General features: G+C 40.5%; 54 protein-coding genes and 4 pseudogenes (1 of these 58 running past the window's edge). 33 read left to right on the top strand and 25 right to left on the bottom strand.

Annotated features, from left to right (window positions below; translation table 11 throughout):
* Positions 1-17: 17 nt before the first annotated feature.
* From EJF25_RS09820 to EJF25_RS09840, 5 genes and pseudogenes are all read right to left on the bottom strand, one after another.
* Positions 18-2,325: pseudogene (locus EJF25_RS09820) on the bottom strand (outer membrane beta-barrel protein); the annotation flags it as partial.
* A 44-nt stretch (positions 2,326-2,369) separates the two neighbouring features.
* Positions 2,370-2,942: a DUF4890 domain-containing protein gene (locus EJF25_RS09825; protein ID WP_370685717.1), complete on the bottom strand. Its 573-nt coding sequence runs from the start codon at positions 2,940-2,942 to the stop codon at positions 2,370-2,372.
* 29 nt (positions 2,943-2,971) lie between these two features.
* Positions 2,972-3,331, bottom strand: coding sequence for a hypothetical protein (locus tag EJF25_RS09830; RefSeq protein WP_125041067.1), 360 nt, complete (start codon positions 3,329-3,331; stop codon positions 2,972-2,974).
* A 4-nt stretch (positions 3,332-3,335) separates the two neighbouring features.
* On the bottom strand, positions 3,336-3,872 hold the full coding sequence (locus EJF25_RS09835) for an RNA polymerase sigma factor (RefSeq protein WP_125041068.1): 537 nt from the start codon (positions 3,870-3,872) through the stop codon (positions 3,336-3,338).
* Positions 3,873-4,154: 282 nt separating this feature from the next.
* Complete coding sequence (locus EJF25_RS09840) at positions 4,155-4,331, bottom strand: DUF4250 domain-containing protein (protein ID WP_125041069.1); 177 nt, start codon at positions 4,329-4,331, stop codon at positions 4,155-4,157.
* A 183-nt stretch (positions 4,332-4,514) separates the two neighbouring features.
* Between EJF25_RS09840 and EJF25_RS09845 the strand changes: the two genes are divergently transcribed.
* The 13 genes and pseudogenes from EJF25_RS09845 (at position 4,515) to EJF25_RS09900 (ending at position 22,885) form a co-directional block, all read left to right on the top strand.
* Positions 4,515-4,958 (top strand): DUF8440 family protein, encoded by a 444-nt coding sequence (locus tag EJF25_RS09845; protein WP_125041070.1) that lies wholly within the window; start codon positions 4,515-4,517, stop codon positions 4,956-4,958.
* Between the two features lie 86 nt (positions 4,959-5,044).
* Positions 5,045-5,686 (top strand): DedA family protein, encoded by a 642-nt coding sequence (locus EJF25_RS09850; RefSeq protein WP_125041071.1) that lies wholly within the window; start codon positions 5,045-5,047, stop codon positions 5,684-5,686.
* Positions 5,687-5,758: 72 nt separating this feature from the next.
* The gene (locus tag EJF25_RS09855; protein ID WP_125041072.1) at positions 5,759-6,406 is read left to right on the top strand and encodes a DUF47 domain-containing protein; all 648 of its coding nucleotides are present in this window, start codon (positions 5,759-5,761) and stop codon (positions 6,404-6,406) included.
* 15 nt (positions 6,407-6,421) lie between these two features.
* Positions 6,422-7,435 carry an inorganic phosphate transporter gene (locus tag EJF25_RS09860; protein WP_125041073.1) on the top strand — a complete coding sequence of 338 codons (1,014 nt, stop codon included), beginning with the start codon at positions 6,422-6,424 and terminating at the stop codon, positions 7,433-7,435.
* Between the two features lie 238 nt (positions 7,436-7,673).
* Positions 7,674-8,513: a 23S rRNA (adenine(2030)-N(6))-methyltransferase RlmJ gene (locus EJF25_RS09865; RefSeq protein ID WP_125041074.1), complete on the top strand. Its 840-nt coding sequence runs from the start codon at positions 7,674-7,676 to the stop codon at positions 8,511-8,513.
* 301 nt (positions 8,514-8,814) lie between these two features.
* Complete coding sequence (locus tag EJF25_RS09870; RefSeq protein WP_125041075.1) at positions 8,815-9,087, top strand: helix-turn-helix domain-containing protein; 273 nt, start codon at positions 8,815-8,817, stop codon at positions 9,085-9,087.
* Between the two features lie 2 nt (positions 9,088-9,089).
* A complete protein-coding gene (locus EJF25_RS09875) occupies positions 9,090-10,916 on the top strand; it encodes a DNA methyltransferase (protein ID WP_125041076.1) in 1,827 nt (608 codons plus the stop codon).
* Positions 10,903-12,228, top strand: coding sequence for a DNA methyltransferase (locus tag EJF25_RS09880; RefSeq protein WP_125041077.1), 1,326 nt, complete (start codon positions 10,903-10,905; stop codon positions 12,226-12,228). Before EJF25_RS09875 ends, EJF25_RS09880 begins: the two co-directional genes overlap by 14 nt.
* Before the next feature lie 2 nt (positions 12,229-12,230).
* Positions 12,231-12,818, top strand: a complete 588-nt coding sequence (locus EJF25_RS25605) for a hypothetical protein (protein ID WP_235016775.1) — start codon at positions 12,231-12,233, stop codon at positions 12,816-12,818.
* On the top strand, positions 12,800-15,118 hold the full coding sequence (locus EJF25_RS09885) for a DEAD/DEAH box helicase family protein (RefSeq protein WP_235016785.1): 2,319 nt from the start codon (positions 12,800-12,802) through the stop codon (positions 15,116-15,118). The genes EJF25_RS25605 and EJF25_RS09885 overlap by 19 nt, the downstream gene beginning before the upstream one ends.
* A 584-nt stretch (positions 15,119-15,702) precedes the next feature.
* The gene (locus EJF25_RS09890) at positions 15,703-20,577 is read left to right on the top strand and encodes a RecQ family ATP-dependent DNA helicase (RefSeq protein WP_125041078.1); all 4,875 of its coding nucleotides are present in this window, start codon (positions 15,703-15,705) and stop codon (positions 20,575-20,577) included.
* A 66-nt stretch (positions 20,578-20,643) separates the two neighbouring features.
* A pseudogene (locus EJF25_RS09895) lies at positions 20,644-22,143 on the top strand (RNA-binding domain-containing protein).
* 16 nt (positions 22,144-22,159) lie between these two features.
* The gene (locus tag EJF25_RS09900; protein ID WP_125041079.1) at positions 22,160-22,885 is read left to right on the top strand and encodes a hypothetical protein; all 726 of its coding nucleotides are present in this window, start codon (positions 22,160-22,162) and stop codon (positions 22,883-22,885) included.
* Between the two features lie 180 nt (positions 22,886-23,065).
* On the opposite strand, the gene EJF25_RS09905 is transcribed toward EJF25_RS09900, so the two are convergent.
* From EJF25_RS09905 to EJF25_RS09950, 10 genes and pseudogenes are all read right to left on the bottom strand, one after another.
* Complete coding sequence (locus EJF25_RS09905; protein WP_160119399.1) at positions 23,066-23,761, bottom strand: HEPN domain-containing protein; 696 nt, start codon at positions 23,759-23,761, stop codon at positions 23,066-23,068.
* A 167-nt stretch (positions 23,762-23,928) separates the two neighbouring features.
* Complete coding sequence (locus EJF25_RS09910; protein ID WP_125041081.1) at positions 23,929-25,095, bottom strand: HNH endonuclease family protein; 1,167 nt, start codon at positions 25,093-25,095, stop codon at positions 23,929-23,931.
* Positions 25,092-26,240, bottom strand: coding sequence for an adenine-specific methyltransferase EcoRI family protein (locus EJF25_RS09915; RefSeq protein WP_125041082.1), 1,149 nt, complete (start codon positions 26,238-26,240; stop codon positions 25,092-25,094). Before EJF25_RS09915 ends, EJF25_RS09910 begins: the two co-directional genes overlap by 4 nt.
* A gap of 295 nt (positions 26,241-26,535) precedes the next feature.
* A complete protein-coding gene (locus EJF25_RS09920; RefSeq protein WP_125041083.1) occupies positions 26,536-27,183 on the bottom strand; it encodes a hypothetical protein in 648 nt (215 codons plus the stop codon).
* Positions 27,183-28,082, bottom strand: a complete 900-nt coding sequence (locus tag EJF25_RS09925; RefSeq protein WP_125041084.1) for a relaxase/mobilization nuclease domain-containing protein — start codon at positions 28,080-28,082, stop codon at positions 27,183-27,185. Before EJF25_RS09925 ends, EJF25_RS09920 begins: the two co-directional genes overlap by 1 nt.
* Positions 28,066-28,440 (bottom strand): MobC family plasmid mobilization relaxosome protein, encoded by a 375-nt coding sequence (locus EJF25_RS09930; protein WP_200832898.1) that lies wholly within the window; start codon positions 28,438-28,440, stop codon positions 28,066-28,068. The genes EJF25_RS09925 and EJF25_RS09930 overlap by 17 nt, the downstream gene beginning before the upstream one ends.
* A gap of 95 nt (positions 28,441-28,535) precedes the next feature.
* Positions 28,536-30,338, bottom strand: a complete 1,803-nt coding sequence (locus EJF25_RS09935) for a DUF3987 domain-containing protein (protein WP_125041250.1) — start codon at positions 30,336-30,338, stop codon at positions 28,536-28,538.
* Positions 30,289-30,888 carry a BT4734/BF3469 family protein gene (locus EJF25_RS09940; RefSeq protein WP_125041085.1) on the bottom strand — a complete coding sequence of 200 codons (600 nt, stop codon included), beginning with the start codon at positions 30,886-30,888 and terminating at the stop codon, positions 30,289-30,291. Before EJF25_RS09940 ends, EJF25_RS09935 begins: the two co-directional genes overlap by 50 nt.
* Positions 30,885-31,238, bottom strand: coding sequence for a methylation-associated defense system helix-turn-helix domain-containing protein MAD1 (gene mads1, locus EJF25_RS09945; RefSeq protein ID WP_125041086.1), 354 nt, complete (start codon positions 31,236-31,238; stop codon positions 30,885-30,887). Before mads1 ends, EJF25_RS09940 begins: the two co-directional genes overlap by 4 nt.
* Positions 31,239-31,552: 314 nt before the next feature.
* Positions 31,553-31,738: pseudogene (locus EJF25_RS09950) on the bottom strand (tyrosine-type recombinase/integrase); the annotation flags it as partial.
* A 278-nt stretch (positions 31,739-32,016) separates the two neighbouring features.
* Here EJF25_RS09950 and EJF25_RS09955 point away from each other — a divergent pair.
* The 3 genes from EJF25_RS09955 to EJF25_RS09965 are packed head-to-tail and all read left to right on the top strand — an operon-like array spanning position 32,017 to position 34,876.
* Complete coding sequence (locus EJF25_RS09955; RefSeq protein ID WP_125041087.1) at positions 32,017-33,246, top strand: site-specific integrase; 1,230 nt, start codon at positions 32,017-32,019, stop codon at positions 33,244-33,246.
* A gap of 13 nt (positions 33,247-33,259) precedes the next feature.
* A complete protein-coding gene (locus EJF25_RS09960) occupies positions 33,260-34,480 on the top strand; it encodes a site-specific integrase (protein ID WP_125041088.1) in 1,221 nt (406 codons plus the stop codon).
* A gap of 21 nt (positions 34,481-34,501) precedes the next feature.
* Positions 34,502-34,876 carry a virulence RhuM family protein gene (locus EJF25_RS09965; protein ID WP_125041089.1) on the top strand — a complete coding sequence of 125 codons (375 nt, stop codon included), beginning with the start codon at positions 34,502-34,504 and terminating at the stop codon, positions 34,874-34,876.
* 11 nt (positions 34,877-34,887) lie between these two features.
* Here EJF25_RS09965 and EJF25_RS09970 read toward each other — a convergent pair whose 3' ends face one another.
* From EJF25_RS09970 to EJF25_RS09980, 3 genes and pseudogenes are all read right to left on the bottom strand, one after another.
* The gene (locus EJF25_RS09970) at positions 34,888-35,133 is read right to left on the bottom strand and encodes a hypothetical protein (RefSeq protein ID WP_117589642.1); all 246 of its coding nucleotides are present in this window, start codon (positions 35,131-35,133) and stop codon (positions 34,888-34,890) included.
* Positions 35,134-35,222: 89 nt separating this feature from the next.
* Positions 35,223-35,529, bottom strand: a pseudogene (locus EJF25_RS09975) (helix-turn-helix domain-containing protein).
* Between the two features lie 53 nt (positions 35,530-35,582).
* On the bottom strand, positions 35,583-35,894 hold the full coding sequence (locus tag EJF25_RS09980) for a helix-turn-helix domain-containing protein (protein WP_022199349.1): 312 nt from the start codon (positions 35,892-35,894) through the stop codon (positions 35,583-35,585).
* A 415-nt stretch (positions 35,895-36,309) separates the two neighbouring features.
* Between EJF25_RS09980 and EJF25_RS09985 the strand changes: the two genes are divergently transcribed.
* From EJF25_RS09985 to EJF25_RS10015, 7 genes are all read left to right on the top strand, one after another.
* Complete coding sequence (locus EJF25_RS09985; protein ID WP_125041090.1) at positions 36,310-36,828, top strand: DUF3408 domain-containing protein; 519 nt, start codon at positions 36,310-36,312, stop codon at positions 36,826-36,828.
* Between the two features lie 208 nt (positions 36,829-37,036).
* The gene (locus tag EJF25_RS09990) at positions 37,037-37,426 is read left to right on the top strand and encodes a plasmid mobilization protein (RefSeq protein WP_125041091.1); all 390 of its coding nucleotides are present in this window, start codon (positions 37,037-37,039) and stop codon (positions 37,424-37,426) included.
* A complete protein-coding gene (locus EJF25_RS09995; protein ID WP_125041092.1) occupies positions 37,423-38,346 on the top strand; it encodes a relaxase/mobilization nuclease domain-containing protein in 924 nt (307 codons plus the stop codon). Before EJF25_RS09990 ends, EJF25_RS09995 begins: the two co-directional genes overlap by 4 nt.
* A 2-nt stretch (positions 38,347-38,348) precedes the next feature.
* Positions 38,349-38,993 (top strand): hypothetical protein, encoded by a 645-nt coding sequence (locus tag EJF25_RS10000; RefSeq protein WP_125041093.1) that lies wholly within the window; start codon positions 38,349-38,351, stop codon positions 38,991-38,993.
* Between the two features lies 1 nt (position 38,994).
* Positions 38,995-40,203: a tyrosine-type recombinase/integrase gene (locus EJF25_RS10005; protein WP_125041094.1), complete on the top strand. Its 1,209-nt coding sequence runs from the start codon at positions 38,995-38,997 to the stop codon at positions 40,201-40,203.
* Positions 40,204-40,484: 281 nt separating this feature from the next.
* Positions 40,485-41,501 (top strand): restriction endonuclease subunit M, encoded by a 1,017-nt coding sequence (locus EJF25_RS10010; RefSeq protein ID WP_125041095.1) that lies wholly within the window; start codon positions 40,485-40,487, stop codon positions 41,499-41,501.
* A 6-nt stretch (positions 41,502-41,507) separates the two neighbouring features.
* A complete protein-coding gene (locus EJF25_RS10015; RefSeq protein ID WP_125041096.1) occupies positions 41,508-45,509 on the top strand; it encodes an Eco57I restriction-modification methylase domain-containing protein in 4,002 nt (1,333 codons plus the stop codon).
* 751 nt (positions 45,510-46,260) lie between these two features.
* Here the strand turns inward: EJF25_RS10015 and EJF25_RS10025 are convergent.
* The 4 genes from EJF25_RS10025 to EJF25_RS10040 all read right to left on the bottom strand — a co-directional run bounded on the left by EJF25_RS10025 (position 46,261) and on the right by EJF25_RS10040 (position 50,443).
* Entirely contained in the window at positions 46,261-47,571 is a 1,311-nt protein-coding gene (locus EJF25_RS10025) for an AAA family ATPase (RefSeq protein WP_160119400.1), read from the bottom strand.
* A 207-nt stretch (positions 47,572-47,778) separates the two neighbouring features.
* Positions 47,779-48,933, bottom strand: a complete 1,155-nt coding sequence (locus EJF25_RS10030; RefSeq protein WP_125041099.1) for a site-specific integrase — start codon at positions 48,931-48,933, stop codon at positions 47,779-47,781.
* The gene (locus tag EJF25_RS10035; RefSeq protein WP_125041100.1) at positions 48,930-49,493 is read right to left on the bottom strand and encodes a helix-turn-helix domain-containing protein; all 564 of its coding nucleotides are present in this window, start codon (positions 49,491-49,493) and stop codon (positions 48,930-48,932) included. The genes EJF25_RS10030 and EJF25_RS10035 overlap by 4 nt, the downstream gene beginning before the upstream one ends.
* A 737-nt stretch (positions 49,494-50,230) precedes the next feature.
* Positions 50,231-50,443 carry a hypothetical protein gene (locus EJF25_RS10040; RefSeq protein ID WP_007837487.1) on the bottom strand — a complete coding sequence of 71 codons (213 nt, stop codon included), beginning with the start codon at positions 50,441-50,443 and terminating at the stop codon, positions 50,231-50,233.
* 65 nt (positions 50,444-50,508) lie between these two features.
* Between EJF25_RS10040 and EJF25_RS10045 the strand changes: the two genes are divergently transcribed.
* Positions 50,509-51,093 carry a hypothetical protein gene (locus EJF25_RS10045; RefSeq protein ID WP_005816332.1) on the top strand — a complete coding sequence of 195 codons (585 nt, stop codon included), beginning with the start codon at positions 50,509-50,511 and terminating at the stop codon, positions 51,091-51,093.
* Positions 51,094-51,108: 15 nt separating this feature from the next.
* Positions 51,109-51,291 (top strand): hypothetical protein, encoded by a 183-nt coding sequence (locus tag EJF25_RS10050; RefSeq protein WP_004319908.1) that lies wholly within the window; start codon positions 51,109-51,111, stop codon positions 51,289-51,291.
* A 607-nt stretch (positions 51,292-51,898) separates the two neighbouring features.
* Here the strand turns inward: EJF25_RS10050 and EJF25_RS10060 are convergent.
* Positions 51,899-52,066, bottom strand: a complete 168-nt coding sequence (locus EJF25_RS10060) for a hypothetical protein (RefSeq protein ID WP_229077304.1) — start codon at positions 52,064-52,066, stop codon at positions 51,899-51,901.
* A gap of 54 nt (positions 52,067-52,120) precedes the next feature.
* Between EJF25_RS10060 and EJF25_RS10065 the strand changes: the two genes are divergently transcribed.
* Entirely contained in the window at positions 52,121-52,507 is a 387-nt protein-coding gene (locus EJF25_RS10065) for a single-stranded DNA-binding protein (protein WP_004319910.1), read from the top strand.
* Positions 52,508-52,862: 355 nt separating this feature from the next.
* Here the strand turns inward: EJF25_RS10065 and EJF25_RS10070 are convergent, their stop codons facing one another.
* Entirely contained in the window at positions 52,863-53,150 is a 288-nt protein-coding gene (locus EJF25_RS10070; protein WP_227224266.1) for a hypothetical protein, read from the bottom strand.
* 909 nt (positions 53,151-54,059) lie between these two features.
* Between EJF25_RS10070 and EJF25_RS10075 the strand changes: the two genes are divergently transcribed.
* The 6 genes from EJF25_RS10075 (at position 54,060) to EJF25_RS10100 (ending at position 56,897) form a co-directional block, all read left to right on the top strand.
* Positions 54,060-54,614 (top strand): hypothetical protein, encoded by a 555-nt coding sequence (locus tag EJF25_RS10075; RefSeq protein WP_005816324.1) that lies wholly within the window; start codon positions 54,060-54,062, stop codon positions 54,612-54,614.
* Positions 54,602-54,853 (top strand): hypothetical protein, encoded by a 252-nt coding sequence (locus EJF25_RS10080; protein ID WP_007837480.1) that lies wholly within the window; start codon positions 54,602-54,604, stop codon positions 54,851-54,853. The genes EJF25_RS10075 and EJF25_RS10080 overlap by 13 nt, the downstream gene beginning before the upstream one ends.
* Before the next feature lie 47 nt (positions 54,854-54,900).
* Positions 54,901-55,257: a helix-turn-helix domain-containing protein gene (locus EJF25_RS10085; RefSeq protein ID WP_007837478.1), complete on the top strand. Its 357-nt coding sequence runs from the start codon at positions 54,901-54,903 to the stop codon at positions 55,255-55,257.
* Between the two features lie 53 nt (positions 55,258-55,310).
* Complete coding sequence (locus tag EJF25_RS10090; RefSeq protein ID WP_005816321.1) at positions 55,311-55,736, top strand: single-stranded DNA-binding protein; 426 nt, start codon at positions 55,311-55,313, stop codon at positions 55,734-55,736.
* A gap of 119 nt (positions 55,737-55,855) precedes the next feature.
* Complete coding sequence (locus EJF25_RS10095; protein ID WP_005816319.1) at positions 55,856-56,611, top strand: ParA family protein; 756 nt, start codon at positions 55,856-55,858, stop codon at positions 56,609-56,611.
* A 7-nt stretch (positions 56,612-56,618) separates the two neighbouring features.
* Complete coding sequence (locus tag EJF25_RS10100) at positions 56,619-56,897, top strand: plasmid partition protein ParG (protein WP_005816317.1); 279 nt, start codon at positions 56,619-56,621, stop codon at positions 56,895-56,897.
* Positions 56,898-57,203: 306 nt separating this feature from the next.
* Here the strand turns inward: EJF25_RS10100 and EJF25_RS10105 are convergent, their stop codons facing one another.
* A complete protein-coding gene (locus EJF25_RS10105) occupies positions 57,204-57,455 on the bottom strand; it encodes a hypothetical protein (protein ID WP_225494525.1) in 252 nt (83 codons plus the stop codon).
* Here EJF25_RS10105 and EJF25_RS10110 point away from each other — a divergent pair.
* A protein-coding gene (locus EJF25_RS10110) for a hypothetical protein (RefSeq protein ID WP_005816315.1) crosses the window boundary here: on the top strand, positions 57,449-57,671 show its beginning. The gene runs 344 nt beyond the window's last position; only the first 223 of its 567 coding nucleotides appear in the window; it begins with the start codon at positions 57,449-57,451; its stop codon lies beyond the right edge, outside the window. The genes EJF25_RS10105 and EJF25_RS10110 overlap by 7 nt on opposite strands.

The following is a 57,671-nucleotide window of genomic DNA, read 5'->3' on the forward strand; positions in this document are numbered from 1 at the left end:
ACATGATACTATCTCTCTCTTACAGGTGCTTCTTTATTAATCGTTGTATAGCTATTCTGGTTTCTAAACTGGAAATTAGAATTGTTACGGAAGATCCAAATACGATTCTTAAAAGGATTATTAAGAGAAAAAGATCCTGAAACACGCCAATTTCCATTCATATTGACGGGGGTTGTAGTCCGTACTCCTGTTTCATCGTCATAAGTCACCTGATTGGTTACACTATTCATTGTATTTTCTGCCAAAAGAACAGCAGCCATATTGCGACGGGTTTCGTATTATAGGAATTAAAACTCATCGTAAGCGTGTTTGTGTAAGAAGGCTTTAACGATGGATTTCCAACACGTATATATAAAGGGTTTGTCTGATCGACTACCGGTTGAAGATCACGAACACTAGGCTGACGACTTTTTCCTCTATATACAATCTGCAAACGAGTACGCTTAGAGAACTTATAGCGGAAATTAACAGTAGGAGAGAAATTGATGACTGATCTTTCCAACTGATTCTCCGGAGCATCCTTCAAAATAGAATGACTGGCTGACTTCTGTGGCTCTACATCTGCTCCAACATTATAATCGTACCTCTTACGATTGGTACGTACGGAGAGATTTAACAAATGATTACTATATTGATTCTCAAAACAGTTACTCGCATCCTCATCATAATCGGGAGTGAAATCTTCTAATTCCTTATCCCAGTTGTAGACAAAACGATCAGAATTGTTCACCTTATATTGATAACTATAACGGAATTGAAGAAAATGCAGCCACAGCAACGGTTCCACATAAACCATCTGTAATCGATAATTATATCCGTCTGCCTCATCTTCTATCTTTTGATTCTGAATCTTTTTTGTATTATTTTTAAATATCGTGTAGTAGAGAGATTTCTTCTACCAGTAGATGAAGCATTGGTTCCATAATCTATCTTTAAAGCAATATTTCTTCCCTGACGACTGAGTTTACGGCTAAGCTGCAACATCATTGCCACATTATAACGGGAACTGTTGGTGCTTCCGGATGATTCTTTTTTATTCAATAAGACATCATTTCCCCATCCTTCCTGAGTACCTACATTCTCTCTGTTGTTCTTGGCGAAATTGTATTGTGGACGAAAGATCAAAGTGGTAACTGTATCTATCTTCCATTCCATATAAGCATTGGCAACCAAGTTATGATTTTTCGTATAGGAGCTATTCGTACCATTTGTAATTGATTTATCTTGGCGAAGAAAATTATCTATAGTCGTCCGACTATCCTCTGAGCGGTCCGTTCCCATATATTGGATATTTGATCGAAGCTCGACATTCTTCCAGTTATAAGTAGTATTGACTCCTAATGAACGGGAAGTGGTCAAACCATTCTTACCACGAACATTACCACTAGAACTGGATGATTCTTTCTGAAGTTCCGAAAAACCTTGATTATTCGTATTATTTAAATTTCCGATAATGGTCAGTTGAGAATTATCACGAAAACGGTTTAGTGTGTTAGCCACCTCATAGCGATCCTTACTCCCCACTCCTGCCATGAAGTTTTCTCTCCAACCTTGTTTCATATTCTTCTTCACAGAGAGATCGAGAATCATTTCTTCCTCACCATCATCTATTCCAGTCAAACGTGCTAAGTCAGACTTCTGCTCATAGGCTTTCAGCTTCTCTATCATTTCAACAGGCAGATTTTTGAGTGCAGCTTGCGGATCATCGAAAAAGAATTCTTTACCATCTACCAGAAACTTCTTCACCTCTTTTCCATTAATCAGCACCTTACCATCCTCGTCTATCTCCGCACCTGGTAGTTGTTTCACCAGTTCTTCCAACATCGATCCTTCAGGAGTGCGATAGGCAGACGCGTTAAAGACAGTTGTATCACCCTCGGTTATAGCCATAGGTGCTTGTCCGACAATCACAGCTTCCCCCAACATAAACCCTTCGGGATACAAATGAATATCCCCTAAATTGGAAACTGAAATTTTAGAAGAAATAGGGATAGTACGATAAATGGTTTTATATCCTACAAAAGAAACGTGTAGAAACAGAGAATCTACCTTCTCTTTTGAATCATTTGTAGTTTTGTGTTCGAAAGGAGTCAGTTTAAATATTCCTTTATCATCAGTAGCACCACCTACCAGCATCGTACTATCCGAAAATGACAACAACCGGACCGTAGCAAACGATACCGGTTGTTGTGTTTCTGTATCAACCACTCGTCCGGCAAAACTCTCCCTACCGGACTGAGCATGAACATCCACGCTATTCAGTAATATCACATAAATAGTAATCAAACAAAACTGAAAAGAATAGATATGTCTGCCTATGCTCACCTTGTGTTGATCTAGTAGAAGTAATTTATAATAAACCTAATAACCTATTTCTGTAAATGACGTTGAACATGCTGTTTTTGTTGCTTCTGACGATTTCCTTGACCGGTTTTTTGTCCCGATTTCTGCCCTTTTCTACGATCAAATTCTTTTTTGAATTTACTTGCATTACTCTTTTCCTGCTGATATATTTTCAATATCTGCTTCTGAGAAAGTATTTTGCTAAATTCATTGTAATATTTCTCGCGGATATCTAGCATCTTACGACTCTGCGTAAATTGGTCTTTCAACATTTTTGCAATATCTGCATCAGTCATTGCAGGCTTCGGAGTTTTATTAGCCTCAGCATCTTGAGTTGCATCTTTCTTCACTCTAGGTTTAATGTTCATCATGCGACATTCACGCAGTTCTTTCACATATTTCTGATATATAGGAGTAAATTTTGCAGCTGTGGCATCATCCAGCATCAGTGCTCTTACCATTTGGTTGGTCTGTATCTGTATCATTTGTTCAGGCGTAGGACGTTGTTTCTTCTCTTGGTTGTCTTTATTCTGCGCAGAGAGAGAAAGTTGACTTCCTATTAACAGCATAGCTAATACTACATACATAAATTTTTTCATAATTCTAACTTTTTAATTGATTCACTTACTTAATTTAAAAATATATCATTCTCAGAGAAGCTGACGAGCTCTTCCAACTCCTCATCTGAAAGATTCTTAATCCAGTTATCTACCGGATCGATAGAAAGAGTTACATTATCAATAGCTAATACATTTGTATCTGACAATGGAGAATCCACAGGAAGGAATGATGGAACAAACAACAATCCTGCCAACACAGCTGCTGCAGCAAATGTTGTAGCTACAACCATTTGCAAGCGACGTCTTTTCCGACGTCGTACAATGCCGGTTTGTTTCATGACTTTCTGCTGAACTTCCTCAAAGAAATTATCAGAAGTATGATATGGAGTCTGCTTACCAATATTGTCAAAGTCAAAATCTTTATCCATGATATCATCTATTTATTATATATTCCTTTATTTTATCTTTTGCATAGTGATAATTCACCTTGAGTGTTTCCACCTTACTACCTAGAATGCGTGCAATTTCTTCATATTCCAATTCGTCATAATAACGTAAGTTGAAAACAAGCCGTTGCTTTTCCGGTAAACTTAAGATGGCCTCCTGAAACTTTACTGCCAATTCATTTTCATAATCTACATAATCAGAGGCTTTCAATTTACCAATCAGTTCTTCTTGTATTTCTTCCGCTGAAATCACTCCTTCCTTGCGAGCATTAAGAAAACGAAGACATTCATTGGTAGCAATCTTGTAAATCCATGTACTCAATGAGCTTTCATTACGAAAGTGATCCAAGTAACGGAATACTCTTATAAAGACTTCCTGTAGTATATCCTCAGCATCTTCATGAGATACTACTATCCGTCGGATATAATAATATATCGGTTCCTGAAAGTTATCCATTAGCAACTTGAATCCTTTATCGCGATTGGAGGCACAAGCTTCCCGGATCTTATTTTCGTTTATCATCTGTTCATCTGGGCTTTGTTAGATTAGAACGAAGAAAGAAGCCGAAGTTAAATCTGAAAGAAAGTCTTTTGTATTTATTAACTTATAGAGCCTTATTATAAAGCTCCCCATCGTTTCTGATGAACACCATGGGGACATAAATATGAAGAGAAAGTTGTAATTATCTTCTAATACAATATCTATCTAAGAAAGTGGACATTAACTTATAAATGATAATTATCTGTCAAAATATTCATCAAATAGACTATTATTTAGTGTCAACTCAGTAACTCCAATATAAAATTACCAAAACTTATTATATTCCTGACTATATTCAAATCCTACAGCCTTTAATGCATTAACAAGTTCAGTCTTATCCACTTGCATATCTTCACAAAGTTCATCAAGTGAAGAATAACAATCACGTAGTTTCATATTAATGACACTAAACAACATCATCGGGTCTTTAGGCAATTCCATCTTTATCTATTCTTTAAAATTTGGTACAAAAATACTACATAGTTACCAAATAGCCTAACTGTTTGACAAAAAAAGATTTATGCATGTCATTCCTTTATTAAAATACAATGATATTACATATAACTATTAATTTTGCTTTTATATATATTTCTCATAAAAATTGTTTCTACATTTGTAACCATTATGATGAAGTACATATTTTGTATGTTATTAGGTATCTTTCTAATATCTGTACTCCATTCCGTCTTTAATAAAGAACTGCAAGAGTTCCAAACGGAAATGGGAAGTATGGACACATCTTTATCATACAATCAATCCAATCATCAGATATCAGAATCTACCACTCATCAGGATTGCAACGCGAATCACTCTTCATGCAAAAAAGAGTTCAATAAGAACTACAGTTACAACATTAACAAAGGTCTGCCAGGAAGTTCATTGTCATACCGAGGGCTCTCCTCTCCTAAAATACTGAGATTTAATGCCTCCACTTTAGCAATTCTGACTTTAAGTAGTTTGATTGCTCAACAACCCAAAGACAATAACAAAAAGCTTTTTCTTTATACAAACATTACCAAACAAACATATAGATATTATATCTATACTCTAGGGCGTATACTCATTTAACCATTCTTTTACCTCTTTTTCTGGACAAATTATGTCCGTATTATACCCCATCATTTCCTTTTTTACAAAAAATCAACTATAAAAGAATGGAATTTATACTAGATTTTATCCTTCATATAGACCAATATATGATTGACATAGTGAGGGATTACCACACTTGGGCTTATACCATCTTATTCATTATCATCTTCTGTGAAACAGGATTGGTAGTCACCCCCTTCCTACCTGGAGACTCATTATTATTTGTAGCTGGAGCTATATCCGCACTACCCAATATGCCTATCGAAATACATTTACTCGTCATTATTCTATTTATTGCAGCTGTATTGGGTGACTCATGCAACTATATGATAGGACATTATTTCGGACGAAAACTTTTTAATAATCCCAATTCCAGAATATTCAAACAAAGTCATTTGGACAAAACACATGAATTTTATAAAAAGTATGGTGGCAAAACGATCATTTTAGCCAGGTTTATTCCTATTGTTCGCACTTTTGCCCCTTTCGTAGCCGGAATGGGAAAAATGCATTATTACTATTTCATGTTATATAATCTGATTGGAGGAGCTATCTGGGTAGCACTTTTTTGCTATGCCGGTTATTTCTTCGGTGACCTGCCATTTGTACAGGAGAATTTAAAATTACTGATCGTCGCTATTATTTTTATCTCTATTTTACCAGCTTTGATAGAAATAATACGAGCTAAATTAAAATCAAAGAAATAGAAAATGCAGGTATTTCACCCTATTTATTTAAGCTAACATATAACAATATTATAAATTAATATCTTTACACGTATGAAAAATTCCTTTTTTAGTCGTTTTACTCCCCAGGAGCCCAAATTTTTCCCTCTATTAAAACAGCTATCTGAAGTTTTAGCATCTTCTGCAGCTATTCTAGTAGAGAGTCTACAACACGATCTGCCAGACGAACGAGCAAATTACTATAAGAAAATAAAAGACCTTGAACGAGAAGGAGATAGATTGACACATTTGGTTCTTGACGAACTTAGCACTACATTCATCACTCCCTTTGACCGTGAAGATATTCACGATTTAGCTTCCAGCATGGATGATGTTATCGACGGAATAAATAGTTGTGCCAAACGTATTGCTATCTACAATCCTCATCCCATTTCAAATAGTGGAAAAGAACTAAGCAAACTCATTCAAGATGAAGCTTTCTATATCTGTAAAGCAATGGATGAACTGGAAACATTCCGCAAAGCACCCAAAGCACTTCGCGAATACTGTACCAAATTGCATGATATAGAGAATCAAGCAGATGATGTTTATGAATTTTTCATCAAAAAGCTATTCGAAGAAGAAAAAGACTGCATCGAACTCATTAAAATCAAGGAAATTATGCATGAACTTGAAAGAACGACTGATGCCGCCGAACATGTTGGCAAAATCTTAAAAAGCCTAATTGTAAAGTACGCATAAAACAGAGCGAAACACATGGAATTATTAGTAATTATCATTATATTGGCTTTGATATTTGATTATATCAACGGCTTTCATGATGCGGCAAATTCAATAGCTACTATTGTATCAACCCGGGTGCTTACCCCTTTTCAGGCCGTTCTATGGGCAGCATTCTTTAACTTCGTAGCTTTTTTCATCGCTAAATACATAATTGGTGGATTTGGTATTGCAAATACTGTATCCAAAACAGTTGTTGAACAATATATCACTTTACCAATTATTTTAGCAGGAGTAATTGCTGCAATTGTCTGGAACTTAATAACTTGGTGGAAAGGTATTCCTTCTTCCTCTTCACACACTCTTATCGGTGGATTTGCAGGTTCAGCTATTATGGCACATGGATTTGAAGCTATACAACTTAATATCATTCTTAAAATTGCAGCTTTCATTTTCCTTGCACCTCTTATTGGTATGGTTATCGCTTTTGGATTTACATTATTGGTACTTTATATTTGTCGCCGGGCGCATCCACATACTGCCGAAGTCTGGTTCAAAAGATTACAGCTCGTATCTTCTGCTCTATTCAGCGTCGGTCATGGTTTGAATGACTCACAAAAAGTAATGGGTATCATTGCGGCTGCAATGATTGCTGCTCATTCAATGGGAATAGGTATGGGAATAAATAGTATCAATGATTTACCAGATTGGGTAGCATTTTCTTGTTTTACTGCAATTTCATTAGGTACAATGTCCGGAGGATGGAAAATTGTAAAAACAATGGGTACAAAGATTACTAAAGTAACTCCATTAGAAGGAGTTATTGCAGAAACAGCCGGTGCTTTTACTCTTTATATTACCGAAATGCTCAAAATACCTGTCAGTACCACCCATACTATTACAGGAGCCATTATTGGAGTTGGAGCAACTAAACGTTTATCAGCTGTACGTTGGGGAGTTACAAAAAGTTTAATGATTGCATGGGTTCTGACAATCCCTGTTAGTGGACTTTTAGCTGCTGGAATCTACTTTGTTATTTCTTTATTTTAAGAATTGAAGATTGATTGGTATCTCCTTTACCACTCAAAAAATAATTCTATTCACTTCATTCATTTTCTAAAAACAGGCTGTACTCAATTTTTGTGCAGCCTATTCTTTGTTTTCTCTTTTTATAAATACCAATCAAAATATACATATCTATAAAATATCTTCAAAAATAGAAGATTCATATCTTATTCTCCCAGATTTATGGTATATTGCAACTTTCATCAACCTAAAATAAATGATTATGGGATATTCACATTATGGAAAACAAGCAGAAGTATGGAAGCACCTGCCCTTGTGTGATATAATTGCACAAGAACAACCGACCACATATATAGAAACTAACTCTGCATCTGCCAATTATACTTTAACTCATACACCCGAACAACAATATGGAATCTACCATTTCATAGAAAAAGGAAAAGAAAATCCCGTTAATAACAGTATTTATTTCCGATTAGAAAACGAAGCTATGCAGATGAATCAATATATAGGCTCTCCAGGACTAGCTATGTCAATTTTAAAAGATACTTGTCAATATATCTTTTTTGATTTGGACACGGAAGCTTTACAGAACATTGAAGAATTTGGTAGAAAACAAACTCTTACCAAACAGATTATATTGCATAATATTGATTCCTTAACAGGAATGATGAAGTTACTACCTGAGCTATCTCCTAATGCGTTTATACATATCGACCCATATGTTATCAACGAACCAGGAAGTAATGGACTTACTTATCTTGATATATTTATTGAGGCTACTAAACTCGATTTAAAATGTTTATTATGGTATGGCTACCAAACTCACAATGAAAAAAGAGAACTTGAAGAGCTCATTAGAAGTAGTTGCAAATTAGAAAATAAACATTCTATTTCTTGCCATGAATTAACTCTAAAAATAATTGAGCCAGATACTCAACCCTGCACTCCAGGAGTATTGGGAAGTGGATTGCTAGCAAGCAATATTTCATCTATATCCAACACACAAATAGGTAAGTATTGTGATTTGCTAATAGATTTATATAAAGGTTCATCATACAGAGGATATAACGGGGATTTATATAAAGACATTATATTATGAATGATATTTATCCTATAACTTTCTGTGGAAACAAAAAACAACGCTACAAATAGACATCAGATACGGAATTTATTTACCTGCAAGTTAATTTTTTAGGGGGGGATTTTATTGGATGATTCAAGAATACCATAGTGTGTAACTACCGTTACGAGAGTGGTAGTTCATTTCGTTGAGATGAAGAGGAGGGCTTATTGTTTTTTTGTAAAAAGATAGGCTGTATTGATACAACAGTCAAGGTAATTTCGTACATTTGCATGATTTCTTCAAGAAGAAACCATTCTTAAAAGGAAAGTTCAAATATATGTTTGCAATACGCTTGAAACAATTACGAGAAGATGCAAGTTTGCCACAGAGAAAACTTGCAGCGATATTAGACATAGATACAGCAACATACAGCAAAATTGAAAATGGCCTATTCACATTAAAAAAAGAACATATCTCAGTTCTTGAAAAATTCTATGGACTTGAAAAAGACTCTTTGGCAAAATTATGGTTGGCCGATAAGGTCTATAACGTAATTAAAGATGAACCAGCTGCGAAAGATGCTCTTAATGAAGTAAAAAAAATATTGTAATCATGCCATCATTCACATATACTCCTATAATTGCAGAGGCACATACGCCACCATATAAAATCCATAAGTATTTTGCACGTCGTCCTCATAACGTATTTAACCAGCTTGTTGAAAATTTCACTTCACCAGGGGAAGTTATACTTGATCCTTTTTGTGGTGGAGGTGTTACCATTTATGAAGCGGTCATTCAAAAAAGACGCGTCATTGGATGTGATCTTAATCCTCTATCGATATTTATCGTAAGAAATATGATAAAAAAATCTGAGGAAATTTCAGATCTAAAAGACTGCTTTAGGGAATTACGCAGTTATCTTGAATCTCTTACCAAAGACTATATGTTCTTTGAATTGGACAAACAGAGATACGACTTGTCTTGGGCAGAAATGGCTTTGACAATTAAATGCCCTAAGTGTGGAAGACCATCAACACTCACAAATGACTTAAAAATCAAAAATGGCAAATACCATTGTTTAAATAAGTATTGCGAGCTAAACAAAGAAGGTGAAATTGATATTGCGTTATGTGAAAGAACTGAACCGCAGTACATATTCCTGGTAAGTGCAGCAAACAAGAAACGAATTATCAAACTTTACAAAGAGGATGATAGAATTCGTTTTAAGGCACATATGATCTTTTTAAAAAAAGAAATAATTGCTAATAATATAAATATACCTCGTGACCTAATTCCTATGGACTGGGATCGTCAATTTGAAGATGGTCTTGCCAAAAAAGGTATCTTATATTTCCAAGATTTCTTTACCAAAAGGAACTTAATGATATTGTTGCTCTTAAAGAATAAAATCAATTCTTTTAAAAATAAACTTGGAACAGAAAAGTACGAACTTGTCAGAATAATGTTCAGTAATATCCTGAAAGATTGTAACATCATGTCATTTACAAATGCAGGATGGCAAAGCGGATCTCCAACAACGTGGAGTAAGCACGCTTATTGGATTCCTAATCAATTTTGCGAAGTTTCAATCATACCTGCATTTGATAAGTCTGTTGCAAGAGTATTGGCCTCAATTAATTACAATAATAGTATTGATTATACACCAGTTAAAACAACATCAATAGACGATTTATTGAATAATAAAGCTAATGTCTTACTCTATAATGCACCTGTTGGCCATACAGATATACCAGAAAACAGTGTAGATGCCATTATTACGGATCCTCCATATGGTAGCAATGTGCAATATTTAGAATTGTCGCATTTCTGGTATCCTTGGAACCAAGATCTATACGATCGTTATCCTATTTTTGAAATCGAAGCGGTCGCCAATAGAAAAAAGGGATTCAATGGTGCAAAGAGCCAATATGATTATGAAGACAATTTGCATGAAGTTTTTAAGAACGCATACCGAGTTCTTAAGCCTATGAGGTATTTGTCTTTAACATTTAACAACAAAGATATTTGCTCTTGGTTGGCATTATTGTTCTCTATACTCAAAGCAGGATTTACATATGATAATATGTACTTTCAGGATGGGGTTAAGAATTATCGCCAAACTGCACATACGAAAGCAAAAGGCTCGCCTTATGGAGATTTTATTTACACATTCAAAAAGGTTGCTAATAATCCTGTGAAGGTATATGAGAATGAAGAAGATTTTATTCATGACATTGATAATATTTTTCTTCAAAAAATTGATTGCAATAATAAGAACAGGAACGAGGTTATATTGCAGATGTTTGTTGACGCAATACCTTTGATTGATGCGTTCGCAAAGACATATCTGCGAGCAAACGGCACTCATCATCTTTACACTCATTTCAACAAAAAATATTTAGCAAAATTATACGATTCTGAAAATGAGGACGAGTGAATCTAAAGCCATAACTAATCAAGTGTTATTTGAAGCGAAGCTTCCTGATTATCAAGAAATCATCGAACGCCTTGCATCAAAATATCGCGTTGTTGATGGAAGTTTCTATGAAGGTCTTGTGAACTTCAAGACCAACATGATAGCTCCAAAACACAAGTGGTATGATTATAAGCAAGGCTATTCTGAATTGCTTGTAAAACATATCATAGAAGAGGAAAAGCCATCAAAAGAACATTATGTCTTGGATCCTTTCTGCGGTGTTGGTACAACTAATCTAACATCGATTAATTTAGGGTATAAAACTGTTGGATTTGATATAAATCCAATGGCCATATTAGCAACTAAAGCCAAAATTCATCACTATTCTCCAAATGAAATTTCATTGATTAAAGAGTATATAGAAAACTTCATACTACCTGATACAAGAGTAGAGATTGAAGTGGGTCGCGTCATTCAAACTTCTTTTATGGAAGATGTTCTTGAAATCTTACTTAAAATTCGATTCTTTGTAGATAGCATAGATAATAACCCTGTTCAGGATTTCTTTAGGCTTGCTTTGATTTCTATTATAGACAAATGCTCCCTAAAAGTAAAAGATGGCAATGGCTTGAAATTCAAGAAGAATTATAAGGCTGTACCTGATTTGGTTCAGTGCTATTTAGATAAGGCTGCAGAAATGTTATCTGATATTCAGTTGTCAAACAGTGACAATGAGAGCAAGATAATTTTCGGTTCCATGATAACTGAGGACGCTTTCAAACAGGTAGAGAATATTCCTGTGGGGTTGTGTGTGTTCTCACCTCCATATGCTAACTGTTTTGATTATTGTGAGGTTTATAAGCTTGAATTTTGGATTGGTGGGTTTGTTCAATCATATGACGATTTTGAACGATTTAGATCAATGGCGTTGCGTTCGCACGTAAACTCAAAATTCAGTCATGATTTTACGAACAGCAACAAGGATGTTGATACTGTAGCGTCACTTATATCTTCATTCAACATTTGGAATAAAAATATACCAGATATGATTAGAGGGTATTTTGATGACATGGAGTTGATGATAAAAAACTTGTCCAAAATCCTTGTTGATAAAGCTAAATGTTATATTGTAGTTGCAAACTCTGGATATAAGGGCATATTGGTTCCAACCGATTTGCTTCTTGCAGACATTGCAGAAAAATATGGTTATGAAGTTTGTAATATCTACCACGCACGCAAAATACGTTCTTCTTCTCAACAAATGCATATTCTGAACTCAGAATTTGACAATTTAATGAGAGAATCAGTAATTGAACTTCAAATTTCCAAATAATTATGATATACTCCAGTACTTTAAAAAAACACTATCAAGACTGGCTTTCGTTAGAAAAGGCCATCGAAGCATTGCCTACAGCGAAAGCGAGAGGTAACGTATTTGAGGAGTTTACATTTGCATATTTTACGATAAAGGCGCAGATGTATCAAGTTGCAGAAATTTATACTTCTGCAGACATTCCTGACAAATATAGAAAAAGTTTGAAACTTGGCAACAAACAACACCAAGACAGTGGTGTTGATGGCCTGATTATTACAAAAGAGGGTAAATCAATAGCCTATCAATGTAAGTTTCGTTCCGGACGAGTAAAACCAACCTATGAAGAGCTTACAAAATTCTGGTCAGATGGACGTTATTGCGACTTCTGCTGCACTGTTGTCAATTCTTATTCTGTGAGTAATCTTTCTGACAAACATAAAGAGAACCTTCAAGTTTTGGCAAAAGACTTTGACACGCTGGACAAAACCTTTTTCGATCTTCTTTTTGATCTTGTAAACAACGAGAATATTAAGAAGAACAAGGTTTTCCATACCCCCATACTTATCAGGAACGCATCATTAATGAGGTTATTGAAGGTTTTTCAGTAGAAGATCGAGGTAAGATTATTGCGGCCTGCGGTACCGGTAAAACGCTTACTTCATTATGGATTGTTGAAACAATGAAAGCTGAGACTGTTTTGTTCTTAGCTCCGAGTATATCCCTTGTAAAACAGACACTTGAATCTTGGGCCGATCAGGCGAAAATTCCATTTACTTATTTGTGTGTTTGTAGTGACAATACTGTTTCTTCAAATATTAATGACGACGAAGCTGATATTAGCGTATCACAATTAGGCGTTCCTGTTACAACCGACATTAATGAAATCGCCAACTTTTTGGACAATACAAAAGGAAAGGTTCGTTACATCTTTTCAACATATCAATCTACAGATAAGATTTCAGAGGCTCAGAAGATAGCCAAAGATACTTTTGATTTGATTATTTGCGATGAAGCTCATCGTACAGCTGGTTTACGCTCAAATTTTTCTTTGGCACTTGAAGACCAATTCATTCGTTCAAAGAAAAGACTTTTCATGACTGCAACAGAAAGAATGGTTAGGCCGTTGCTTAAACGAAATGCTGAAGAAAGCGGAAAAGTGATTTTCTCAATGGATGATGAGAATACCTATGGCCCACTTCTTTCAAAATACAACTTTGGCAAAGCTATTCTTGACAAGACAATCTCTGATTACAAAATAATCGTGGCTGGTGTAAAAGAAAGCGAGGTTTATAATTATATCGCGGAAAATAAGCACCTTAAAGTAGAGGATCTTGACGAGAATTCAAAAACACAATCCGCAGAAATACTATATTCAAAGATTCTTTTGGCTAAAGCAATGAGAGAGTTTTCTATCAAAAAAACAATCTCATTCCATTCTTCTATTCAAAGAGCAAAAAATTTCGTTTCAGAAAACGGAGAAGAAATTTCTTTATCAAGCGTCATTAGAGAATTCAATCAGAATATTGAATCGTCAAATCTTTATATTGACAACATAAATTGTCAAATAGATGCTGGTTCTCGCGCACAAATCCTTGATAAATTCAGGAATTCTGAGTTTTCTGTCATATCAAATGCAAAGTGTCTCACGGAGGGTGTCGATGTTCCTATCATTGACAGTGTATATTTCATTGATAGAAAGAAGTCTCTTGTGGATATTGTCCAGGCATGTGGACGAGCATTGCGAACGAAAAAGGGTGTTGCCAAGACCGCATATTTCATCATTCCGATTTTGATTCCTGAGTCATCTGTAGCTTCAGATATACTTCACTCCGAAGATTTTGAAATTGTTTATAACATTATTCAGGCTTTGCGAGATCAAGACAACAGATTGGAAGATTGGATTAACCGTCTGAATAGTGAATATATAGCAACGGGACGCATTGGCAGAAGTCCCTCAGGATATGATCCTGTATCTGTTCAAATAGAAGGCGTTGATATTCAGCAATTCTCAGAAGAGCTATATGTTCAGATTGCTACAGTCAATGCAAACCCAACCGATACACAAAAGAAACAGGTATTTGGTAAAGGAGAACGCAAGACAGGCCATTCAAGAATCTTTAAAACTATTGGCGACTTTTCTTTTGAATCCTTTATAAAAAACCTCATTGATCCAACGATTAACATATTTAGGGATAAAAAACGGAACATCATGTCGGGTACAGATCTCAAGTATAACCACAACAATGTGAGCCATACTTTTAGACTCGGCTTAACAGAAAAGGATGGTAAGAACTATAAACTTACACCACTTGGTGAGTATTACCTTGACGGACAAATCAAACCACGCGATTTGTTTAAGAAACAGATGTTAAGATATTCTAATACACTGGAGGATCAGAGGAGCCAACGAATCCTCTTCCCTTATCGCGCATGTTTAGAGATCTTAAAAGGACTTGAGTCTTTTGAACCATTGACATTCAATGAATTTGCTTTCTGTATTTATCCTATGTATGACAGTACAGAGGAATCTATACAGACTGCTATTGAAGACATCAAATATTTGAGAAAGAATTATCCAAAGTTGGAAGCTATTAACATGGCAAACCAACCTCAAATTCTAGAGGTGTTGAATAATCACTTTACAACTTCTCTCACGGAAACTGATATTTGGGGCGCAAAAGCGACTACAGTAAAAAATCAGTTTATGTATTTCCGTAATCATCTGTCCCTTTTTGATGAGGTTATTGTAATAAAAAATGGCAATATTTGCCTTAAAACGGATATTTCAGCCAAAGATATTGAGAAAATTTTATCAGTAGATATGGGTATTGAGAAAATTGATAAAAAGAATTGGTTTGCTAAATATACAGAAGTATTTATTATGCTTATGATATTCGGTTTGGTGTAAGAGTAACTTAAACACAATTTCTAAGCCCAGACGTTCGGTTGCATCCGTTTGTCTGGGTTATGTTTTATACTATCACCTTTTGGCTATTCGAGACTATCGCTCATTGTCAAATGTATATGCCTCTAATTAAGAGACATTACAAATATAGTGCATATATACAATAAAAATCCGAAAACAACAATAGCCATCAATAAAGTTTAATAAACAGAATGGAGTGCAACTCAATAAGTTACACTCCATTTCACTATAGTTTGTTATCGTTATTTTTGTTTTTACTTCACTTCCTCAAAATCAACCTATTATCTCTATCAGCAACTTACGTGCGCGTGTTGCAAATATAACGCAAATCCGAAAATAAGCATCCATAAGCAACACATGCTCTTGCTCACAAAAGTACGATTTTTATCCATAAATAACGAGATGTAAACGCATAAAAATCAAAAGAAAGCGATGTTTTTAACAGATTCTTCGGTTTTATCCTTACCTTTGTGTATGATATTGGGATGTTATACCCAAACAACAATAAGAAAACGATGCAGATACATAACAAATTCAAGTTGTAAAACTATTTATTATATTGAGATATGTCAATATGGAGCAAACTCATAGGAATCAAGAAAACCGAGGATAGAAACAATATCATCGGCAATAAAACCACCTCTGTACCATGTAGTGCCCACAATTATGTCATAGTAGATGTTGAAATAGGCTTGAAAGACCATAGAATCCATGATATAGGAGCCCTCAAGCATGATAACACGACATTTCATAAAACCTCAAAAGAAGAACTATTCATTTTCTTAAACGATGTAGACTACATCTGCGGACACAATATCGTTCACCATGATGCTAAATACCTGTTTACGGACAAAATATGCCGCTGGATTTTAGTTGATACACTTTATGTTTCGCCTTTACTGTTCCCTGAACACCCTTACCACAGGCTTGTGAAAGATGACAAACTGATGAGCGAACAAATGAACAATCCGGTGAACGATTGCAAGAAAGCAAAAGACTTATTGTTGGATGAAATAGCATGCTGGCATTCATTACCGAAAGAAAAGCGTATACTATTTGCATCGCTGCTGAAGGACAAGAAGGAATTTGAAGGATTTCTCAGTATGGTAAGTGCGGAGTATATCCATAAAGGAATACCTGAACTTATTAAAGAACTTTATGCCGGAAAGATTTGCCAACATGCCGATCTTGACATGCTCATCAACCAATATCCATGCGGATTGGCATACGCATTGGCTCTGATTGACACCACCGATTACCGCTCCATCACTCCCGGATGGGTACTTTATAATTATCCGGAAGTGGAATTTATCATAAAACTCCTGCGACACACTACTTGCAAAGAAGGCTGCGACTACTGCCATACGCAATTGGATGTGCTCCATAACCTAAAAACATTTTTCGGATATGAGCGCTTCCGAACATACGAAGGCGAGCCACTGCAAGAACGTGCTGCCCAAGCTGCGGTAAAAGGGAAATCGCTGCTGGCAATATTTCCTACCGGCGGTGGTAAATCACTTACCTTCCAACTGCCTGCACTCATGGCGGGACACTCCGTGCACGGGCTTACGGTTGTCATCTCCCCCTTGCAGTCCTTGATGAAAGACCAGGTAGACAACCTTGCCGACAGAGGCATCACGGATGCCGTAACCATAAATGGGATGTTAGACCCCATCACAAGATCACTGTCAATACAAAGAGTACAAGACGGAGAAGCCTCGTTGTTGTATATCTCTCCCGAAATGCTCCGTTCAAAAACAATCGAGAAAATATTGATGGCGCGCCACGTTGTAAGGTTTGTGATAGACGAAGCGCACTGCTTTTCTTCATGGGGGCAGGATTTCAGAGTTGACTATCTCTACATTAGCAAATTCATCCAAAAATACCAGCAAAAGAAAAAAAGCAAAACCCCGATTCCTGTATCCTGTTTCACGGCCACGGCAAAACAGAAAGTAATCCAAGACATCTGTGACTATTTCAAGCAGACTTTGGATTTGAACTTGGAATTATTCGCATCAACAGCCTCAAGAACAAATCTACACTATTCCGTCATACATGTAGAGAATGACAATGACAAATATTTAAAACTGAGAGAACTTGTAGCAGAAGCCGATTGTCCGACAATTGTTTACGTGTCACGCACTAAACGGACAAAGGAACTGGCTGCAAAACTGACTCGTGACGGTTACAAGGCACTCCCTTTCAATGGGAAAATGGAAGCCGATGAGAAAATTGCCAACCAAGATGCTTTTATGAACGATCAGGCACACATCATCGTGGCCACGTCTGCATTTGGTATGGGAGTCGATAAGAAAGATGTCGGTCTTGTAGTGCATTATGATATTTCCGATTCGCTGGAGAATTATGTACAGGAAGCTGGCAGGGCAGGTCGTGATCCTGATCTTAGCGCACGTTGTTATGTGCTTTACAGTGACAATGATTTGGACAAGCATTTTATATTGCTAAACCAAACGAAACTTAGCATTAGTGAAATACAACAGGTATGGAAAGCCGTCAAAGACCTTACCAAACACCGTATGAAAGTCAACTGTTCTGCGTTGGAAATTGCCCGGCAAGCAGGATGGGATGATTCGGTATCTGACATTGAGACCCGTGTACGGACAGCATTAGCAGCTTTGGAACAAAGTGGATACTTGGTAAGAGGAAACAATGTACCTCATGTATATGCCACGGGAATAATGGTAAAGAATATGGACGAAGCAAGAGAACGCATAGCAGCATCACTACTTTTTGGCAGCGATGAAATAGAAAAGGCAGTCCGTATCATCAAGTCATTAATTTCTCAAAAACATATCGCCAAGGCTCAGGATTCGGAAGCAGAATCACGAATCGATTATCTGGCAGACATTTTGGGACTAAGCAAAAGAGATGTTATATCTGTAGTGGAGCGCATGCGACAGGAAGGTATATTGGCAGACAGCAAAGATATATCTGCCTATTTGCAGGATGCAGGTGATTCGGAACGAAAGTCACAAATTCTCCTCGAACGCTTTGCAAAACTTGAACAATACATCCTTAATCATATTCCCGACGGAGCTTTACGAATATCATGCAAGCAACTGAATGAAAATGCAGTGAACGACGGCATCAATACATCCAAAGAAAAAGATATCCGGACACTACTCTATTTCCTCGCCGTCAAGGGATATACGCGTAAAAAAGAAGATGCGGCTCGTAACATGGAGATAAGTCGTCAGGCAGACCTAGAATCCACCATCAGGCGATTTGAGAAACGATTGGAAATAAGTCGCTTTGCCGTGAAATGGCTATACAAATTAGCTTTTGATGCAGAAAAAAAGAATGCACTCGACAAAGCTATCCAGTTCTCCGTAGTAGAGCTTCTGAACCGAATAAAATCAAATTCCCAATCCCTTTTTGGCGGACTTGATGACATTCAATTAGAAGACGTGGAAGAAGCACTTCTGTATTTGTCGAAAATCGGTTCACTAAAACTTGAAGGCGGATTTTTGGTACTTTATAATGCCATGAATATCCAAAGAATAAAGGACAACAAGTCGAGATACAAGCAAGACGACTATCGGATGCTCAACGAATTCTACAAGTTGAAAATCCAGCAAGTGCATATTGTAGGCGAATATGCCAATTTGATGGTAAGAGATTATCATGCGGCCTTGCAATATGTTCAGGACTATTTCCAAATGGACTACAGAAAGTTTGTCATAAAATATTTCAAAGGAGACAGAGCAAACGAGATACAACGTAACTTGACACCACAGAAGTACAAACAATTGTTCGGACAATTATCCAAACGGCAAATGGATATTATTTCCGATAAGGGTTCACGTTGCATTGTAGTCGCAGCCGGCCCAGGTAGTGGAAAGACACGTGTATTGGTCCACAAACTGGCCTCACTTCTGCTACTTGAAGATGTGAAACACGAACAGCTCCTGATGCTGACCTTTTCAAGGGCAGCCGCTACAGAATTCAAACAAAGGCTCATGGAGTTGATAGGCAACGCCGCCCACTTTGTCGAAATAAAAACATTCCACTCCTATTGTTTCGACCTATTGGGACGGATAGGAAATCTTGAAGAATCAAGAAATGTCGTTTCAAATGCAGCCGAGATGATATGTCAAGGAGAAGTGGAACCCAATAAGATTGGCAAGACGGTGTTAGTCATAGATGAGGCTCAGGATATGGGAGCTGAAGAGCATGCGCTTGTAAAGGCTTTAATGACTAATAATGAGGAGATGCGTGTGATAGCAGTGGGAGACGATGACCAGAACATCTATGAATTCCGCGGTTCCGATTCCGGTTATATGTACCGACTGGCACAGGAAAGCGGAAGCACGTTTGTCGAAATGACCGAAAATTACCGCAGTGCGCGCCAGCCGGTGGATTTTGCCAACGGATTCTTGAAAAACATACATAAAAGGATAAAAAGTACACCAATTATCTCCATGAGAAAAGAAAAGGGTTGGGTTGAAGTGATACGCTATCAATCGGAATATATGTATCAGCCGCTCGTCGAAAACTTGCTTCAACATAGGGATAAAGGAACTTCTTGTGTACTGACCCAAACAAATGAAGAGGCCGTTATCCTGATGGCTCTTTTGCGGAAACATGGCATAAACAGTAAACTGATACAATCAATGGATGGCCTACGTTTTTGGAATATGGCCGAAATGAGATATTTCCTGAGGTATATAAACAAGCGGATAAAAACACCGTTAATCACGGAAGAGCTGTGGGAAGAAGCCAAGCATGCAACCTTTTCTATTTATGACAGAAGTCTGAGTTTGATGTATGTGAAGCGGTGTGTGGAACTGTTTGAACAAACCAACAAAACAAAATATTTCAGTGACTTCAAGGAGTTTGTATTTGAGTCGTCAGTAGAAGACTTTTGCGACACATCAGGCACCGATGTCGTGGTATCAACTATCCACAAGGCCAAAGGCAGGGAGTTTGATGATGTATATATGCTCATATCCGACAACTATGTAAAGGATGCCCATCTGATGCGTCGATACTACGTAGGAATAACCCGTGCAAAAAACAGACTATTCATACATACAAACGGCGATTGCTTCAATCATTTAAGTGCAAACCAATACTTCATTGACCAACAACACTATGATATGCCTGAAGAAATTATACTACAGCTCTCTCACAAAGATGTCTATTTAGGATTCTTCAAAGAACGGAAACAAGAGGTTTTAGCACTAAGAGGAGGAGATTCTTTAATTTACAATGATTTCTTCTTGTATAGTTCATCGGCCGATAAACCTATAGCAAAATTATCATCAAGAATGCAGGACACGTTATCTGAATGGGAACAAAGAGGTTATAAGGTGCAATCTGCATCTGTACGGTTTGTTGTGGCATGGAAGTCCAAAGATGCACCAAAAGATGAAACGGAAACGGCTGTTCTCTTAGCAGACTTGAGACTTTCTTTGTAAGTTAAAACACTTGAAATTATCATATTATCACTACCTTTGTGATAAGAATTAAATATTATACGAATAATGCAGATACATAACAATACATTGATAACAGAATGCTCAGCTTACGATTTCAAGGAAATGTTGGAACGTAAGAAAGTAAAATCGTGGCTTAAATCCGTGTCGGCTTTCGCTAATACGGATGGTGGCAGTTTGTTCTATGGAGTGAATGATGACGGCATAATTGTAGGGTTGGAGAATCCACAAGCCGATGCTGATTTTATCAGTGAAATGATAAAGGCACGACTTGACCCTGTGCCGGAAGTTCAACTTATTCCAATAGAACATGAAGGGCATACCCTGCTTGAAGTGAAAGTAAAGGCAGGAACGCTTACACCTTATTACTATTATCAAGATGGGACACGTACCGCATATGTACGAGTTGGCAATGAAAGTGTAGAATGCAACTCCCAACAATTACTTTCGTTGGTATTAAAAGGCACTCACATGACTTGAGATTCACTGCCTACCCAAGTGGATGCCAGCAAACATTCTTTCATCATTCTTGCCAATACTTTCCGTGAGCAAACCCATCAGGAATGGAATGACAAGTATCTGCAATCATTCGGACTGGTAACTCCTGACGGCAAACTGACCAATGCAGGATTGCTGTTTGTGGATAATTGCACCGTATTCCAATCGCGTATTTTCTGTACCCGTTGGACTGGACTCTATAAAGATGATGCCATCAGTTCCATAGAGCATCGGGCTAACCTTGTATTGCTATTGAAGTACGGCATGGACTTCATCAAGAACTATACCATGAGTGGTTGGGTGAAGATGCCAAACTATCGCCTTAACCTCCCAGACTATTCAGACCGAGCCATCTTCGAAGGATTGGTAAACCACCTTATCCATAGAGATTACACCGTGATGGGCGGTGAAGTACATATTGACATTTACGATAACCGTGTAGAACTGGTATCACCCGGTGCAATGCTTGACGGTACACAAATTCAAGACCGTGACATATACAAAGTACCATCCATGCGTCGCAACCCTGTCATTGCAGATGTATTTACACAATTGGACTATATGGAGAAACCCGGTTCCGGCTTACGCAAAATGCGAGAGCTTACAGAGAAGCTACCCAATTTCCTGCAAGGTAAAGAGCCGCAATATCAAACGGAAGCGACTTCTTTCTACACCACATTCTATAATTTGAACTGGGGGGAGAATGGAAGAATACCTGTTGAGGAAGTGGCAAACAGGGTAAATAGTACCCTCGAAAAGTACCCTGTAAACGAAGAAAGTTCGGAGAAAAAGTACCCTGTAAACGAAAATAGTACCCTCAAAAAGTACCCTGTAAAACGAAACACCAACAAACCTGTTGGTAGAACGGCTCAACGTATTATAGATATGGTTATATCTAACCCGATGATAACTCGTGAGAAAATGGCTGATAAATTAGGAATCTCTTTGGATGGTGTCAAGAAGCAGATTAAAAATCTCCGTGAAAGAGGTATTCTTACACACGAAGGTTCTGACAAATCCGGTTATTGGCGCATTATTGTTAAACCATAAACAGAACAATAAACCTATGGAAACCTCTTTCATACCACTCTGTGCAATAATTGCCGTTTTGGTTATCGCCTTTTTGTTTGCCTCTTTGCCACAGGTAAACCATAAAACGCGATACAAAGTACTTTATGCAATAGCCATCATCATGCTATTAGCTGTTATCCCTATTAGTGAGTATATGGCTGGTGACACACAAAACTCAAGTAGCAACTATCTGCTTGTCCTAATATTCGATATTGCAGTAGGATATTTCTGTATGTACATTGCTGCTTTATTGAAATTCAATGTCCTTAGACGAAAGAACCAAGCATTAGAAAACGCCTTGACAGAAAAGCAACAAGAAAATGTAGCAATCCTATTGGAGCATCAAAACGAAAAGCAACAAGCACTTCAGCAAAGAGAGTTTGAATGGTTGGCTGGGAAAATAAAGATGTTTACCGAAGAAGAACAGGAAGCTATTCTTGCCAGTGCTCTATCATTTGCTGAACATGACTTGATAGTTGCTCCCTCAATAAACATACAGCCCAAAGAAACATGTAGTCAGCAAGAACTAATGTACTTTGTTTGCTCTGCTTTTTACAATATGGATAAAAGCCGTAGTAAAATTGTGAGTTTCTTATATAAAGTTTTTCCTCTCTATTTTCCTGCTGGAGAAAGTGCATTGGCTAAAAAGATGCCGGGATTGGAAAAGAGAAAAGGAAAGAAGAAAACCCATCCAGTTCAACTTAAAACTTTGACTATATAATATTAGGTTTAAAATTATATCAAACCTAAATCAACCTTTAGAACCGTTATTTCTAAATTACTAATAACCATTTGGGGGAGTATTGAGAAATTCTTTCGTGTATCAATTTACACTTAGCATTTAAGTTCGAAAAATAATATTTTTGTTTTGTCCAAGGAAACCAAACGACATTGCCACAATCTATAATATAGTTAATCCAATAATATCATTAAGAATTTTAGTTAAAATAGGAATAATGGTTTGCAATCCTTTTTCAATAGTCAGTGTATTGAAAACATCAGAAGGAACTACTATTTTTTGTGCATTGATTTGAGGGTATCCTGCATTTTGTTCTACTTTATGGGAGAATAAGCAAGAAAACAATAAAAGCATATTCATATTATACATAGTAATCAAAAAACACAAATAACATTGAAGTTGAGTTGCACTCGGAGGTAACCCCAAGGCTATAGGATCCATGTCTGCTATATTATTAGCATCACATGACGCATTTTTTAAATTTCTCTCATAGTCTTCTGTAAACTGATTGGCAATATTTGCACTGATTCTGAGCTTTTCTTCAAATGAAATACCTTTATTCAACTGCCTAGGAATTTCTTCACAATAATATATACCGCACGAATAATCAAGTTGTTTATACAACAATTTGTAAGCATCTTCAGGAGAATGGCTTATTTGTCTTGTGGTGTCATTGTTAAGTACTCCAGATTCTAAAAAGACACCTTTAACAATACATTCTACACATTGTTGAATAAAAAATATCGCATGAGATACTTTTTTGTTTTTTAATAATAACTCTGCAGATGATAGATTCTCTTTGGCAACTTTGTACCATGCAAGAACAGCAAGAGTTCGCTGTCCGACAATAGCAACCACATCAGATGTGACATCAATCTGATTAATATTTCCTCAATTTTAATTTTAGGTGCCATAGAGTATAGAGTGTTCTTTGATTATAAACTATTTGGACGGCAGAAACACCAAAATCCAATTCTCTAAAACATGACATCAATGTCATCATTTTTAATAGTTGCAATCACTTTTTATTTATTCCCTTTTGCACGGTTATGAGTTTTACAAAGCATTTGACAATTCTCTATTGAAGTTGCACCACCACGGCTCCAAGCAGTTACATGGTCAGCATCCATCTCTCCTATTTTATATATACGTGTGCGATTTGAATCATTGCTAAGCGCACATAATGGGCAGTTGGAAATGCCTTGCTCTTTTGCTAGTGCTGTCTGCCGTGTATACACAAGTTTTTTCGTAGAATCTTCAAAAATTCGAACTTCCAAAAGTCTTGGCTCTGCCTCACCACCAAGTACGTATTCGTAAATGTTACCACATTTACCAATTGATTCATCCAAAAGCAATTCACGTACTCTATTATTAAGTTGGATTAAATCATAATGCTTGGAGTGATATTCTTCATAAAGTCGTCCCCATTCAAGTCCACACATATAATCATCCATTTGGAATGTACCTGCAATCCAATCAATTACAGAGTTAAAATATGATTCCAATTCAGCAATAGATGTGTTGTAGCGATAACAACTCATATATTTGTCAACGCTAACACCTTTAGCGTTACTTATCCATTGAAGTGCTTTTTCTAGATAATCCTGTCGTTTTACATCACCACGAATATAATGCGACCATTTTTGAATATTGGCATTTAGTGTATTACTAAAAACCGCTTTTGCGGCATCAACAAACGGTCCACAAAATACAGCATTCCTCTTTTCCTGATCGTTAAGTTTGACCCCTACGATGTTAATCGTTTGAAACCATTCAAGTATTTCCCCTTCCTCACCTTCACATACAAAGACAACAAGTTTTGAATTAAGCACCAACTCTTTTTTCTCTTCCGGAAGTCCAGTAAAATCGGTTTCTCTTCCATTAAACAGTATTGTGAGTTTTCCTGTGACAAAACGGCCAAACGATGTGATGCGTTGTTGTCCGTCAAGAACTTCAAACTGACCATCCTTGGTTTTATTGAAGTAAATTAGTCCAAGGGGATATTCTTTCAACAGCGAATCAATAACTGCAACATCTTTTTTACCGTCATTATAAATATAGTGACGTTGGTATTTAGGTTGGATAGTAAGTTTTCCATTCAACCCCAACAGTCCTTTGCCTTCATATTCATTATAGATAAATCCTTGGCAAATGTCACGTACAGTCCATTCTGTATGTAGTTTAGCTATCATTTTTTCTTGCGGATTAAGATTCTAGCATAGGGAACAACAACTTCATTATTTTGTATCATATATAAATCACCATCAACAGCACCTCTTCTTTGTACCTCTTTACGATATTTTTTATGTTCGGAGGTATATGGTTTAACACCCGATTGTAGACCTAAATTTGCTATTCCTAACCCTAAGATTTCAAATTGTTCAGGACAATATTTATCAAGAAAAGTTATAGGAACACCCATAACTTCTTCATAGTCAAATGGAATAGAATCAGTAAATGGGACATCAATAGCATTATAGTTGAAGTAACGGTTATACTCTGTTTTTCCTTTCAGTTCTTTGTGCCGACTATAACGAAGATTGTCATTCATGGACATTAATGGAAGTGGTTCATGTCGTCGTCCATGGTCTATATTTGTAAACCATCTAACACCCTTAACACGAATAAACTTTCGCCCCGTTTTTTCATCAATACGCCATCCTGCTGCTTTTATGGGATAATCTTGAGGTACCTCAAACTCGCGGTCACCGCTATGGATAGTAGAACCGAGCCACATTAAATTTTTCATTATCAACAGAAAAGGTTCCTTATAAGAAACGGCATTTATATTTCCAATAATAATAAATTGCTTGTTGGCTTCAACAATCCAAGCAAGGAAATCACGGAACAATGAAAACGGCGGATTTGTAATTATAATATCCGCTTCATTGCGTAGCGCAGTAACTTCTGCACTTTGGAAATCACCACTCCCTTTAAGATAATCCCAATGAAGGTCATCTATATTGATGTGTCCATCACCGCTAAGATCTTTATCAAGTATAAAAATCTTACCATGAGTTTTGGATTTGTCTGCATCAAATTGAGGCGAAGACTGCTCATATTCTGAGAACAAATCACCTAAAATCATTTTCTTGCTTTCAGGGGCATAACTGGTAGAGATTAACTTTTTAATCCCATACTCCTCGAATTTAAGAGCAAAGAATTTTGTGAAGTTACTCCATTCTGGGTCATCGCAAGGCAATAGAATTGTCTTGCCACGGAACACATCGGGATTATACTCGATATATGCGTTCATTTCTACCTCTATATCATGAAACTGAGTGTAGAACTCATCATTTTTGCCTTGTTGGGCTGTTCGTAAATCTTCGTTTGCCATATAATAAAAACTCCCTCATAGCATCTGAAGGCTGACCAAAGCCCTTAACGACTACTCAGGAGTCTCAAAGTTAATTCGGTATACACCGTATGTCTTTGTCTGTCATCTGGTCATTTTCAGATTTTGCTGTTATCTATATACAAAGGTATCAAATTATTCTGAAACAGCAGTCAAGCAGACGAAAAATATTTAGCTACAGACTTTAACCTGAATTTATTTCCATATACACATCTTTCTTTGGCTATCTCGCAATATCTGATCAAAATTCAAAAACGCAGGGTGAAAATAGCATTGTTCATTTAGTCTTAGATTTAGCATAATTTATTTCCATCAAGTACTGATGCTGTTCTTTCACCACCCGATACATGGAATAATGTGCAAAGGATTCTTCCTTATATTTCATACTACTAATAGAAGCAGCAACAGTCCACATTAGAATAACGACAACGAAGACCACAACATATCGTAGCTTGATATGATATCCATGTATAAACATCCCACTGATATTGGGTGGAATAACGGTTACAAGGCTTTTCAATTCATTAATTTTTGTAAGTATCTCGTCCTGCCGCTTTAATATGTAATCGGTATTTGCTTCAATAGTCATACGATTGAGATTGTAATCGCAAACGTGTCTATAAAGATATTCAAGAAATTTAGACTTTTGCTTGAATAGTTCAATAAGCTTCGGGAACCATAGCGAAAACGGCAATGTATCAGGTTGCTGCTTCCAGATATGTTTCTTCACCACTGATAACGCATCATTCCAACAGGAACAGAAACTTTTGGCGATTCTATTATAAATGATCTTTTCGTCAAAGTCCACTTTTACAGATTGTTCTGGTTTAAGAACTGTAGTATTCTGTTTTTCAATACACTCTTTCAGTTCGTTGACACTTTGGCGCAAATTTGCAAGATTTGCAGATACTACATCTTCTTTCATTATCTTCTACATTTTGAGGGTTTATAGAAAGGTTCGTTTCTTGGGTTATCCTTGTTTTTGTCGTCTCGCCATCCTTGTTCATTGTTGGTTCCTCCACCTCCACCGAGAGTTATAGCTTGATGAGGTTGAATAATCAGTTCCGCAGTTACATCACCCAATGTAGCACAAAGGCTGTTGAAACTCAAATCACGGTCAAGCTTAGAGCCTGCAATGCTAAATTCATCCATACAAAAGGATATACCACGAATTTTATCAGAGTTTTCAGCATGATTAAAACGCATATCTATATCCTGACCTTTGAGCGTACTAATAAAGTCAGTCCAAGAACGAGAATTTACACGTGCATCAAGCACTGAGGAACGAAGGTTATACCTCCGTAATTGATGAGGACGCAAACGGCTCTTATTTCTGGCTTTGCTATTTTTAGGAGCAAAGTAAAGTCCATACTCTTTAGTCAAAGCACGACAAACTTTTGCATTGCGTATTCTTTCATTGCTGTCAGAAATGAGATTACCATCATTATCTATCCGATTGAATACCAAATGACAATGAGGATGTTTCGTGTCGTGATGCCGGGCTATGATATATTGAGTATTGCGAATCCCCATTTGTTCCATCCATTTCTTAGCAATCTCCACCATAAGCGCATCCCCTTCTTCATTATCAGGAAAACGGCTAATATCTTGCGAAGAGAAAGCAAGTGATACGTGCTTCACAGGACTCTTTACTTTCGGGCGCATGGATGCTTGAAGGTAAAAAGAATCGGCAATCAACTTATTGCTAATGGCACATACTCCTTCGTGCGCTAAAAGTGTAGCGCATTTCTTCTTGTTCTTTTGGTCGTTGGCATAGTTTACAATACCTCCGAAATCAACTCTTGTTTTAATCTTCGCTATCATGACAGGTATTCTTTACTTGGGTGATAATTCTACTAACTTCCGAGATAATCGAAAAACACTGTTGTTTGACTGTTTCCAATCCATAGATGTGCATCTGATGGGCAATCTGATTGACGTTATTGGCGATACCGGAAAGGTCACGAATTGCCGATACCATTTCCGGACTGATACGCTCACAGACCTGACAATCCATTGCTGCCTGATGGCAAAATTCATTGACAGACAATCCTGTCTGTTCCGCTTTGGATTGGATATAAATGTAGTCGTTTTCAGTAAACATTACTCGAAAACATTTGGTACGTTTCTGATAGCTCGCCAACTTTGGGCGGCCACCAAGTTTCTTTTCCTTTATACTCATATTGATTCTCGATATTGATAAATTGTTTTTTTGAGAGTGGCAGGTCTATCGCTTGCCCCATAGGTTTTAGTGGCACTAAAACACAAACTTGCCACTCAAAAAATCTTCCTATATTTCCCCTGCTCTATCCGGCATAGCTTGCCATCTTTAATAAAGGCTTCTATCCACTTATTTGCCGTACTTCCATTCTCGCCCAAAGTTAAAACCACCGCATCATAATCTTTCTTTGTGAAAGCGTCAGGCAACATATTATAAAGGGTGTTCCTTCGTGCATACACGCCCGTCTCTTGCGAAGCGGTATTGAATCGTTTAGACTGATTTCCTAACATTTTTTGATAAATGAATACGGCATGATAAAGCAGGGTGTCGCAAATACTCATGGCTATGAAATAGTCAAACTCATGGCAAACCAATTGTACAGTCTCGTCAGAAGAAGATTTGTGAATCACATTATCCAAATGTCGGACAGCGGTCAACACCATCATTATACGATAAGCAATCAGTCCCATCCGTCTGACTACTCCTTGCATCTTGTTATCCACTTCGTCACAACATTCCTCATTCACCCGACTGAGATATTCTATAAAGTGTTCCTGCAAATCAGAGGGAAGAGAAAAGGAATAATTACCCTGCCGTACAAATTCCTCATGCAAATGACAGAATTTATCTCCCAACAGTTTGAACATGGCATTCTTGGATTGAGAAATGTCACTTGTGGCAAACACATTTCTTATACCTCGTTTGAAGCGGATAATATAGAAACAAAAGCGACTCATCAATCCGTTCTCCGCATTAGGTATCAATCGTCGTACTTGTTCTGGAGTTCCAGCCAAAGCTACCGAAACTCTCGGATTAGCTACTTCGCAATACTCCCTGTCCTTGCGCCGACTCAAACTTACCAACTCATGGTGAAATGCCTTTCGCAACACATCGGAATAGTTACCATAGTCCGACTTCAAAGTCTGGCTTAATGTGTCGCCTTCCGATTCAAACAACAGTCCGATTCCGTCATTATCTCCCAATATCTTCAAGAAAGAGCTTGCGCTGCTATTGGCAGGAATGACAAGCATTCGCATGGGCGGTTCGGTTGGCATAATCATTCCACCATCTTTCTTGCCTTTGATGTAAGCGTTCAATGCTTCCTTATATTCCTGCTCTAATCGCTTGGAAAGTTCATGCAAATTACGATTGATGGGAGCTACAAGCTCTCGACATAGGGTCAATGCTCCTTTTCCCATACCGGCATCTGCCACCACGAACAGATATAGATTCGGATAAACAATACGTTCATCGTACACGCCACAAACATTATGAAAGCAGACCGACAAACACACAATAGCCCCAATCAGTATCGTATCACGGTCATCTACTGAAATGGAATTATTGACAACCTCATTTAGAAAAGAAGGAAGATGCTCAAACACACATTCAGGAAATACAGGAAGTTCTTCTTCTGATTTTATCCATTTACCCGTTTTACCATTTTGGATATTTGGCAAAATGGATAAATGCTCTTTACTGAACGGAGCCCATGAGATTCCGGCTTGATTTGCCAAATGGAAGAAAGAACGGATAGTAATGCCTTGCCCTTTGGAGTGCAGACAATGCGTATATTGTTTATCCGTTTCTTCCCTTTGATAGGTAGGGTAAAACCTGCTGATGCGGTGGTAATACTCCCGCCCGTTCTCTCCCAATCCATCCACAAGCGCAAAGCCCAACTCCACCCAATCTTTATAATGAGGGGCTATATCAATGGCACACTGTTCTATCTCCCGAACAACACTTTCCACATCATCCTCCACCTTATTATATATAGGGGCAATACTTGGCGTATGTATTTGCTGTATTTCAGAAGGGACATTCTCCCAATCTTGGGCGGAAAATATTTTCTTCGACATCATCTTTGTATTTATGGTTAATATATGCTTGTGGGTCGTAGGATAAGAAGCATGAACGAGCCACATCACTGCCAGACATATCCACTAATGGCAAACCTGTTGCTTTGATGCAGTTGGCAACAGCCTTGAAGTACCGGGAATGTTCCCAGCCTTTCAAGTCAACAGGTATTATCCACTTCAATCCATTACCGGATGGACTGACAAATAACAGTTCCGTATCAAAATACTCATGGTTGAGTAGTTGCTGTTTTAACTCCCCTATGTTATCCACATGATCGAAATCCAAACACATCAACCCTGAGTGCATAATCAGTTCCTTTTCATTCCGTTTTCGGAATAATCCCGAAAAAGTACAATAGTCGAAATGGGTGGTTTTGTACTTTTTGGCTTCGGGAGAAGACATCATCAACCGCAGGACTTCGGTTTGTGGTTGGGCATAATGCCCTATGATATAACGATACATATCCACAATGCCTACCGCCCTTATCGACTCGATGTTTTGAATGGGCTTGCGAAAGAACGAAAAGCAATAATCTGTCGTTTCCATCATCTGATAATCTTTTTAGATTCGACAAATCGTCTGGCTTCTTCCATTAAGTCATCCTGTGTCTTATACGATTTGTTCTTCAGCCAATCATCAATTTCCGATTGCAAGAAAGCCAATGCCTTATTTATTTTATGTACGGGAATCTGTTTGGTTGATACCCATCCATAAACCGTTTGCTTGGCTGGATGTGATGGAAGATAAGCGCAAAGCTCGTCTATATCCATCCACTTGGGTGAGTTACTTGCCTGTTTATGCTGCAAGGCATTCACTTTGGATTGCAGTGCTTCTACGGACTCAATCAGGTAGGACAACGCATTCGGCATTTCCTCCAATGAATTTACTTTATAGGCCATTTGTTCTTCGTATTAAAGTTTATGCCGCAAAAGTATAGGGATGCTTATAGGTGCTAAATAGGTGCTTGACCGCCACCTATCAACCGCTCATTTACCACTGACAGATTTAAGTTTCATTAATACGAGAATTTATTGGAAGCCATAATAAAAGGAGAATAAACCACTATTGGGACTAACACATTCCTTACCGAAAGCCTCAATACTACAAAATACCCCTCAAAAAGCCGATGCTTCATGAGGGGTAAACGGTGGTAAATACATGATAGGTATCACATAAGTCGTTGGTGCTCAGAGGTGGGAGCCTCCACCACAACCTATAAATCCAAATTGTCTATATGCAGCGTATTGGCGGCTTTCTCTTTTTGTTCGTTTACAATATGCGTATAAATCTGCGTGGTTTTGACATTAGTATGTCCCATCAAAGACTTGATGGTATATATGTCAACTCCATTTTCCAGCAACAGCGAAGCGTAGCTATGGCGGCCACAATGGAAAGTGATAGGCTACGCAAGGAAAAGCAGACAGAAGAAGATTAAACGTAAACCGTTTGAAATGAGCATTGTTTCAGTATTTTGCCAAATTGAGAAAATGCAAATGACAACGTAATATTGAGGTTGTTCAGTTACCAGACCGTTAGCCGGGCAGTTACCGGAACGAGAACAGGTAACGGAAAGCAATGAAAAGAAATCCTCACCGTTTTCTTTGCACTCGTACTCAGCATTTTGCTTATCAAGGAACGCTTATGTGGCAAGTAACTTTGCACCTAAAATATAAGCGTATGAAAGTAGAAAAATTCAAGGTGCTGCTCTACCTCAAAAAGAGCGGACTGGGCAAGTCGGGCAAAGCCCCGATAATGGGAAGAATTACAGTGAACCGCACGATGGCACAGTTCGGATGCAAGTTGTCCTGCACTCCCGAATTGTGGAATCCCCGTGAAAGCCGTCTGAACGGAAAGAGCCGCGAGGCGGTGGAGACTAATGCCAAGATTGACAAGTTGCTACTGGCGGTAAACATGGCATTCGACAATCTTGTGGAACGCAAAATTGATTTCGATGCCACCGATGTGAAAGACCTTTTTCAAGGCAGCATGGAAACGCAGATGACCCTTATGAAAATGACCGATGTTGTCTGTGATGACATCAAGGCACGTATCGGTATTGACCGTGCCAAAAGTACTTATCCCGGCTATCACTATATGCGGCTGGCACTCGGAGAGTTCATCAAGCATCAGTACAAGGTCAAGGATTTGGCTTTCGGGCAACTGACGGAACAGTTCATCCACGACTATCAGACATTTGTCACGGAAGATAAAGGACAGGCAATCGATACTGCCAGACATTATCTTGCCATACTTAAGAAGATTTGCCGTCTAGCTTATAAAGAGGGACATGCCGATAAAATCCACTTCCAACATTTTACCCTGCCGAAGAAAACGGAAACGATTCCACGGGCATTGAGCCGTGAATCATTCGAGAAAATTCGTGACGTGGAAATACCTGCATACCGCAAATCCCATATGCTGGCAAGGGATATGTTTCTCTTCGGATGTTACACAGGTGTATCTTATGCGGATGTCGTTTCGATTACCCATGCTAATTTGCAGACAGACGGGGACGGGGCATTATGGTTGAAATACCGCAGAAAGAAAAACGAACTCCGTGCTAGTGTAAAACTATTGCCCGAAGCAATTGCGCTTATCAATAAGTATAGCAGTGAGGACAGAGAAACCTTGTTTCCTTTACTTCGCTGGCCCAATCTTAGAAGGCACATGAAAGCGTTGGCGGCACTGGCAGGCATCAAGGATGACCTGTGCTACCATCAGGCGAGGCATAGTTTCGCCTCGCTGATTACGCTCGAAGCTGGTGTGCCGATTGAGACCATCAGTAGGATGTTGGGGCATTCCGATATTTCCACCACTCAGGTGTACGCCCGTGTCAGTCCGAAAAAACTCTTTGAGGACATGGACAGGTTCATCAAAGCTACCGAGGATTTCAAACTTACCCTTTAATACGGCAAACGATATGCGAAGTACATTTTCACTGTTACCCTATATCAACCGCAGCAAGGTAAAGGCTGACGGTACGACCGCCGTTCTCTGCCGCATAACCATTGACGGGAAACAGACGGTCATAAGCACAAGTATCTATTGCCGTCCCGAAGATTGGAATGGCAAGAAGAACGAGATAAAGTCCACAAGGGAAAACAACCGCTTGCAGGAATATCTCCGGATCATTTCAGAAGCATACGAGGAAATACTGAAATCGCAAGGTGTAGTCAGTGCAGAGATGTTGAAGAGCCACATCACCCAAAACAACATTCATCCGACTACCCTCCTGCAAATGGGAGAATGGGAACGGGAGCGGTTAAAGAAACACTCCGAGGAAATAGATTCAACCTCCTCCTATCGAAGTTCAATGTATTACCAGAAGTACCTGACAGACTATATTGTGTCATCGGGTAAAAAGGACATCTGTTTTGAAGAAGTTACAGAGGACTTCGGCAAATCTTATAAGGCATATCTGAAAAGATGCAAGAACTTCGGGGCATCTCAGACCAACCATTGTCTGCGATGGTTGAACCGCCTGTTGTATCTGGCAGTCGATAAGGAGATAATCCGAGTGAATCCCTGCGAGGAGTTGGAATATGAAACCAAACCGGAGGCAAAGCACAGATACATCAGCCGCGATGAGTTCAAGAAGATACTTTCCACCCCGATGTATGACAACAGGCTGGAGTTGGCGAGACGGGCTTTCATATTCTCCTGCCTGACGGGATTGGCGTATGTGGATATACAGTTGTTGCATCCCCACCACATCGGGATGAATGCGGAGGGCAGACGGTATATCCGTATCAACCGCAAGAAGACAAAGGTGGAAGCGTTCATACCCCTGCATCCCATAGCGGAACAGATATTGTCGCTGTACAACACGGCCGATGACGAACAGCCCGTATTTCCGCTTCCTAACCGTGACGCCTTGTGGTTTGAAATTCATGAGTTAGGTGTAATCATAGGCAAAGAGGATAACTTGTCCTACCACCAAAGCCGACATAGTTTCGGAACTTTCCTTATTTCAGCGGATATACCGATAGAGAGTATCGCCAAGATGATGGGGCACTCCAATATTCGGACGACACAGGGATATGCACGTATAACCGATGACAAAATCTCAAAGGATATGGACAAACTGATGGAACGCCGGAAGAAACAATCTACCGGCGAAAAGACAAACCAAAGTAACTAAACAATGTCAATACAATATATTATGGATAGAGGTATAATCACAATCAGTGAAGCGGGTATGGTCACTATTCCGACCGCACCCGTATGGATGACACAATTCGAAATCGCCGACCTGTTTGGAGTATTCTCTTGTGGCATCCGTAAAGCGATTCAGGCTATATATAGGAATAAGGAGTTAAACGAATGTGATACGATGAAATATATCAAGCAACCAGATGGTATCAGTTATGATGTTTATAATTTTGAAATGGTTATAGCCATTGCATTCAGGATATGCAGTAGAGAAAGTATCTTGTTCAGACGGTTTGTGATAAATGAAATCTACGCCACTAAGAAAGAGAACTCAATAACATTGTTTGTATCCTGTGGCAGAGGAAGCAACCTATGGTATAGTTGAGGTTCATCCCATCAGTCACCTGTTCCCGATGCTCGGATGCAAAGGTAGCGCATGGCACTGATGGCAGTGGCAAGGTCAGGCGGCAAAGCCGTTTCGGGCAGAATCTTCCTCCTGCGGAGCGTATTCAGCCCGAAAACCTTGCCTCTGCCGACCATACGCTCGAAAGGCATCCGGCAACGGAAACAAGCGACTGACGGGAAATCAGAAGACAAAGAAAAGGAACGGCTAACAGACGAAGCGGAATCTTGATGCTTCATCCGTAAACCGTTCCTTTTTCTTTTTGCTGTCAAGTCCATTACTACCGCAAATTATAGGGCAGACGGCAAACTGCACTCTTTCAAGAAAATCAGATTGCCTTCTGTCGGTAGGCGGAGCGGTAGCCGTCAGTTAGCATCTTCTCTATGTCGGATTCACGGTAGAGGATTTTGCCACCTAATTGGATATAGGCTATCCGTCCTTCGTTGCGGTAGTCTTGAAGTGTTCTTCGACTTACCTTCAGTCGTGCTGAAACCTCCTTTGTCGGTAAAGAAACGTTCTCCGCCCAATGTCGGGCGGTAGTTGGCGGTCAGGCGCTCGTAGTTGTCCAGCAGACGGTCAAGGCTGCCCATGAAGTGGATTATCCACTCGTTGTCTTTGTTAATCAATTCGTTCATGTTACTTTGGATTTAGCGGGTATTGTTATTATACTTTATTTATTGCACTGAGATTATATCGTCCGTCCTTTGAATCTCGCTTCTTTTCGTCTATCCTCCACAACGGAAACGATACGCTGCACATCTTCGGGACGGTAATACGTCTTATGGTTTATTTGTGAGTAGGCAAGCGTACCGTTGTCCCGCAGAGTCTGCAACGTGCGGGGACTGATGTTCAGCATCCGGCACACGTCCTGATTGTCCATCCACTCACTTATTCTCTTTTCGCCGTGCCGCTGGCAGATTGCTTCCATACGGTGGACGAAGCGGTCGAATTTGGCGACCATCGCCTCAAAGGTTTTTCTTTCGATAGATACGATTTCCATATACGTTATTCTTTGATGTTATTGTTTCTTTTGCCGCAAAGGAATATATAATCAGTTATCCGACAATGGATTTTCTAAAAGTGGAAGCATGTGGCACCGGTATGGCATAGGTTGTCCAGGGTACTATTTATCGTTATCATCTTAATTGGGGATTTTAGCAAGAATGCCAAGAACAAAATAAGGGCTTAATTCAAATTTACCCGTAAATACATCTTTGTTCTTCCTGTGATTCATATCCGGCAAATCGAAGAAGTCTGCACCATTGTTCATACCGCCATAAGGCAAAACTACACAAAATTGCCTAACAGAATCCAAGTCCTTGACTGCCTGAACTAAAGCCTCTTACTTTGCTCCCGACAAACGGTCAACTATGCGCATACAGACCAACAAGTATTCACTTTAACAAGAAACGACAATGAGTAAGAAATTCAAAAACATCGAGAACGATGAAGCGTTCAAGAACTTCAAATTGGAAGACTATATGCCTTCCATGCCCGAACACAAACAGGAAGACAGTTTTTCCGTAGCAGTAGAACAAAAAACTGTTATGGAAGCTGGCAATCTCTTTCCTGTATTGGATAAGCCGGAAACATCCGCAGAACAGGTAACTGAGCCGGAAACAAGCGCAGGGTCAGACAATGAGGCAAGGGAAACAGAGGCGGATAACGTTACCGTGGAACGAACTGTCGCCAGACGTATCAGCAGCAAACAGCGCAGACTGTCATTGGACGAATACCGTGCCACCTATCTGCGAGTGCCCAAGATTGCCGACCGCAAGCCCGTGTTTGTCAGTGGGGAGGTTCGTGACAGGTTGGACGAGATTGTGCGCCGCCTTGGTGGACGTGGCATGAGTGTATCAGGGCTTATTGAGAACCTCGCCCGTCAGCACATGGAAGCCTACGGGGAAGACATCGAGCAATGGCGTAAATTGTAGGAATTAAGACAAGACCGACCGAGTGTCTTTAGGGCATCTTTCAGGGTTGCTCTAAATCACTTGTAACGAAGTTTGGAGGGGCAAGTTTATGTTTCGGGCAGCCCGAAACCACTTGCCCCGCTCCAAACCTCGCAGGGAAGGCACATCCCGTTGGTCTATCTTATGCACAATTATTACAATCAGTGATTAAACTAAAGAATAGAAAATCATGGACAACGAAAAAAGAAAGAATAATATAAAAGGTAACAGACGGGAACGAGCCAACAAGGGAGGTCGTCCCGTCAAAGGAGCCACCGAGAAACTGAAATACCGTATCACGGTGAAGATGACAACGGAAGACTACTACCTGTTGAAGTCAAAATCGAAGTCAGCAGGTGTTTCTGCCAGTGAATTCATTCGTAGTTGCATTACAGAAGGCAGTGTGAAAGAACGGCTATCGAAAGAGCATGGCGAACTTATCCGCAAACTCTGCGGTATGGCGAACAATCTGAACCAACTGGCACGAAAGGCGAATGCGGAAGGGTACGCCTCCGTGTTTATTCCCTGCCGCACACTGATGATAGAGATAGACAATCTTGTAAACCGAATACGCCTATGATAGCAAAAATCATGAAAGGCTCGGACTTCAAGGGTGTGGTTTACTATATCCTGAATGATGAGAAGGGTACTCAAATCATAGATGCGGACGGTTTATTTCTGGAAAATAACGACACGATAGCGCAAGGATTTATCGGGCAAGCACAGATGAATCCGAGGGTAACAAAGGTTGTCGGGCATATCGCATTGAGTTTTTCTAAGGAAGATGCGCCACGACTGAACAACGTAGTCATGGCGCAGATTGCCCGTGAGTATATGGAACGGATGGGTATCAAGAACACACAGTACATCATCGGGCGGCACTTTGACAAGGAGCATCCGCATGTGCATATTGCGTTCAACCGCATCGACAATAATGGCAAGACCATATCCGACAGGAACGACCGCTTCCGCAGCGAGCGTATCTGTAAGGAACTTACCAAGATGTACGGGCTTCATTTTGCCAATGGCAAGGAGCAAGTGAAGACAGACCGATTGCGTGAGCCGGATAAGACGAGGTATGAGTTGTACCAAATCTTGAAGACGGAGGTCAGCAGATGCAAGGTTTGGAATACCCTGCTTGAAAGATTAGAACGGCAAGGCGTAGATGTGCAGTTCAAATATAAGGGACAGACGACTGAAATTCAAGGTGTCATCTTTACGATGAACGGCTATCGCTTCAACGGTTCAAAGGTGGACAGGCAATTCAGCTACTCCAAGATTGATGCGGCATTGAACCGCAACAATTACGGGGAGTGGAAGATGCAAACTCAATCGCAGACTAATCGGGAAGAAATAAGCCCGACTTCAAGTGTCGGCGGCGAACTTATCAATGGCTCATTAGGCTTGTTCACACCAACCAATATGCCGGAGGAGCAACAACCTTACGACCCGTATCTGAAAAACAAGAAAAAGAAGAAACAACGTAAAATCAACTGGTAATCATGGCAGACAACAATGTATTCATCCTCTTTGAGGAAATCAAGACCGCCTTAAAAGGCATAAATGGCAAGCTGGAAGCATTGCCCAAGGTGGCAGGACAACAACCACAAATAGAAAATAATGAACCGGATTTATCTCCAATTAAGGAGGCTATTGTGGAAACGGCAAAAGCTCAGTCTGGAGAAATTAAGGGCTTGTTGGATAAGCACTGGAAGGCTTACGCACAGATTTCCACCCTGATACTGCATCACCTTGATACAATCAAGAAGTCGCAGGATGAACAAGGTGTGCAACAAGAGCCACAACCGCAGGAGCATATCCACCGGCATAGTTTTGACATCAAGTCAAGCAAGGTTTTTTCTTTCGTTGTGGGATTGGGTGTGGCATGTGCCTTATCCCTGTGGGGCAATATCTCGCAATGGCAGTCCAATAGGAAGTATTCCGATGATGCGTTGAGGTTCCGTGCTATCCGCTCTTGGGGTGGATGTGATGCCAATGATTTGCTTTGGTTGAACAAGGTGTTTGACATCCACCGAGACGAGAAGGCCATTGAGTGGATACGGAAGCAGGCTGATGGGTATGAAACATCCCTGAAAGCGGTTTCCGACAGCCTGATGCAGGAGAGTATCAAATCAAAATCCGATTGATATGGCATCGGTAAAGGTCAAGTTTCGTCCCTCCACCGTGAACGGCAGGGAGGGTACACTCCACTATCAGGTCATCCACAATCGTGTGGTCAGACAGATAAACACCGAGTATAAACTTTTCGTTTCGGAATGGGACCGCCATTCCGAAACGGTTGTCTTACATCATATATCAACAGGACAAGAGCGGAACAACTATCTACTTTCAATCGGTTCACGCATCAAGTGGGACAAGGACAGGCTGAACAAGATTATACATGCGTTATCCCAGTCCGGCACATTTGTGACGGATGATATAGTCATGCGCTTTCACGACAACAGGCAAGAATTATCGTTCAACGCTTACATCAGCCAGCAGATAGCAAGGCTGAAACGCTTGGGGAAGATACGTACTTCGGAAACCTACACTGCCGCTCTCAGGCGTTTCAGCGGTTTTATGAATGACAAGGAGGTCTTGTTTGGCCAGCTTAACGCAGATTTGTTTGCTGAGTACGAGGCTTATTTGAAAGGCAGGGGAAATACGCCCAATACCATATCCTTTTATATGCGTATCCTGAAAGCGGTTTATAACCGTGCGGTGGAAGACGGATTGACCGAGCAACGGCATCCGTTCAAGTCCGTTTATACAGGAGTGGAGAAAACCATGAAGCGAGCCATATCGCTCAACGACCTTAAACGCATCAAAGGATTAGACTTGTCGTTGAAGCCCAATCTTGATTATGCGCGTGATATGTTCCTGTTCTGTTTCTATACAAGAGGAATGTCGTTCATTGATATGGCTTATTTGAGGAAGAAGGATTTGCAGAACGGGATTCTTTCTTATCGCAGACGCAAAACAGGACAACAACTATTCATTAAATGGGAAAAGTGTATGCAAGGGATTCTTGACAAATATCCGATAAACGAAACAGAGTATCTTTTACCCATTATTACACAACGGGACACAGATTATCGGAAACAATATACCAACGAACTTCATCTGGTGAACCATTTGCTGAAGAAAATCGGGAAGCAGCTGGATTTGCCGATACCCTTGACAATGTATGTCGGACGACATTCATGGGCAAGTGTTGCCAAGAGCCGTAATGTGCCTATCTCTGTCATCAGTGAAGGAATGGGGCATGATTCCGAGAACACCACGCAGATTTATCTTGCATCATTAGATACTACAGTGGTGGATAAAGCCAATAAGAAGATACTGGATTTGCTGTAAAGTCATGAATGTTTTGCGAATCAGTCCAACGCTTACCAAGAGACGGATGAGTTGCCTTATTCCATTGATATTGAGTTGTATTTTTCCCTCTTTATGGATAATTTCGCAAAACATCCGATATTCCTCGCAAAACAAAAGCATGGCAATAAGTAAGATTTTCAGCGTTTTATATCCTAAAAATCATTATTTTGCGTAATTTTGCATTGTAATATCCGTCTCTTGGTAAGAGAAGAACCTTTTTCCCTTATTTCTATAAGAGACGGGCGTAAACTTGAAATAAAATGCCCGTTGAAGTTGACATATTGGAAGATAGTATCTTTAGGCTTTCGCCCGACTTGCTGAACACCCTGCTCAAAGATCATACCATGAGCAAGGAGGGTATTCAGCGCAATATCTTTTGGGCGACTTCTGATTATGAAAGCCTGAGTGAAGAGTATGAATACGATGCTCCTATTTTCTCGCATCTCATCACCGGGGACAACGGCCATATCATCATGCCGCGTGTCCTGAAAAGCCGTGACACACAGACTGCACGTTCCCGTGATATGGCGGAGGTGTTCACTCCGTCATGGATATGCAATGCACAGAACAACCTGATTGATGAAGCATGGTTCGGACGAAAGGATGTGCTCAATACGGAATATACGGATGAAGATGGCAACCATCGCTGGCATACCAATTCGAATCCGATAACCTTTCCCGAAGGTAAGACTTGGAAAGATTATGTGCGTGATACTCGTTTAGAAATCACTTGTGGAGAAGCTCCCTATATCGTCAGCCGATACGACACCACCACCGGAGAGATGATTCCATTGGAACAACGCATTGGTTTGCTTGACCGTAAGTTGCGGGTAGTTGGCGAAAACACGGAAACTTCCGGCGAATGGTTGGAGTGGGCGCAGGAAGCGTACAAAAGTATATACGCTTACGAATGGCAAGGTGACAATTTGCTGATTGCCCGTGAATCCATGCTTATCTCCTTTATCGAATACTATCAACAAAAGTTCGGCAAGCGACCCTTGTTGAAATCCATCAATTATATCGCCTACATCATTTCATGGAACGTCTGGCAGATGGACGGGCTTAAAGGTGTCATCCCGAACAGCTGCGGTGAGCGCCGGACTGTTGTAGCTGATTTGTTCGGGACAAGGGAAGAAGTCAGTCAATGCGAAGGCTGTCAGAAAGATGACATCCGCAGGCACAACGGTATCTATTGCCAAATCAAGGACTGGCGGGCCAAAGACCCTAAAACGGGAAAGATGGGAAAACGAATCCGATTTATCGACCTCATAAAATAGTGCAGTATGAAATTCACATCTTCACTAAAATTAAAACTGATATATGTGTTCCGCATCGATGATGCCGCACATAGGGGATGCCTGAAAGTGGGCGAGGCCACTTGTGACAATGACAATGTTTTCGGTCTTGCCCCGAACAGCAAGGCTCTCAACGAGTACGCGAAGAAACGCATCAACCAATATACGCAGACGGCTGGTATCGCATACGACCTCTTATATACGGAACTGACGATATACAACAGCAAAAAGGGCTTGTGCTCTTTCAACGACAAGGAAGTGCATAGCGTTCTGGAACGTTCCGGCATTAGGAAAAAGATATTCGATACCGAGAACAAAGCCAACGAGTGGTTTATTACCGACCTTGAGACTGTCAAACGGGCAATAGTTGCCGTAAAGGAGGGACGGGAATCGCTCTCTTCCGCCGAAGTTTCACACGACCAGACTCCGATTGTATTCCGCCCGGAACAACGGGAAGCCATTGAAAAGACCAAGAAACAATTCAAGAAGGGTAATCAGATGCTTTGGAATGCCAAGATGCGTTTTGGCAAGACGTTGTCGGCATTGCAAGTGGTGAAGGGTATGGATTTCAGTCGCACTTTGATTCTTACACATCGCCCTGTGGTGGATAGCGGCTGGTTCGAGGATTTCGGCAAGATATTCTATGACTGTCCCTGTTTTGCATACGGCTCAAAGAACAATGGTGACAGCCATGCTTCACTTGAAGCGAGAGCGAAGCAGGGTAAATGCCAATATGTCTATTTCGCTTCCATGCAGGATTTGCGCGGTTCTGAACTTGTGGGCGGCAACTTCGACAAGAACAATGAGGTGTTTGCCACCGCTTGGGATTGCATCATCGTGGACGAGGCGCACGAAGGGACACAGACTGAACTCGGCAAGGCTGTCATGCAGGAACTGACTAAAGCAAACACCAAGATACTGCGTCTTTCCGGCACTCCGTTCAACCTGTTGGACGACTTCAAGGAGGACGAGATTTATACCTGGGACTATGTGATGGAGCAACGGGCAAAGGCTTCATGGGATTTGACCCATTTCGGTGATCCGAATCCATACGCCTCTCTACCTACGATGAACATCTATACCTACGACCTTGGACGGTTACTCCATGAGTTCGTGGATGAAGATGTGGCTTTCAACTTCCGCGAGTTTTTTCGGGTCAATGAAGCCGGAAACTTTATTCATGAAAAGGATGTGAAGGCGTTTTTGAATCTTATCTCCAAGGAGGACAAGGATAGTTGCTATCCGTTTGCCAACGAGGAATACCGTAACATTTTCCGTCATACGCTATGGATGTTGCCAGGTGTGAAAGAGGCTCGCGCCATGAGTGCTTTACTGCAATCACATCCTGTATTCCAGCATTTCAAGGTGGTGAATGTGGCAGGAGACGGTGACGAGGACGAAGAGAGCAAGGATGCGCTTGCTGCGGTGGAAGAAGCCATCGGCAAAGACCCTGATGCCACCCGTACCATTACTTTGTCTTGCGGACGATTGACCACGGGTGTCAGTGTCAAGGCGTGGACGGGTGTGTTCATGTTGTCTGGCTCTTATAATACAGCCGCATCAAGTTATATGCAGACCATCTTCCGTGTGCAGACACCTGCCACCATCAATGGACGAGTCAAGGAACAGTGTTATGTGTTTGACTTTGCGCCGGACAGAACACTGAAAGTCATTGCCGAGACAGCAAAGATTTCTTCCAAGGCAGGAAAAACCAGCGGCAATGACCGTAAGATTATGGGCGAGTTCCTGAACTTCTGTCCGATTATCTCCATCGAAGGCTCCAAGATGAGCCAGTTCGATGTACCCAAAATGTTGGAGCAACTCAAACGTGTTTATGTGGAAAGGGTTGTCCGCAACGGTTTCGAGGACAGGAGCCTGTATAATGACGAGTTGATGAAGCTCAACGACTTGGAATTGCAGGAGTTTGACGACTTGAAAAAGATTATCGGCCAGACCAAGGCAATGCCAAAGACCAATCAGGTGGACATCAACAACCAAGGACTGACCGATGAGCAATACGAGGAACTTGAAGACCTTGAAAAGAAATCCAAGAAGAGAGGCAAGGACAAGCAACCTTTGACGGAAGAGGAGAAGAAACGTCTTGAAGAATTGAAAAAGAAAAAGAACAACCGCGAGGCTGCCATTTCCATTCTTCGGGGTATCTCCATCCGTATGCCATTGCTTATCTACGGTGCAGAGTTACAAGATGAATCACAAGAGATAACCATTGACAACTTCGCTTCGCTCATCGACCCGCAGTCGTGGGAGGAGTTCATGCCCAAGGGCGTAACCAAACAGAAGTTCAACAGCATCAAGAAATACTATGACCCGGAGATATTCTGTGCGGCAGGCAAACGCATCCGTGCTATGGCCCGTGCCGCAGACAAACTTAGTGTGGAGGAACGCATCGAGCGTATAACGGATATATTCAGCACATTCCGCAATCCCGACAAGGAAACGGTGCTCACGCCTTGGCGTGTCGTCAATATGCACCTTGGCGATTGTCTGGGAGGATATAACTTCTTTGAAAAGGGTTATGAAACCACTTTATCCGAGCCTCGTTTCATTGACCGTGGCGAAGTGACAGCTAATGTGTTCGCCCCGGATTCCCGGATTCTTGAAATCAACTCCAAATCCGGATTATATCCTCTATACATGGCATACAGCATTTACCGTGCAAGGCTCAAGGACTCCCTGTTTTCGGTGTCTAGTATTGAGGATGAACAGCGCATTTGGGACAAGGTAGTGGCTGAAAACATCTTTGTCATCTGCAAAACTCCGATGGCAAAGAGCATCACCAAACGCACCCTTATAGGTTTCCGCAAAGCGAAGGTAAACACCCGATACTTCGAGGACTTAATCAATCAAATCAAGAACAAACCGGAACATTTCATCAAGCAGGTAGATAAATTCATTACGGATAGAGCAGAAATAAAGAATATGAAAATCAATGCGATAGTGGGTAATCCGCCATATCAAGAGGTTGTTGCACAAAAGGAAACTGCAAATGGGCAAAAAGTTAGTGTTAGTATATTCCAATACTTTCAAACAATAAGCGACCGATTAGGTAGATACACTTCTCTTATCTATCCCGGAGCAAGATGGATTCATCGTTCCGGAAAAGGACTGGAGCAGTTTGGTATGTCACAAATAAACGATCCACATTTGTGCTTTCTGAAATTCTTCCCTGATTCAACAGATGTATTCAAAGAAGTTGGAATCGCTGATGGTTTGTCTATAGTGATGAAAGATACGCAAAAGAAGAGTAATGGATTTAGATACGTCTATTCTAAAAAAGGTAAGGAGGTGACGATTGAAGCCAATAATCCGAAAGAAGAATTATTCTCTTTGAATCCTCTTGATAATGAAATCACAGATTCTTTGAATTGCGCTATTATAAAATATGGATGTTTACATGATGCCATATTACCTCGTAGTCTGTTTTCTATCGAAAGTGATTTCGTTGAAAAGAATCCTATGCTAGTGAGAGACTATCACGAAGGTGACAATTATGACCCTGAATCAGAAATAAAACTCTTCACAAATGACAAAGCAGGAAAGAGTGGTAGAGCCAAATGGTACATAGCAAATAAAGATGTTATCACAACAGGGCGTGAACATTTAAACAGATGGAAAGTCATTGTTTCAAGTGCTAATGCTGGAGGACAAAAGCGTAGTAATCAAATCGCCATCGTAGATGACCATAGTGCATTTGGTCGCTCTCGTGTAGCATTGAAAACATTTGCTACAGAACAAGAAGCCAAGAACTTCTTCAAATACGCCACAAGTGAGATAATCCGTTTTGCCTTCTTACTTACTGACGAATCTTTGACCTCTTTGGCTAAGAAAGTTCCAGACTTATTGGATTACACTGACACTAATGGCGTCATTGATTATAATGGGGATGTGAATGCTCAACTTTATAAATTGTTTGGTATTGATGACAGGAATCAACATTATATACAAGATGTTCTTGACTCAAAAGAATGACAAACGATTGTGTGATAGTTGGATTGAAAAAATAAAGCCTAGACGATTCACATCGTCTAGGCACATCCTAAATAATTATTTTCTACGTTTTGTTGGCCCTACTTTGACCTTTTCGACTACAGTTGTGCTCGGGTGCTTTTGTGCGTATTCGATAGATACAAATTTACCAGTTTCTGCACTCCTGCCTTTTTCTACAGTTTTTGCCATATTCTGAATTTTGCAGTTAATACTATGCGGTGACCTACCGTTTCCGCTACGGTACACTTAGGTGTTGTATGCCACTCTTTGTTCATTTCATCAATTTTTTACCTTGTATGTGCCTCAGGACAGCAAAAGAAACATCCGTCAACATTACTGTAATGTTTCTTTGCCTCTCTTACAGCCTCCTTACCATTTGTGAAATATCCCAAAAAGATCCGATTTTCTACTGATGGCAAATACCTGCAACTTGATGCATGGACTTCGTGTTCACCCGTAGGTTGGGCAATTTTGTTTACATAGTAAAAATCACTCATAATAAAAGAAAGTCAACTCTCTGGTCCGTTAGCCAGGGTCTTAATTTCGAATTGACACTGCAAATGTACGATATAATTTTGCAACAAACAAGAAAGACGTGGAATTTTCACGTAATTACGGCTATTTTTATTTACATACGGTGTATATAATCGTATTTTGCGTGATTATTTTGTTGTATTGGGTATAAAAATACCCCAGCAGGTTAGGCCAGGGTAAAAAACGTATAACAACCAAGTTATTCGCTTATATCATCCTTGTATTTGATAAATATTTCAATTCTGCGCATTAAGTCATCAATTTGTGGAGAAACCTCTTTCTCGTACGTTTTGTAGAAACTTATTGTATTATGTAGGTAGTCCCTGCGTCTGACATTGGTTGAACCGTATTCGTCTTTTTCGAAAAGTCTTACTGCATCTCGTCTAAGAAAGTCCGCATTGAGTAATGAAAGGTCATGTGTGGCAACTATAAGTTGACAATTTTCCGCTATGGTTAAATACATTTTTAGGATAAAAGCAAGTGCTTTAGTATGTATGCCGTATTCTATTTCATCTATACATGTAGATTTTGCGCTAATGATGACATCGTACAGTACAACTAACAATCTGATGATATTCTTTGTCCCTAAAGATTCCAATTCAAAATCTAATCCATTTTTTCCTTCTTTTGTTGAATGAATGAATCGCAAATTTTTATGTGTAATTATTCCTGACGGGTATTGTTCTAACATCGCCTTAATTACAATATCAGGAGCACCATTTGCTTTCAGTTCCGCTATATTCAAGCTTGCATCTTCTATGACATAATCGCAAATGTTGGTCCCAACATCATTTAGTAATCGCAATAGTAATTTCTTTAAGGCCTTGTCTTTTTCAGCATCGCCTGTTTGAAGTTTGTCAGCAAGACTTTTGTCAGACTTGTGAACCATACTTATATGATTCTCAAAATAATCAAAATTCTTACCTAAAATAGGACTTTCTATGTTAAGTGCACCAAATGTTGAAAGTACACTGGCATTAGAAAGTGTATTTACTTCTAAATCGTGTTGGTCAGATTTAGATAAGTCACAAGCATTACCAAAACTTATTAAAACTCTATCTAAGTCCTTATTATGAACACGATGAAATACACGAGAACTTCTTGATTGAACTATCTTAAGTTCTTCTTCCTCTATGCGCTCGGATGATACAACAATATTATAGTTGAAACAAACATCTTCAATATAATATGTCAATGCAAGTTCTGTCGGTTGGGTTGTAGAATAATCATCTAATAAAAAGGGTCTATATTCGGGCTTATCTGATGGCTTTTGCGGTTTTGCAGTTGCAATCATTCGGAAATAATTCAAAGCAGAAAACATCTTAGATTTTCCTGTTCCATTCAAGCCTACGCACAAAAGCAAACGCAATATACGTTTACCATTTATTTCTTTATACCAAATAGGAGGTAAATCCTTAGTTTTACCACCTTCTTTTTTGGACGCAACAAATGATAATTCTGTAAAGTTGCGATAACTTCTATAATTCTTTATCGTGAATGATTCTATCATGCATACTTCAATTTGGGTACAAAGATACATCCTCATTCTTAAAACTGCAAATATTTTGAGTTTTATATCCGTATTTCCGTGAAAATAGCACGTATATCTTGTGCGAACGGTGAAGATTTTGTATCTTTGCAAGCAGGAAGCGTTCTTTTGATGTAATGCAAAACATGGCAGAATACAGAGCCTCGCTCGTTTCTAAATCGTTACCCATTAAGAAACAAATTTCTGCAAACTGTTCATTTTCAAATATAAAGACAAGGCGTTGTGTCTCAAGCAATGGAAGGTGATGTGCTTCTTGATACCGGATGCTTCTATCCAGACTTTCAACGGACGAGAAATCCAAGAGGCATCAGTCAATCCTTCAAAAACAAGTGCTTCATCATCGTTTGGACGTATGCCGCATAGTTGAAGTGCTTGTTGAATGACAGGCTTGTAATCGGGCCTTTTTGTCTTTTGCTGAATTACGACTGCTTGCCATGTGCCCTTGCTTGTTTGCTGAATTTGTTTCCATTTCAAAGTTTGAATATCACTATGCCGCAATCCAGTGAGAATAGAGAACAAGAACGCACGTTTCAAAACATCATCCCTGCAAGGAGTATCAACCAACATCTGTACTTCATTCATAGTAAGCGCAACACGAGGTTTCTCAATGTTTGTTATTCCCTTTACTTTCGCACTAATATCAACGGTCAGATATTCATCAATGAATGCCTGTTTCAATCCGGCTTTGAGTATAGAGAAATAAGTCGATGCTGTGTTTTGTGAGATAGTACCTTTCTTATTCCCTCCCATTGGAGCACGGAGAAGGAACATCTTAATATCTTCAAGCAGTTTAACGGAAATCGCCTTGAATGGAATTGGTTGCCCTTGTGAATACATTTTCAATAATTCGCCTACACGCCTCCAGTTGACTATAATCGAATCAGAACTATTGGGATGACGTGTGCTTATAATACCATTGAAATACTTGATAAAATCCTGTTCGCTCCGCTCATTCTGTGCAGCTATTTCGTTTTCCTTATCAGTGTAAAGGATGGCACTATCGTATTCATGCTGTCGTAACTTCCGCACATTGTCGGCATAAATACAAGCCTCTTGGTCTATCGTTGAACGACATTGGATAATTCCATTCAAATCACGCTTAGGCTTATAGTTGAATGTTCCGTCCGGTAAGATACGTGCTATGGACGATTTGTCCCAAACTGGTGTAGATATAGTTCGGTTAATGGATTCTACCACACGGCTTGCACGGGTTGAACCTCGCTTATAAACTGGATATGATTCTATAATCAGATACCATTCTTCTTTATAATTCGACCTTCTGAGTTTGACGGTCACTTTGGTATTAGGTAATGCTTTCTTCATTCTACTTCTGACTTATATAGATTATCAATTTCTTGCTTGGGTACATACACATAGTTTCCTATTTGTCTTGAGGGAATAGAGTATTTTCTAACATGTGCCCATACTGAACTGTCATTAATATGGTACTTCTTACAAATCTCAGTAATGGTATAGCAATCCTCTGGCTCCAAGCTGTATATTTTAGGAGCAGGCTTTTCTTTCTCCGCAATACTTTCCGGTCTGTTTAGAAAAAGCCGTTCCATTTCAGAGCGTTTGATACGTGTGAGCCTTGTACCCATATTGATAGTTGGAATACGTCCTAATTTAATCAGGCGATACAGAGTGCTACGTTCCACCCCGAACATAGCGACGGCTTCCTTTACAGAAATGTACTCTCTGATGTCTGATACTTGTTTGGCAATGGCTTCTAACTTCGCGTTTCTATCCTTTGCATCCTTTTTGCGTTTCCAAGCCACTTTACCACATTTAGGGGAACAATAGTGACTGTCAAGTGTTTTTGCGACAAACACTTTGCCACAGACCTTGCACTTCCGTTTGATTTCAAATCCGATTGTTGGCATGTTATCTACTTTTAAGTATGTATTAGTGTGTATAAGTGTGATTAAGTACCACATTATCTACTTTTTTGTCTTGTCGCAAACATGTCGCAAATAAGAGATAAAAAAAAACATAGAAAACGCATAGCAACCATGAACCCCATAAACGCAAAAAGCGTGCAACTCATTGAGCTGCACGCTTTTGCTTATTGTTTATTATCTGTTTCCTTATCGGAATCATTTGACTTCCTCAAATATAAAGTATATTGATAATCAGTTAGTTACTGTTATCAAGATACAAATGATATGCAAATGTAAGTATAAAACCATATAGAAAAAGTACAAATGGACATTACTTTGTATGATAACATCCTTTTCTACAGATTAAGGGTTAACACAATGTTATACTACTGATATTCAGCATATTGAAGCTGTTCTTCCTTGCATTCAACAAAGAGTGTTAAATTATATTAAATCCTACAGGGCAATTATGATTCGTGCAAAGATAATATTTTGCAGTCAAAGGAAGAAAGACTTCTTGAACCACTTCTATGGTTCTATACTTCTGTTTCTGACGTAAGCTGACCCGTACGGTTTTCGGGTTTTAGACGGACATATATACAGTTTACTTTAGGTTAGCATATATATAAGAGCTAACCAAGGTAAACTAAAGTGTTTTTGTCCTGTAGATACTGCACTTTGTGGACTCTTTTCTCCTTTGACTGCAAAAACCTCTTATAGCCTTATCTCCACCTATAACGTCACTTCACACTGCTGTACCATGCAGTCTGCCATGTACCACCCCATCGGGCTTTGATAAGAATTGTGTTGCAAAGGTACCTGTCATGGCGTTCATCCTGCAAGGTCGGTGCCTGTGGTTTGTCCGTGAAATCTCCACGCTCTGATTGTGGCAGAGGTAGTATTTGACGGCAAAACCTTGCATTGATGAGCCATAACACCTTTTGGGGCAACATAATTCTTTAATCAATCCCGATGGTAGTTGGTTCTACATAAGGGAAGAAAATAAAAATTTTATCTTATGGCTAACATTTGCGACACTCAGTACAAGGTGACAGGCTCACGCAAAGCCGTGGCAGACCTTTGGAACACACTCCAAGAGTTGGAGGTGAACAGTAATAATGTGTATCTGTATCTCTTGGCAGAACACTATGGCATTGACTACGAGAAGAAAGGCATCTCGGTGAGAGGACACATCTATTGGGCAGAGTATGAGGAGAACGTGGAAGACGATTATGCCCTCTTGTCCTTTGACACCGAAAGTGCTTGGTCTTCATGCGACTTGTTCTTTGAGGAGGTGAACAAGGCACTTGGCGATGAACTTTCAATCAGTTGGCGAGAGGTTGAGCCAGGTTGCGACATCTTCTATACGCACGATGAGAACGACTTCTTCCCCGAAGAGTGCTACGTCACTGCATACGGAGAACTCTTTGAGGATTGTGAGGGTGCTTACTCCACCTTTGGTGATGCTATCAAGTTGTGGTGTGAGAAGACTGGTGTCTCACAGGACGGAAGAAGCGAACAGAAGATGATTGACTTCATCAATGAATACGAGTATGAGGCAGAGGACACGAATTTCTGCATCAATCCAATCACATTCGGCTAACAAGGAGGAACGGATATGGCAACGATAGACATGGAGCAGTTGGACGGCGTTGTAGGGTGTTTCTGCACCTTGCTTTATCCCCGAAGAGGTCAGACAGAGGGAACGATTGTCGAGGACTTGGGTTGTGAGGTCATTGTCCAGCTCATCAACGGCAAGGAAGTGACGGAGTACAAGGATGATGTTGTCATCTGTGAATAATCAGGAGAGAGTCTGTTGGCTATGTGGCTTGCAGACTCTTTCTTCCTTTGACTGCAAAAACTCTTTTAGGACAATCCTCCAATGAGGTTATGGCTGTTGTAACTGAAATACCTTGGGAGCAAGTTGTGCGGTTTGCTCACTTGCTCCAGTCCTGTTATAGAAGCGATGCTTCGACACCTGTATAGCGATACGTCGCCAAAGTCCCTTCGCCGTTTTAAGCGTCTCTGTACCTTGTTATAGGAATGGTCATTTCGCCTTTTGGTTTTACTCGTCTGTCTTTTGCGACTCTTCCTTGTCGGACACAGAACTTGGTCTTAGCATGATGACAGTGCTATCGCCAATCCTCTGATGTCTGTCCTCTTTTGGCTTGATGCCTCTATTGCTAAGCTGACCCTTAGGCTTGTCGTTCATCGTGCATCAGTGTTCATGCTCCTCACTCTTCTGATGATACAGCTGTAAGGTCGGATTTCCCGCTTCGTTTCTCCAGGCATACAGCCATAGCAGTGCCCCTGTCTGTTGCATACGGATTGCCTCCTTGCTTACAACCTTTGTTCCATTGTTTGGCCCCGTCTTTTTCTGAATTGAGCTATTTGAAAGCCACTTATTTTTACCATGCAAAGGTAGCGTGATGCTGCGAAGGACTTCCTCCTTCTTGTGTGGCCGCTATCGCTGTGACCAATAAAATAGTGCGTAATCTTCCTTTTTCTCCCTTACCGCCAACGACAAAAAGAGTATTGCGAACGATTTTCATGGTGCTTCCCACATGGTGCCACATCCCTGCTTTTGAATGCATGTAAAAATTAAGTTTCACTTTTAAATTCAATTCAAAATGAAAAAGATCGAGAACAACTTCACAGTTTCAGGTTTCGTAGGTAAGGATGCAGAAATCCGTCAGTTCGCAAACGCCAGCGTAGCACGCTTCTCATTGGCAGTAGGCCGTCAGGAGAAGAACGGCGAGGAAACCAACCGCGTATCGGCTTTCATGAATATGGAGGCATGGCGCAAGAACGAGCACACCGAATCATTCGACAAGCTCACCAAGGGCACGTTGCTCACCGTCGAGGGTTTCTTCAAGCCAGAGGAGTGGACAGACAAGGATGGCGTGAAGCACTCCAGAATCATCATGGTTGCAACCAAGTTCTACGAGTGTCCCGACAAGGAGGAGACTCCTGCGGAAGAGCCGGCCAAGCCAGCAACCAAGAAAGGCAAGAAATAGCCTTTCCTCTCCATAACAAGGCGACCTTCGGGTCGCTTTTGTTTTGCTCAGGGACATCAATCTGCTGTTATAGCGTGTGATAATCTTCTCTAATAACAACCATGTGCATTTATTAACCATAACGGCAACGCCGTCTTCCTTTATTCTAACCACTTCGTCCCTCACCATTTGCGAAACGTCACCAAGATGGTTGGCATACAGATATTCCCGGCTGATGGCGACAAAGTCGCTATTAGCCAAGAAAGACAGTATGCCAAGGTCTGAACGCGAGAGGACTGCCATCTATGCCACAAGATGCCGAAGCCGAGGCTTCTGATAATTGTGTCCTTTACTGGCTATCCACTCGCCTTGATATTCAGACCGTCAATCTTGCGACAGCTTCACTACCCACCCACACCTGCTTTACTATTCTTCTTCTCTTTGACTGCAAAATATTTTCTGTTATAAGCGGTGGTTTCGTCCAAGTGCGTTGTATCGCTTCGCCCCACACCTTCAGAACGGCATTACTGTACGGACACCGCACGAATCCCATGTGACAGGCAGCCAACAATGTCACTATCAGAAACTGACACTTCTGATAACTGCCTTTATTGCTGTCTGGCTGTCCCATTATCGGGCTTCGGCAATGTCCGTGTAATGCCATTCTGCCCACCCATACCACCTTTACCACTAATCAACTGTTTTACAATTTCTCTTCTGCTATACAAGAGGCAGTTCTTGTCCACTCAGGCATATTGAATGTGGCAGACATGTCTGCTACGTCCAATCTGCCTCAGTGTCCTGCGGCAAGGACAAGGCACATTTGTCATGCTGACAGGAGTGCCCGATTTGTCCGTTGCGCAACTGTCTCTTCTTGCCTGATATACGTTACTATCTACTTCTAAATTATACTGCTTTGCCCCACGCCTTTGCGAAGCGTTACATGGTCTGTCGTCATACAGACATCCTTGGCTGATGGCAACACGTTGCTATTAGCCAAAGCTGACAGTATGCCGAAGTACCGACGCGAGAGAATTGTCTGTCCGTGCTACAAGCTATCAAGGCTGAAGCTTTGATGACTTGCATCCCGGTCAGCCAACACACTCGCTTTATGTCGGTACAGCAGACCTGCAAACACTTCACTGCCCACCCTTACTGTTTCAATCTTTCTTCTTACCTCTTTATATATAACACATCATTCCTCTTGCAGCCAATATCAATAATCTTCTTCCAATCAGCGCAGTGGTAGGCATATTTCCTGCAAAGTTAGCCGCGTCTGAGACAATCGTCAAATTCTGCTTGAGGTCTTGTGACTGTGAACAATCTTCCTTTTCCTCGGAAAAGAGTATTCTTCACACATAATTTGTCTTTATGTCTTTTCTTGCGGCTTGTGGGAGCAGAAAATATCCCTCCACAGGCTGAAAGGTCTCGAAAGGAGGGAAGAGAAAGAAACGGTTAAGCGAACGCAGAGGGAATTTATTCACTATGCTGAGCGTAAGTTTCTTCAACGTAGTTAAACAAGTCCAGCGACATGGGCGACAAACTTATTTGTATCACTAAAAATAGAAAGGCAATGAAGATTATCATCCTGCATGATGCTGACGCACGCATCGAGTATCTTGACGTAGCCGACCACCTTCTCGGCTCAGACATCGAGGAGTTCCTCACCAGACAGGGCTTCTCAGTGAACAACATCACATGGCTTGTCACATCGGCAGACCATATCCCAGTGGTTTACCACAAGTATGACATCGACTGCAAGACCGGCGAGGCAACCCACACCAAACGAGAGGCAGAACTGCAAGACCTCACTATCCACGGACAACTCCAGGCATTGCAGCACCGGGAGCAGGACGAGCTGAAAGCGGCTCTTCGCAAGTACGGCACGGAGGTGGACGGAGGCTTTGAGGTGCATTTCGAGGGAGAGCAGCCCATCGTGGCAGGTTATCTCTTTGACGAGCCTCGTGACATCGTCATAGACGCAGCACGTTTGGATGCCGACGGAAACTTGTCGCTTCTTGGAGAGGACAAGGAAGTGAGGGATGGACAATACGACATAGAGCCAAGCGACATATTTGGCGGTCAGTTGGACTATGTCACGTCGAGTATAGGTGCATGGATGAAGTAGGAGCATGTATGACCCAGTGCATCGTATATGACGAGACGACCAAGGAGAGCGAGACCTTTTGCTCATTGACCGCAGCCAAGAAGTGGATGCGAGAGCGCATCAAACAGAAGCATGAGGTAAGCGGACAGAAGTACAGAGTCTATTCCGACGGAGAGTTTGTTAATTGCGGCTCTATCAGTCTCACAGGCAGCAACAAGTCTTTTGTCGCCAATACAAGGCAGACGAAGAAAGGATATTAATAACAAGGTAACGGCAAGCCTAACCAACTTGCCACACATATATTGATATGGAAAAGCAAATATTGAGTTTTAATGACTTGCCATCAGCATTGTCATTAGTAATAAACAAGCTGGAGATTTTAGAAGAAAAGTTTTCCACACTAATGACTCAAATTCAGCCCGATAAGGGATTGGAATGGCTTAGTGTTTCCGAATTGAGTGAGTATCTCCCTACCCATCCAGTTGAACACACAATCTATTGTTGGACAAGCAATAAACAAATACCATTCCATAAGAAGGGGAAACGTATCATGTTCCTCAAATCTGAAATTGATGAGTGGATGCAAGATAACAAGAGTAGGTCACGAGCAGAAATTATGAATGAAGCAATAGCTTATGTTCAATCAACAAGAAAAGTCATTTAAATAACAAGGTAACGGCAAGTCTAACCAACTTGCCACTATAACATTTTCACATTATGATTTACACTCACACTATCGGACGCATCGGAGCAAAGGATTGCCGCGTCATCACAGGTACACACGGAACATTCATGGCTGTTGACATCGCAGTGGACGACTACAGTAAGGGCAAGCAAATCACCACTTGGGTAAGGGTGAAGAGCAGCAAGGAGAACCATATCCGTTTGGCTGAATACCTCACCAAGGGTCGTATGGTGCTTGTGGAAGGCACACTGACTTCTTCCATTTGGACAGACCGCAACGGAGAGAACCACATACAGCATAGCATCATAGCTGACTCCATCGCCTTTGTCAATGCAGGGAAGAAGGATGCAACCGACACACCTGCAACAAAGGCACGCAAGGCAGCCAAGGCAGAGGGCGAGGCTCCCGTACCGCCAGCCGATGCACCGCAGGACAAGAGCGAAGACCTTCCCTTCTGAGGGTAGTATCAACTGAGAGTAGTACGTACTAATCGTAGTAAATCCGCTTTTACTATGGTTAGTATGTACTATCAGTAGTAGAATAGTAAAGTAGTATTCACTAATAGTAGTATCATGTTATGACACAGATAATTGCAGTATTAAATCACAAGGGTGGTGTAGGGAAAAGTACGACCGCAGTAAGCCTTGCGGCAGCTCTGCAACTGAGTAAGAAGAACGTCTTGGCTATTGACATGGATGGACAAGCCAACCTCACGGAAGCCTTGGGATTGTCCATCGAGGAAGAACAGACAGTCTATGGCGCAATGTGTGGACAGTACACCTTGCCGTTGGTCAAGTTGCACAACGGCATCACCGTCTCACCCTCATGCCTTGACCTGTCTGCGGCTGAGTTAGAGCTTATCAGCGAGCCGGGACGGGAGCTTATCTTGAAGGGACTTATCACCAAAGCCATCGCCAAAGAGCATTTCGACTACATCATCATCGACTGTCCACCGTCATTGGGCTTGCTGACCTTGAATGCCCTCACCGCAGCCGACTACATCATCATCCCTGTTCAAGCGCAATACCTTGCCATGAGAGGTATGGCAAAGTTGATGGACATCATCCGCATCGTTCAGGAGCGGCTCAACTCCAACCTTAAAGTGGGCGGCATCGTCATCACCCAGTTCGATCGCCGCAAGACGTTGAACCGAAGCGTGAGGGAAATCGTCAATGACAGTTTTCACGAGAAGGTTTTCAAGACCGTCATCCGTGATAATGTGGCTTTGGCAGAAGCACCCATCAACGGCAAGACTATCTTTGAGTATAATCCCAAATCCAATGGTGCCAGTGATTATATGTCTTTGGCAAAAGAAGTGTTAAACTTAAAATAGCATAGCCATGAGCAAGAGCAGTATGTTGAAAGAGGGAATGAAAGGCGGTCTCAACGGACTCCTTTCTTCCACAAAGAAGCCGAGTAAGGAGCAGATAGTCACAGAAACTACACCAGCACCACCTGTGTCTGTTTCTGAGACTACCGAAGTGCCGGTGCATTGCAATTTCCTTATCAACAAGAGCATCCACACGAGGATGAAGTACCTCGCCATCAAGAAAGGGATGTCCTTGCGTGATATTGTCAATGAGGCAATGACAGAATACCTAAAGCGGCATGACACATGAGTGCCGCGCGGTATCATCGCCGAACAGACGATGATACCGCTATCTCTTCTATAAACAGACTTTACTATCCGTAGTATGGTAGTAAAAACTATTCGACTATTATACTATTCGTAGTCGATACTACTTTTAGAAAATACTATCCAACTCATTTTTAGGGCAATAGTTTTCTCTGCTTGTAGGACTGTCTCCATGCTGATAAAAGGCAATGTCGTTCCCTATTACAAGATTTTCTCTTTTTCCCTCATATCAACTATCGTCCTTCCCCATATACAGCTTCGCCCCACGCCATCCCGCCCGTTTCCTCTTTTACATAACAGATTTCTTTTCGCCTGCCTTGCCGCTGCGGATATTGTTTTGCAAAGGTAATGCTGGCGATTGTTCAAACACCAAATCGTCCATTGCATTTGACCGAAAAATCTTCCTCTGCGTGCAGAGCGTATTTTTCGCTCCCGATTTGGCTTTTTGATCGCCATCACTCTTGGAAAGCAAAAAATATCCCTTGGGCAGGCAGGAAAAGCCTCCGAAATAAGGGAAGAAAAAACATAAGAGCAATGGCACACAAGAATGACTATCAAATCCAAAAGCAGTTAGACAAGCCTCAGACTTGGTTCTGCAAATACTATCCCGCACGCATCCGCAATGTGGGTGAGAAGGAGATTGCCGACAGACAATTAGTGTTTGACTTCAAGGACGGAAGAGCCTACGAGGAAGTGGCGCAGCGCACCGCAGAGAATATGCTGACACTCTACGGCAAGGGTTGCGTGAACATCGTCT

Source organism: Bacteroides faecalis, from assembly GCF_003865075.1.
Classification (GTDB): Bacteria; Bacteroidota; Bacteroidia; order Bacteroidales; family Bacteroidaceae; genus Bacteroides; species Bacteroides faecalis.

What these genes read in the sequence shown, in the direction of transcription:
- EJF25_RS09825 (WP_370685717.1), bottom strand. Translation starts at nt 2,942, where the DNA reads ATGAAAAAATTTATGTATGTAGTATTAGCTATGCTGTTAATAGGAAGT.
- EJF25_RS09830 (WP_125041067.1), bottom strand. Translation starts at nt 3,331, where the DNA reads ATGGATAAAGATTTTGACTTTGACAATATTGGTAAGCAGACTCCATAT.
- EJF25_RS09835 (WP_125041068.1), bottom strand. Translation starts at nt 3,872, where the DNA reads ATGATAAACGAAAATAAGATCCGGGAAGCTTGTGCCTCCAATCGCGAT.
- EJF25_RS09840 (WP_125041069.1), bottom strand. Translation starts at nt 4,331, where the DNA reads ATGGAATTGCCTAAAGACCCGATGATGTTGTTTAGTGTCATTAATATG.
- EJF25_RS09845 (WP_125041070.1), top strand. Translation starts at nt 4,515, where the DNA reads ATGATGAAGTACATATTTTGTATGTTATTAGGTATCTTTCTAATATCT.
- EJF25_RS09850 (WP_125041071.1), top strand. Translation starts at nt 5,045, where the DNA reads ATGGAATTTATACTAGATTTTATCCTTCATATAGACCAATATATGATT.
- EJF25_RS09855 (WP_125041072.1), top strand. Translation starts at nt 5,759, where the DNA reads ATGAAAAATTCCTTTTTTAGTCGTTTTACTCCCCAGGAGCCCAAATTT.
- EJF25_RS09860 (WP_125041073.1), top strand. Translation starts at nt 6,422, where the DNA reads ATGGAATTATTAGTAATTATCATTATATTGGCTTTGATATTTGATTAT.
- EJF25_RS09865 (WP_125041074.1), top strand. Translation starts at nt 7,674, where the DNA reads ATGGGATATTCACATTATGGAAAACAAGCAGAAGTATGGAAGCACCTG.
- EJF25_RS09870 (WP_125041075.1), top strand. Translation starts at nt 8,815, where the DNA reads ATGTTTGCAATACGCTTGAAACAATTACGAGAAGATGCAAGTTTGCCA.
- EJF25_RS09875 (WP_125041076.1), top strand. Translation starts at nt 9,090, where the DNA reads ATGCCATCATTCACATATACTCCTATAATTGCAGAGGCACATACGCCA.
- EJF25_RS09880 (WP_125041077.1), top strand. Translation starts at nt 10,903, where the DNA reads ATGAGGACGAGTGAATCTAAAGCCATAACTAATCAAGTGTTATTTGAA.
- EJF25_RS25605 (WP_235016775.1), top strand. Translation starts at nt 12,231, where the DNA reads ATGATATACTCCAGTACTTTAAAAAAACACTATCAAGACTGGCTTTCG.
- EJF25_RS09890 (WP_125041078.1), top strand. Translation starts at nt 15,703, where the DNA reads ATGTCAATATGGAGCAAACTCATAGGAATCAAGAAAACCGAGGATAGA.
- EJF25_RS09900 (WP_125041079.1), top strand. Translation starts at nt 22,160, where the DNA reads ATGGAAACCTCTTTCATACCACTCTGTGCAATAATTGCCGTTTTGGTT.
- EJF25_RS09910 (WP_125041081.1), bottom strand. Translation starts at nt 25,095, where the DNA reads ATGATAGCTAAACTACATACAGAATGGACTGTACGTGACATTTGCCAA.
- EJF25_RS09915 (WP_125041082.1), bottom strand. Translation starts at nt 26,240, where the DNA reads ATGGCAAACGAAGATTTACGAACAGCCCAACAAGGCAAAAATGATGAG.
- EJF25_RS09920 (WP_125041083.1), bottom strand. Translation starts at nt 27,183, where the DNA reads ATGAAAGAAGATGTAGTATCTGCAAATCTTGCAAATTTGCGCCAAAGT.
- EJF25_RS09925 (WP_125041084.1), bottom strand. Translation starts at nt 28,082, where the DNA reads ATGATAGCGAAGATTAAAACAAGAGTTGATTTCGGAGGTATTGTAAAC.
- EJF25_RS09930 (WP_200832898.1), bottom strand. Translation starts at nt 28,440, where the DNA reads ATGAGTATAAAGGAAAAGAAACTTGGTGGCCGCCCAAAGTTGGCGAGC.
- EJF25_RS09935 (WP_125041250.1), bottom strand. Translation starts at nt 30,338, where the DNA reads ATGTCGAAGAAAATATTTTCCGCCCAAGATTGGGAGAATGTCCCTTCT.
- EJF25_RS09940 (WP_125041085.1), bottom strand. Translation starts at nt 30,888, where the DNA reads ATGATGGAAACGACAGATTATTGCTTTTCGTTCTTTCGCAAGCCCATT.
- mads1 (WP_125041086.1), bottom strand. Translation starts at nt 31,238, where the DNA reads ATGGCCTATAAAGTAAATTCATTGGAGGAAATGCCGAATGCGTTGTCC.
- EJF25_RS09955 (WP_125041087.1), top strand. Translation starts at nt 32,017, where the DNA reads ATGAAAGTAGAAAAATTCAAGGTGCTGCTCTACCTCAAAAAGAGCGGA.
- EJF25_RS09960 (WP_125041088.1), top strand. Translation starts at nt 33,260, where the DNA reads ATGCGAAGTACATTTTCACTGTTACCCTATATCAACCGCAGCAAGGTA.
- EJF25_RS09965 (WP_125041089.1), top strand. Translation starts at nt 34,502, where the DNA reads ATGGATAGAGGTATAATCACAATCAGTGAAGCGGGTATGGTCACTATT.
- EJF25_RS09970 (WP_117589642.1), bottom strand. Translation starts at nt 35,133, where the DNA reads ATGAAGCATCAAGATTCCGCTTCGTCTGTTAGCCGTTCCTTTTCTTTG.
- EJF25_RS09980 (WP_022199349.1), bottom strand. Translation starts at nt 35,894, where the DNA reads ATGGAAATCGTATCTATCGAAAGAAAAACCTTTGAGGCGATGGTCGCC.
- EJF25_RS09985 (WP_125041090.1), top strand. Translation starts at nt 36,310, where the DNA reads ATGAGTAAGAAATTCAAAAACATCGAGAACGATGAAGCGTTCAAGAAC.
- EJF25_RS09990 (WP_125041091.1), top strand. Translation starts at nt 37,037, where the DNA reads ATGGACAACGAAAAAAGAAAGAATAATATAAAAGGTAACAGACGGGAA.
- EJF25_RS09995 (WP_125041092.1), top strand. Translation starts at nt 37,423, where the DNA reads ATGATAGCAAAAATCATGAAAGGCTCGGACTTCAAGGGTGTGGTTTAC.
- EJF25_RS10000 (WP_125041093.1), top strand. Translation starts at nt 38,349, where the DNA reads ATGGCAGACAACAATGTATTCATCCTCTTTGAGGAAATCAAGACCGCC.
- EJF25_RS10005 (WP_125041094.1), top strand. Translation starts at nt 38,995, where the DNA reads ATGGCATCGGTAAAGGTCAAGTTTCGTCCCTCCACCGTGAACGGCAGG.
- EJF25_RS10010 (WP_125041095.1), top strand. Translation starts at nt 40,485, where the DNA reads ATGCCCGTTGAAGTTGACATATTGGAAGATAGTATCTTTAGGCTTTCG.
- EJF25_RS10015 (WP_125041096.1), top strand. Translation starts at nt 41,508, where the DNA reads ATGAAATTCACATCTTCACTAAAATTAAAACTGATATATGTGTTCCGC.
- EJF25_RS10025 (WP_160119400.1), bottom strand. Translation starts at nt 47,571, where the DNA reads ATGATAGAATCATTCACGATAAAGAATTATAGAAGTTATCGCAACTTT.
- EJF25_RS10030 (WP_125041099.1), bottom strand. Translation starts at nt 48,933, where the DNA reads ATGAAGAAAGCATTACCTAATACCAAAGTGACCGTCAAACTCAGAAGG.
- EJF25_RS10035 (WP_125041100.1), bottom strand. Translation starts at nt 49,493, where the DNA reads ATGCCAACAATCGGATTTGAAATCAAACGGAAGTGCAAGGTCTGTGGC.
- EJF25_RS10040 (WP_007837487.1), bottom strand. Translation starts at nt 50,443, where the DNA reads ATGTTGCCCCAAAAGGTGTTATGGCTCATCAATGCAAGGTTTTGCCGT.
- EJF25_RS10045 (WP_005816332.1), top strand. Translation starts at nt 50,509, where the DNA reads ATGGCTAACATTTGCGACACTCAGTACAAGGTGACAGGCTCACGCAAA.
- EJF25_RS10050 (WP_004319908.1), top strand. Translation starts at nt 51,109, where the DNA reads ATGGCAACGATAGACATGGAGCAGTTGGACGGCGTTGTAGGGTGTTTC.
- EJF25_RS10060 (WP_229077304.1), bottom strand. Translation starts at nt 52,066, where the DNA reads ATGTGGCACCATGTGGGAAGCACCATGAAAATCGTTCGCAATACTCTT.
- EJF25_RS10065 (WP_004319910.1), top strand. Translation starts at nt 52,121, where the DNA reads ATGAAAAAGATCGAGAACAACTTCACAGTTTCAGGTTTCGTAGGTAAG.
- EJF25_RS10070 (WP_227224266.1), bottom strand. Translation starts at nt 53,150, where the DNA reads ATGGCATTACACGGACATTGCCGAAGCCCGATAATGGGACAGCCAGAC.
- EJF25_RS10075 (WP_005816324.1), top strand. Translation starts at nt 54,060, where the DNA reads ATGAAGATTATCATCCTGCATGATGCTGACGCACGCATCGAGTATCTT.
- EJF25_RS10080 (WP_007837480.1), top strand. Translation starts at nt 54,602, where the DNA reads ATGGATGAAGTAGGAGCATGTATGACCCAGTGCATCGTATATGACGAG.
- EJF25_RS10085 (WP_007837478.1), top strand. Translation starts at nt 54,901, where the DNA reads ATGGAAAAGCAAATATTGAGTTTTAATGACTTGCCATCAGCATTGTCA.
- EJF25_RS10090 (WP_005816321.1), top strand. Translation starts at nt 55,311, where the DNA reads ATGATTTACACTCACACTATCGGACGCATCGGAGCAAAGGATTGCCGC.
- EJF25_RS10095 (WP_005816319.1), top strand. Translation starts at nt 55,856, where the DNA reads ATGACACAGATAATTGCAGTATTAAATCACAAGGGTGGTGTAGGGAAA.
- EJF25_RS10100 (WP_005816317.1), top strand. Translation starts at nt 56,619, where the DNA reads ATGAGCAAGAGCAGTATGTTGAAAGAGGGAATGAAAGGCGGTCTCAAC.